Raw genomic sequence first — 56,491 nt, forward strand, 5'->3', positions numbered from 1 at the left:
GTTCGGCGATCGTGGCGGCCGGGTGCAGGACCGACGTCGGATTGGTCGGGTTCCCGATCACGACCAGGTCGGCGTCCTCGGGGACGGCCGCCGGGTCCAGCCGGAAGCCGTCGCTCTCGCGCAGCAGCACCCGGTCCACGGTGTGCCCCGCATCCCGCAGCGCCGCCTCCGGCTCCGTGAACTGCGGGTGCACGACGACCGGCCGGCGCACCTTCAGTGCCCGCGCCAGCAGCACGAACGCCTCCGCCGCCCCGGCCGTCAGCAGTACCCGCTCCACCGGCAGCCCGTGCCGCGCCGCCACCGCCGCCCGCGCGGCCCGCCCGTCCGGGTAGGCCGCGAGCGACGACAGCGACCCGGCGATCTGCTCCCGCAGCCACGCCGGAGGCGTGTCCGCACGGACGTTGACCGCGAGGTCGACCAGCGCGGCCCCGTCGTCACGGACCTCGGCGTCCCCGTGATGCCGCAGATCGTGCCCGGTGTCGTCAGTGTGCATGGCTGTGCGTGTGCCCCCCGTGATGGTGGTGCCCGTGCCCGTGGTGGTGGCCGTCGTCGTCCGGGTGGAAGTGCGGCTGCTGCGGCAGCCCCACCTTGTCCTCGAAGCCCGGCAGCGCGATCCGGTACACACAGGAGTCGCAGTTCATCCGGAGGTCGCCCTTGACGGCCTCCTCGTACCGCTCCATCACCAGATCCAGCAGCTCCGGCTCGGGCCCGATGACGTCCGCCGAGCGCACCTCGACCTCCGGGTGCGCGGCCGCCCAGCCCTCGGTCTGCCGGCGCACCCGGTCCGGCAGGATGCCGGTGAACAGGAAGTAGGGCAGGACGACGATCCGCTTCGCCCCCAGCTTCGCGCAGCGGTCGAGACCGGTCGGCACGTCCGGCGCCGCCAGCGACACGAACGCCGTCTCCACACCGGCGTACCCGCGCCCCTCCCACAGCAGCCGGGCCGCCTTGCACACCTCGGCGTTGGCGTCCGGGTCGGTGGAGCCCCGGCCCACCAGCAGCACGGTCACGTCGGCCCGGTCCTCGGGCGTACGGGCCGTGCCCCCGAGGGCCTCGTCCAGCCGCCGCTCCAGCACGTTCAGCAGCGACGGGTGCGGACCCAGCGGGCGGCCGTAGGTGTACGAGATCCCGGGGTGCCGTTCCTTCTCGCGGGCCAGCGCGGCCGGGATGTCACCCTTGGCGTGCCCGGCGGACACCAGCATCAGCGGAACGGCCGCGAACCGCCGTACGCCTTGCTCGACCAGGTCGGTGACGGCCTCGCCCAGCGGCGGCGGGGACAGCTCGATGAAACCGCCGGCGACGGGCAGTTCGGGGTGGCGGCGGCCCAGCTCCCGCACGAAGTCGCGGAACGCCTCGGCTCCGGCCTCGTCCCGGGTGCCGTGGCCGGCGATGAGCAGGGCGGGCGGCGGGGTGGTCACGGTTTCTCCTCGGTGGAAATCGGGTGGTACAGCAGGGCGTTGAGCGCGGCGGCGGCGACCGCCGAGCCGCCCTTCTCGGACACGTTGCTCACGGCGGGCAGCCCGCTCGCCCGCAACGCCTCCTTGGACTCGGCCGCGCCGACGAAGCCGACGGGCAGGCCGATGACGAGCGCGGGGGAGGCGTCCAGGGTCAGCAGCTCCTCCAGGGCGGTCGGCGCACAGCCGATCACCCACAGGGCGCCGGGCCCGACCTCCTCGTACGCGAGCCGGATCGCGTGGGCGGAACGGGTCAGCCCCGGCCCGGCCCCGGCGTCCTTCAGCCGGCACACGGTCTCCCGGCGGGTGATACCGGCCGCGACCATCTCCACGTCCACGACGACGGGCGCTCCGGCGTGCAGCGCGGCATGCGCCTTCACCAGGTCACTCTCGTCCGTGACGAGGTCGGTCGCGTACTCCAGGTCGGCGGCGGAGTGGATGACCCGCTCCACCACCGCCCGGGTCAGCGGCGGGAAGTGCGAGGTGTCCAGCCGGGTGCGCAGCCGCCGGAAGGACTCCTGCTCGATGGGATGGACCACACGGGCCACAGGGTTCACTGGGCGCCTTCCTTCGTGCTCTCCTGCCAGCGGTAGCCGCGCGGGGTCACCATGCGCCCCGCGATGTCCCGGGTCGCCGTGTTGCCCACGGTCACGACCGTCATCATGTCGACCGTCGCCGGGTCGAGCGCGGCCAGCGTCGTCAGCCGGCTCGACTCGTCCGGCCGCGAGGCGTTGCGCACGACACCGACGGGTGTCGTCGGCTCCCGGTGCCCGGCGAGGATCGCGAGCGCCTCGGGCAGCTGCCAGTCGCGGCCCCGGGAGCGCGGGTTGTAGAAGGTGACCACGATGTCCGCCTCGGCCGCCGCCCGTACCCGCCGCTCGATGACCTCCCACGGCGTGTGCAGGTCGGACAGGCTGATCGACACGTGGTCGTGGCCCAGCGGCGCGCCCAGGATCGCCCCGGCGGCGAGCGCGGCCGTCACACCCGGCACACCGACCACGTCGATGTCGTCGGACGCCTCGGCGAGCGCGGGGGAGGCCATGGCGTACACGCCCGCGTCCCCGCTGCCGATCAGCGCCACCGCATGCCCCTTGCGGGCCTCGGCGACCGCCGTGCGGGCCCGCTCCTCCTCGGCGCCGAGCCCCGACTCCAGCACCCGGGTGCCGGGCCGCAGCAGGTCACGGATCTGGTCGACGTACTGGTCGAGCCCCACCAGTACGGAAGCCCGCCGCAGTTCGGCCGTCGCGCGTGGGGTGAGCAGGTCCCGGGCGCCCGGGCCGAGCCCGACCACCGCGAGCCGCCCGCGCCCCGGACGCCGTACGACGGCACAGGTCGCCATGGCCGGCTGGGCCGCGGACTTCCGCTTGGGCACGAGGAGTTCACCGCCGCGCACCAGCGCCGCCGCCTCGGCGACGGAGGGGGTGCCGACGGCCGCGAGCGGGGCGTCCGACGGGTTGGGCACCCGCACGGCCGCCAGTTCCTCGGCCGGGTACGTCACCAGCGGCACCCCCAGCCGCTCGGCGGTCGCGACGATGCCGTGCTCCTCCGACTTGGCGTCCACGGTGGCGAGTTCGGCCACCGACCTCGGCGAGAGACCCGCCTCCCGCAGCGCGTCCTCGACCAGCCCGAGCACCTCCTCGACCGGTGCGCCCTTGGAGGCGCCGACCCCGACCACCAGGGACGGCGGCCGGAGCAGCACCTCCCGCTCGCCCGGTTCGACGGCGCGGTCCGTGAGCCGGACGGTGTACGGCCCCTGCTGCGCGGTCGGCAGCGGGGGCAGCGGCCACGGCACCTCGGCCTCCAGGGCGACGGGTTCGCCGTCCAGCAGGGCCCGGGACACCGTGGCGACCGAGCCCTCGAACGGGAACCCGAGGGTGTCGAGACCCGGCAGCCCCACGGCGTCCGTCGCGGTCGTCACCACCGGCTCCGCGCCCAGCAACGCGCCCACCTCACGGGCGAGTTCGTTGGCGCCGCCGCCGTGTCCGCCGACCAGCGACACCGCGAAGCGGCCGCCCTCGTCCACGCACACCACACCCGGGTCCGCCGCCTTGTCGCCGAGCAGCGGCGCGAGCAGCCGTACCGTCGCGCCCGTCGCCAGGAAGCACACCAGCTGCTCGCACTCCGCGAACGCGGCCCGGACGGCCTCGCCGACGGGACCGTCGTACACCCGCGTACGGTCCGGCCAGGCCGCGGCCATCCGGTCGCGCGCAGCCGTCCCCGCCGCGGTGGCGGAAATGAGGCCGATCACTGGGCAACTCCTTCTCTAGACGCCGGGGTTCTGACGCCCCACAGCAGGAAAACGGGATTGGTCGCGGCGAGCCGGGTCACGTCACCCGGCAGCGGCGCCAGCCGCGACGACTGCAACAGCACCCCGTCGCAGGTGAACCCGGCACTCGTCAGCGCCTCACGCGCCGCAGGCACCCGGTCCAGCGCCGCCATGGCGACGACGACGGTCCGCCGCGCCCGTCGCGCGCACGCGCCGACGACGGCAGACAGCTCGCGCCCGCCACCGCCGACGAACACCGCGTCGGGATCGTCGAGTTCGTCCAGCGCGGCCGGCGCCGAGCCGTGCACCACGCGGACGTCGACACCGTGCGCCCGTGCGTTGGCGTGGATCCGCTCGACCCCGTCCGGGGTCTTCTCGACGGCCACGACGGCCGCGCCGAGCCGCGCACACTCCACGGCCACCGAGCCCGAACCCGCGCCGACGTCCCACACCAGGTCGCCCAGGCGCGGCCCGAGCCGGGCCAGCGCCAGCGCCCGCACCTCGAACTTGGTGATCATCGAGTCGCGGTGCGCGAAGTCGCTCTCGTCCAGCGCCCACCGGTCCGGTTGCGCGGGCACCCCGGCGACGGTGCGCAGCCCGCCCAGTGCCCGGGTCCCGTCCAGGCAGAGCACCACGCTCACCGCCGTACCCCAGTCCCGTGCCGCGGCCTCGGCGGGCGTCACCCGCTCCACCCGCTCGTGCTCCGGGTCGCCGAGCGCGCTCGCCACGACGAGGACCCGGCCGTCGCCGAGCGCGGCTCCCAGCTCGGCGGGCCCGGCCCCGGGCCCGGTCAGCACGGCCACCTTCGGGTGCGCCCGGCACACGTTGACGGCCGTGCGCAGGTCACGCCCGTGCGCGCTCACCACGACCGCGTCGTCCCACGGCAGCCCGATCCGCGCGAACGCCGTCGCCACCGACGACACCCCGGGCCGTACGTCCAGCAGCCCGGCCCCGAACCGCTCGGCCAGCGCCCGCACGATCCCGAAGAACCCGGGATCCCCCGAGGCCAGCACGACCACCGGCAGCTCCTTGCCGACGTACTCCGCGATCGTCTCCAGGGCGGGCGCCAGCGGCCCGAGCACGATCCGCTCCACGCCCTCGGGCAGCCGTACGGCGTCCAGATGGCGTCGCCCGCCGACGACCAGGGCGGCACCGGCGAGGACGGCCGCGGGAACCGGCGCCCCCGTCCCCGTACCGACGACCGTGATCAACTGTTCGCACCCCGCTCGCGCAGCGCCCGCCGCGCCTCGGGGTCCGCCTTGCGGTACCCGTGGAAATGACCGGGGTGGTACAGGTGCGAACGCGTCCCGTGTGCGTCCAGCGCCGGGCCGACCAGGAAGAGCGTGTGCTTCCAGAGCTTGTGCTCCTTGACCGTCTCCTCCAGCGTGCCGATCGTGCACTTCACGACCAGCTCCTCCGGCCAGGTCGCCTGGTAGGCGACGACCACGGGGGTGTCCGTCGGGTAGCCGCCCTCCAGCAGCTCCCGCACCAGCTGGCCGCTGCGCGCCGCCGACAGGAAGATCGCCATGGTGGTGCCGTGCCGGGCGAACTCGCGGACCTCCTCGCCGGGCGGCATCGGCGTCTTGCCGCCGCCCAGCCGGGTCAGCACCACGGACTGGGCGACCTCCGGGATGGTCAGCTCGCGCTGCGCGAGGGCGGCGACGGCGGAGAAGGACGAGACGCCCGGCACGATCTCGGTCTCGATCCCGATCTCGGCGCACCGGTCGAGCTGCTCCTGCGTGCCGCCCCACAGCGCCGGGTCGCCGGAGTGGATCCGCGCGACCTTCAGGCCCTCGGTCAGGGCTCGCCGGTAGACGGCCACGACGTCCTCCAGGGACATGGTCGCCGAGTCCAGGATCTCCGCGTCCGCGTGCGCGTGTTCGAGCACCTCCGCCTGGACCAGGCTCGCCGCCCAGATCACCACGTCGGCCTCGGCGATCGCGCGTGCGGCGCGGAACGTCAGCAGGTCGGCGGCGCCGGGGCCGGCACCGACGAACGTCACCTTGCCGGTGGGGGCATCGGCCATGGGAAGGGGTCCTCTCGTGCGGGAGTGCGAGTCGAAATCGGGGGATATGTCAGGTTTTGGGGGCATGTGGAAGGCGCCGGATGTGCGCGAAGGCGCCTCCATCGGATAGCAAGGGCCTATGGCGGTCTTTGTCGCGCTCGGCGCGTTCCTGATGACGCTGGCCGGCGGCTGGACGGCACAGCGCGTGACCGACCGTCGCCACCTGGTCCTGGGTCTGGCCGGCGGTCTGATGCTGGGCGTGGTCGGCCTGGACCTGCTGCCGGAGGCGTTGCGCGCCGCCGACCGCGAGATCTTCGGCGTACCCGCGGCCCTGCTGCTGTTCGTGGCCGGTTTCCTGCTGGCCCACCTGGTGGAGCGCACGCTGGCCGCGCGCCAGGCGGCGCACGGGGGCGACGAGCACAACCATCGCGCGCCCGAGGTGGGCCTGACGGCGGCTGCCGCGATGGTCGGCCACAGCGCGATGGACGGGGTGGCGATCGGCGCGGCCTTCCAGGTGGGCGGCGGCATGGGGGCCTCCGTCGCGCTCGCCGTGGTCGCACACGACTTCGCCGACGGCTTCAACACCTTCACGATCACGAGCCTGTACGGCAACGCGCGGCGCCGGGCGATAGGCATGCTCGTCGCCGACGCCTTCGCACCCGTCGTGGGCGCGCTGTCGACCGTGTTCTTCCACATCCCCGAACCGCTGCTGGGCGGTTATCTCGGCCTCTTCGGCGGCGTCCTGCTGTATCTCGCCGCGGCCGAGATCCTCCCCGAGGCCCACCACGAGCACCCCGCCCGCTCCACCCTGCTGTGCACGGTGGCTGGCGCGGCCTTCATCTGGCTGGTGGTCGGCATCTCCGGCGGCTGACCGCAGCGGCCTCACAGCTTCCCGCCCCGCCCGCCGTCCCGCAGCGGCGGTGCGATCAGCGTCGACAGGTACGGCAACGGCTCGCCGTCCAGCTCCGCGGCCGGCCGCACCGACTCCTGAGGCAGCCCGAGCGCCGAGCCCCATACGGCGTCCCCGATCCGCCCGGTCTCCCGCAGCGCCTCGGCGACCTCGGCGGCCTGCCGCCCGAACTTGTATGCCACGACGGTCCCCGGCCCGGCCAGCGCCTCCTTGAGCACCGCCGAGCCCGCCGTCACCGGCACGAGCGTCAGCGGCTCGGTGCCCTCGGTCAGCACGGCCCCGGACCTGGCCGCCAGATCCTGCATGGCGGTGATCCCGGGCACGGTCTCCACCACGACATCCGGCACCAGCTCCGTGATGGTCTGCGCGAGATACGTGAACGTCGAGTACACGTTCGGATCCCCGATGGTGGCGAAGGCGACGGACCCGTGCCGCCGCAGCAGCTCGGCGACCCGCTCGCCCGCCGCGTCCCAAGCGGCCTCCCGCCGCGCCCGGTCGGTCCGCTCGTTCAGCGCGAACACCACCCGGGCGACCTTCTCGGCGGGCACGTAGTGCAACACGGTCGCCTCGGCCCGCCCCCGCTCCCCGCCGTCCTGTCCGTCAGGAGCAGCCATCACCGGTACGACGACGACGTCCGCCGCGCGCAGCGCGTTGACTCCCTTGACGGTCACCAGCTCCGGGTCACCGGGACCGACCCCGACACCGACCAGCCTGCTGCTCATGACGTCCGGCACCTCTCCACGAACCTACGGGCCACACCGGGCTCGGACGCCCAGTGCGTATGCAGATAACTCGCGTGCACGCCCTGCTGTACGAAACCTTCGACCCGCCGCACCGGGGTGCGCACGCCCCAGGCGGGAGCGGGCCCCGACCCGGGCTCGACGACCGTGCGGTGGAACTCGTGCCCCCGCATCCGGGTCCCCGCGACGGCCAGCACACTGTCCCCGACGGCCACCGCGTCCCGGTACCCCAGAGTGAGCCGTTCGCTCATCCGCGCGGTGGCGTCCAGCACCCCGCACATGGGCTTCCCGTCCAACTCCCGGCAGAGATAGAGCAGCCCGGCGCATTCGGCGGCGACGGGAGCACCGCTGAGAGCGAGCTCGGCGACGGCCTTGCGGAGCGGCTCGTTGGCGGACAACTCGGCGGCGTACACCTCGGGGAAACCGCCCCCGATGACCAACCCGGCTGTGTCTTCGGGCAGTTGCTCGTCCCGGAGCGGGTCGAAGGTGACCACTTCGGCACCGGCTGCGGTCAGCAGCTCGGTGTGCTCGGCGTAGGAGAAGGTGAACGCTTCCCCGCCGGCGACAGCAACTACGGGTCCTGGCCTCTCAGCCGACCGGGTCGGGTGGTCGTGAGTGGGCAAGGCGGGGGTCCAGGGGGCGGAGCCCCCTGGTACGGGACCCGCGGCACGGGCAAGTGCCTCCAGCGCGACCAAGTCGCAACCACGGGCCACTTGCGCCGCCATGGCCCCGACGGAGTCGACCGCGGCGGAGTGCCGCTCGGCGACCGGTACCAACCCCAGATGCCGGGAAGGCGTATCCACCTGAGCGGCCCGCCGCAGCACACCCAGCACAGGCACCCCGGCCGAATCCAACGCGTCCCGCAGCAGCTCCTCATGCCGGTCGGAGCCCACCTTGTTCAGGATCACGCCCCCGACCCGCACCTCCGGATCCCAGGAAGCGAACCCGTGCACCAGCGCCGCCACCGACCGTGACTGCGACGACGCGTCCACGACCAGCACCACCGGCGCCCGCAGCAACTTGGCGACATGAGCCGTGGACGCGAGTTCCCCCTCGCCCGCGGCCCCGTCGTACAGCCCCATCACACCCTCGACGACCGCGAGGTCACACCCGGACGCCCCGTGCAGGAACAGCGGAGCGACCAGCTCAGGGCCGCACAGGTAGGCATCAAGGTTCCGCCCCACCCGCCCGGTCGCGAGCGCGTGATACCCGGGGTCGATGTAGTCGGGCCCGACCTTGTGCGCAGACACGGCGAGCCCCCGCGCGGCGAACGCGGCCATCAGCCCCGTGGCGACGGTGGTCTTGCCGCTGCCGGACGACGGCGCGGCAATGACCAGCCGGGGAACGGAACTCACCACTCGATGCCCTTCTGGCCCTTCTGCCCCGCGTCCATGGGGTGCTTGACCTTGGACATGTCGGTGACGAGGTCGGCGAAGTCCACCAGCTTCTCGGGCGCGTTACGACCGGTGATCACCACATGCTGGGTCCCCGGCCGGTTCCGCAGGACGTCCACGACCTCGTCCGTGTCGACCCACCCCCAGTGCATCGGGTAGGCGAACTCGTCCAGCACGTACAGCCGGTACGTCTCGGCCGCCAGATCCCGCTTGACCTGCTCCCAGCCCTCCCGGGCCTTCTCCTCGTTGTCCATCTGGGCGTCCCGCTGGACCCAGGACCAGCCCTCGCCCATCTTGTGCCAGTCGACGGTGCCGCCCTCACCGGAAGCACCGAGCACGCGCAGCGCGTTCTCCTCGCCGACCTTCCACTTCGCCGACTTGACGAACTGGAACACCCCGATCGGCCACCCCTGGTTCCAGGCGCGCAGCGCGAGCCCGAAGGCGGCGGTCGACTTGCCCTTGCCGATGCCCGTGTGCACGACGACCAGCGGACGGTTGCGCCGCTGCCGGGTCGTCAGCCCGTCGTCCGGTACCACACTCGGCTGCCCCTGCGGCATTACGCGGCCCTCCTCGAAGTCCCGTGCGTCCCCTGCACATCCCTGACCAGCCCGGCGATCGAGTCGGCCCGCAGCTCGTCCAGCGTGACGGCCGTACCGCCCAGCTCACCCGCGAGCTGCCCGGCGAGCCCGAGGCGCACCGGCCCCGACTCGCAGTCCACGACCACCGAGGCGACGCCCTCGGCCGCGAACAGCCGGGCCGCCCGGGCCGCCAGCGCGACCGGCTCCGGGCCGCCGGTGGCCCGGCCGTCGGTGACCACCACGACCAGCGCCCGCCGCGCCGGATCCCGCAGCCGCTCCACCCGCAGCACCTCGTGCGCCTTGAGCAGCCCGGCAGCCAGCGGCGTACGGCCACCCGTCGGCAGCGACTCCAGCCGGGCCGCCGCGGCGTCCACCGACGAGGTCGGCGGCAGGGCGACATCGGCGGCCGAGCCCCGGAAGGTCACCAGACCCACCTTGTCCCGCCGCTGGTAGGCGTCCAGCAGCAGGGACAGCACGGCACCCTTCACGGCGCTCATCCGCTGCCGTGCCGCCATCGACCCGGACGCGTCGACCACGAACAGCACGAGGTTCCCCTCGCGCCCCTCCCGCGTCGCCTGCCGCAGATCGTCCCGGCGCAGCACCAGCCCGGGGCCGGACCGCCCGCGCACCCGCTGGTGCGGGGCCGCGGCCAGCACGGTCGCCGCCAGGTGCAGCTTGGTGAGCGTCCCGCGCGGCCGCCGGGCCCCGGTGGTCCGTCCGTGCTCGGTCCGCGCGCGCGAGCGCCGCCCGGCGGCACCCTCGCCGATCCCGGGCACGCTCAGTGCCTTCGTACGGAACGGCTCGGCGGCCCGTACGGCCTGTTGCTCCTGTGCGCCGGAGGCCTGCGACTGCCCGCTCTCACCGGCCTCGGGCCGCGCGGCGGTGTCGCCGCCGCCCTGCGGACCGCCGTCGGACTGCGGCGGCTGCCCACCGCCCCCGCCGGGGCCGTCCGGGTCGGGATCCTCGTCGTCCGGGCCGCCGAACTCCTCCAGGGTCTCGTCCAGCTTGTCCTCGTCGAGACCCGGCGCGTCGAACGGATTGCGCCGGCGCCGGTGCGGCAGCGCCAGCAGCGCCGCCTGCCGCACGTCCTCGGCGAGCACGTCCGTCCGTCCGGCCCAGGCGGCCAGCGCGGTCGCCGTACGCGCCATCACGATGTCGGCACGCATGCCGTCCACCTCGAAGGCCGCGCAGGTCGCCGCGATCTGCCGCAGCGCCCCGTCGCCGAGCCGCACCTGCGGCAGCAGTTCGCGCGCGGCCACGATCCGGGCCCGTACGGCGGCCTCCTCGTCGGCCCACCGCGCGGCGAAGCCCGCCGGATCGTCGTCGTAGGCGAGCCGCCGCCGTACGACCTCCACCCGCTGGTCCGGCTCCCGCGAGGCCGCGACCTCCACGGTCAGCCCGAACCGGTCGAGCAGCTGCGGCCGCAGCTCGCCCTCCTCCGGGTTCATGGTGCCGACGAGCAGGAACCGGGCCGCGTGCCGCACCGAGACGCCCTCGCGCTCGACGTAGGACGCGCCCATCGCCGCCGCGTCCAGCAGCAGGTCGACCAGGTGGTCGTGGAGCAGGTTGACCTCGTCGACGTAGAGGATCCCGCGGTGCGCGTCGGCCAGCAGGCCCGGCTCGAACGCCTTCACGCCCTCCGCCAGCGCCCGCTCGATGTCCAGCGCGCCCACCAGCCGGTCCTCGGAGGCGCCGACGGGCAGCTCGACCATACGCGCGGGCCGCGCCGCACCGGCCCCGGCCTCGTGCGGCCCGTCGGGGCAGGACGGGTCCGGCGCCGCCGGGTCACAGGAGAAACGGCACCCGGCGACCACGGACACCTCCGGCAGGAGCGCCGAGAGGGCCCGTACGGCCGTCGACTTGGCGGTGCCCTTCTCGCCGCGCACCAGCACACCGCCGACCGCCGGCGACACGGCGTTCAGCAGCAGCGCGAGCCGCAGGTCGTCCTGGCCGACGACGGCCGTGAACGGAAACGGGGTACTCACTTCTCGTCGCCCTCCAAGTCGCCTTCCAGCTCCAGGTAGGTGGCGCGCAGCCGCTCCAGCGTGTCCGCGTCCGGCTCGGCCCACAGCCCGCGGTCCGCCGCCTCAAGGAGCCGCTCGGTAATACCCCGCAAGGCCCACGGGTTGGACTTCTTCATGAAGTCCCGGTTCTCCGGGTCGAAGACGTACTCCGCGCTGAGCTTCTCGTACATCCAGTCGTCGACCACGCCCGCCGTCGCGTCGTAGCCGAACAGGTAGTCCACGGTCGCGGCCATCTCGAAGGCACCCTTGTAGCCGTGCCGGCGCATCGCCGCCATCCAGCGCGGGTTGACCACCCGCGCGCGGAAGACGCGGTGCGTCTCCTCGCCGAGCGTGCGGGTCTTCACCTGGTCGGGTACGGCGCTGTCACCCACGTAGGCCTCGGGGTTGGCGCCGGTCAGGTGGCGGACCATGGCGACCATGCCGCCGTGGTACTGGAAGTAGTCGTCGGCGTCGACCAGGTCGTGCTCGCGGGTGTCGACGTTCTTCGCGGCGACCGCGATCCGCTTGAACGCGGTCTCCATGTCCCCGCGCGCAGCCCGCCCGTCGAGCCCGCGCCCGTACGCGTAGCCGCCCCACACCGCGTACACCTCGGCGAGGTCGGCGTCGGAGCGCCAGTTGCGGGCGTCGATCAGCGGCAGCAGACCGGCGCCGTACGCGCCCGGCTTGGAGCCGAAGACACGGGCCGTGGCGCGCCGCCGGTCACCGTGTTCGGCGGTGTCCTCGTCGGCGTGTGCCTTCACGAAGTTCTGCCCGGCGGGCTCGTCCAGCTCGGCCACCGCCCGCACCGCGTCGTCGATCAGCCCGACCACATGCGGGAACGCGTCCCGGAAGAAGCCGGAGATGCGGACCGTGACGTCGATGCGCGGCCGGCCCAGCTCCGCCAGGGGAATCACCTCGAAGCCCGTCACCCGGCGCGAGGCCTCGTCCCAGACCGGGCGGCAGCCCAGCAGCGCCAGGATCTCGGCGATGTCGTCGCCCTGGGTGCGCATCGCCGACGTGCCCCAGACCGTGAGGCCGACGGACTTCGGGTACTCGCCCGTGTCCTGCAGATACCTCTGCACCAGCGAGTCGGCGAGCGACTGGCCGACCTCCCAGCTCAGCCGGGAGGGAATGGCCTTGGGGTCGACCGAGTAGAAGTTGCGGCCGGTCGGCAGCACGTTGACCAGACCGCGGGTGGGGGAGCCGGAGGGACCCGCGGGCACGTAACCGCCGTCCAGCGCCCGGAGGATGTGGCCGATCTCGTCGGTCGTGCGGGCGAGCCGGGGGACCACCTCGGTGCACGCGAACTCCAGCACCGCGACCGCGGCCGGGAGTTCGGTCCCGAGGACCTCACGGATCAGCGGCACGCTCTCGGCGACCGCCCAGGCGCGGGCCTCCATGCCCTCCGCGATCCGTCGGCACAGCTGCTCCAGCAGGTCGATCGTGTCGGCGGCCGTACGGGACGGGCCTTCGACCAGGTCCGTCAGCTCCACCGGCACCTTCACCGGCGCACCCGGCTCGGCCAGCAGCTCCTTCTCGACCAGCCCGAAGTGCTCGGCCAGCGAGGCCCGCAGCCCCGGCAGCGCGTTCGCCTGCCCGCCCCACACCTGCGAGGCGCGCAGTACGGCGAGGACCAGGTTGACGCGCGGCTCGCCGACCGGACCGCCGCCGAGGATGTGCAGACCGTCCCGGATCTGCACGTCCTTGATCTCGCACAGATAGCCGTCGATGTGCATGACGAACTCGTCGAAGTCGTCGTCCTCCGGCTGCTCGTCCACATGCAGGTCGTGGTGCAGCTCGGCCGCCTTGACCAGCGTCCAGATCTGCGCCCGCACGGCCGGTGCCTTCGCCGGGTCCAGATCGGAGACGAGCGCGTACTCGTCCAGCAGCTGCTCCAGCTTGGCCAGGTCGCCGTAGGTGTCGGCACGGGCCATCGGCGGCACCAGGTGGTCGACCACCGTGGCGTGCCCGCGCCGCTTGGCCTGTGTGCCCTCGCCGGGGTCGTTGACGATGAACGGGTAGATGAGGGGCAGGTCGCCGAGCACGGCGTCCGGGGCGCAACCGGCGCTCAGACCCAGGCCCTTGCCCGGCAGCCACTCCATCGTGCCGTGCTTGCCCATGTGCACGATCGCGTCGGCGCCGAAGCTGTTGTCGAGCCAGCGGTAGGCCGCCATGTAGTGGTGCGACGGCGGCATGTCGGGGTCGTGGTAGATCGCGATCGGGTTCTCGCCGAAGCCGCGCGGCGGCTGGATCATCACGACGACGTTCCCGAACTGCAGGGACGCGAGCACGATCTCGTCCCCGTCGACGTACAGGCTGCCCGGCGGCTCGCCCCACGCCTCCAGCATCGCGTCCCGCAGCTCCGGGTCGAGCTTGTCGAACCAGGCCCGGTAGTCGGCGAGCGGCACCCGTGCGGGCGCGGCGGCCAGCTGCTCCTCGGTGAGCCACTCGACGTCGTGCCCGCCGGCCTCGATCAGCCGGTGGATCAACTCGTCGCCGTTGTCCGGGTATGCGGTGAGCCCGTACCCGGCTTCCTTCAGGGCGTCCAGGACGCGTACCGCCGACGCGGGCGTGTCCAGGCCCACCGCGTTGCCGACCCGGGAGTGCTTGGTCGGGTAGGCGGTGAAGACCAGCGCGATCTTCTTGTCCGCGTTCGGCTTGTGCTTCAACTGTGCGTGCCGTACGGCGATTCCGGCCACCCGCGACGCCCGCTCGGGGTCGGCGACGTACACCGGGACGTCGTCCGGCCCCTGCTCCTTGAAGGAGAACGGCACCGTGACGAGGCGGCCGTCGAACTCCGGGATCGCGACCTGCATCGCCGCGTCCATGGGAGAGAGGGCGGCGTCCGACTCGTCCCAGGCGGCCCGCGAGGAGGTGAGGCAGAGGCCCTGCAGCACCGGGACGTTCAGGTCGGCGAGCGCCCCGATGTCCCAGGCCTCCTCGTCCCCGCCCGCCGAGGCCTGCGAGGCGTGCGTACCGCCGGCCGCCAGGACGGTGGCGACCAGGGCGTCGGCCTGCCCCAGCAGTTCGTACAGCCCGGCGTCCGCGCCGCGCAGCGAACCGCAGTACACCGGCAGGGCGTTGGCGCCCCGCCCCTCGATCGCCTCGCACAGCGTGTCCACGAAGGCGGTGTTTCCGCTCAGTTCGTGCGCCCGGTAGAAGAGGACGCCCACGGTCGGCCGGCCGTCCCGGATCTCGTACGAGCCGTGCACGCCGTACTCGGGCATCTTCCGCGGCTCTTCGAAGCCCTCGCCGGTCAGCAGCACGGTGTCGGACAGGAACCGGGCCAGCTCGGTCAGGTTCGCGGGGCCGCCCTCGACCAGGTACTTCAGGGCCTCCGCCACCACACCCGCCGGTACGGACGACTCGGCCATCAGCTCGGCGTCCGGCACCGCCTCGCCGCCCAGCAGCACGGTCGGCACGCCGGACGCCCGGAGCGCGGCCAGCCCGTCCTCCCAGGCGCGCTTGCCGCCCAGCAGCCGTACGACGGCGATGTCCGCGCCCTCGACGAGGCCCGGCAGCTCCTCCGCGACGTCCACCCGGGTCGGGTTCCCGATCCGGTAGCCGGAGCCGGAGGCCCGGGCCGCCAGCAGATCGGTGTCGGCGGTCGACAACAACAACACTGTGCTCATGCGGGCGCTCCCGGTGGAATGAAAGGCAGTCCTTGCGGCGCGCCCGACTCGATGAGCCGCCAGAGCGCGTCCGTGTCCGCGTGCTGTTCGATCAGGTCGCCGAGCCGGTCGAGCTGCTCCTCGCGCAGCGCGGCGAACGAGGTGTCGGGGGCCGGTACGAAGCGGCGCCCCGCGGCGGCCGCCACCTCGCGCAGGAAGGCCCGCCGGAAACCGTCCGACTCCAGGGAGCCGTGCCAGTGCGTGCCCCAGGTCTGACCGACCCGGCAGCCGTCCAGGCTGCGTCCTTCGCCATCGGAGATGAACGCCTCCCCTCCCGCTACGGAGGCGACCCCGTGATGGATCTCGTAGCCCTCGACCCGCTCCCCGAGGGCTTCCCCGGTCGGCCGGGTGAGGGTCTTCTCGCGGGCGAACCGCACCCGCACGGGGAGCACTCCGAGCCCCGGGACGCTGCCGGCACGCGACTCGACCTCGTCCTCGATGCGCTCGCCGAGGATCTGGAAGCCGCCGCAGACGCCGAGGACCGGGCGTCCCTCCGCGGCCCTTCTGACGAGGGCGTCCGCGAGGCCCCGCTCCCGCAGCCACGCGAGCGCCCTGACCGTCCCACGGGTCCCCGGGATCACCACGAGGTCGGCGTCCGCCAGCTCCTCCGGCCGGTCCACGAACCGCACCACGACGCCCGGTTCGGCGGCCAGCGCGTCCACGTCCGTGAAGTTGGACATGAGCGGGATCGCGCAGACGGCGACCCGCAGCACGTCCTCGCCGACTGGCGGGGCGGTGTTCGACTCCCGCACGGTCCCGCGCAGGGAGACCCTCCCCCACGCTCGGCTTCGCTCGCGCGGGGGGACCCCCATCCCGTCCTCCTCGTCGATGCCGAGCCCGTGCCGGAACGGCAGCACGCCGTAGGTGTGCCGCCCGGTGAGCCCGTGCAGCATGTCCAACCCCGGCTCCAGCAGGCTGACATCACCCCGGAACTTGTTGACCAGGAACCCGGCGACCAGCTCCTGGTCCTCCCGGGACAGCAGCGCGACGGTCCCGAAGAAGGAGGCGAACACGCCCCCGCGGTCGATGTCGCCCACCACCAGCACGGGCAGCCGCGCGTTCCGCGCGATCCCCATGTTCACGATGTCGGTGCGCCGCAGATTGATCTCCGCGGGCGAACCGGCCCCCTCACAGATCACCGCGTCATACGTGCCCCGCAACTCGGCCAGACAGTCCAGCACCGTGCCGAGCAGTCGCTGCTGGCGCCCCCCGTGGTACCCGCGTGCGCTCAGCTCGCCCACCGGCTTGCCGAGCAGCACCACCTGACTGCTCTGCTCGCCACCGGGCTTGAGCAGCACGGGGTTCATCAGCGCGGTCGGCTCGACCCGGCAGGCCTGGGCCTGCATGGCCTGCGCCCGCCCGATCTCGGCGCCCTCCCGGGTCACGAACGAGTTGAGGGACATGTTCTGCGCCTTGAAGGGCGCGACCTTGACGCCCTGGCGCACCAGCCACCGGCAGATCCCGGCCGTCACGACGCTCTTGCCGGCGTCGGAGGTGGTGCCGGCGACGAGCAGACCACCGTTCACTGCCCACGTCCCTTCACGAGTCGGCGCGCGGCGACCGTGACGCCGAGCGCGAGCAGGCCGACCCGGCGGGAGAGCCGTACGGCCCGGTCGATGTCGGTGACCCGGACGGCCCGCCCGGTGTCCCCGCCCAGTACGGGCCGGTGTTCGACGCGCCCGCCGTAGGAGAGCGTCCCGCCCAGCCGCACGCCGAGGGCGCCCGCGAACGAGGCCTCGACGGGCCCGGCGTTGGGACTCGGGTGCTTGCGGGCATCCGCCCGCCAGGCGCGCACGGCACCGCGGGGGTCCGGTCCGGCCGCGGCGGCGAGTACGGCGGTCAGCCGCGCCCCCGGCCAGCCGGCGACGTCGTCGAGCCGGGCGGAGGCCCAGCCGTAGCGCCGGAAGCGGGCCGACTTGTGCCCCACCATCGCGTCCAGGGTGTTGACGGCCCGGAACCCGAGCAGCCCCGGCACCCCGCCCACCGCACCCCACACCAGCGCACCCACCACGGCGTCGGAGGTGTTCTCGGCGACGGACTCCACGACCGCCCGGGCGATCCCGTCGGCGTCGAGGGCCTGCGGATCCCGCCCGCACAGATGCGGCAGCCGCGTCCGGGCCGCCTCGACGTCCCCGGCCTCCAACGCGCGCCCCACTGTCCGCGCCTCCCGGGCGAGCGAAGTACCCCCGACCACGGCCCAGGTGGCGGCGGCGGTCAGCGCGACGGAAGCCGCGGGGGAGCGGCGCACGGCCCGCTCGGCCACGGCCCCCAGCGCGACGGCACCGCCGGCGCACACGGCGGTGTGCAGCGCACCCCAGCCGCGGTGGTCGTGCCACAGCGCGCGTTCCACGGCGGCGGCCGCCCGCCCGAACGCGGCGACCGGATGCCCGCGGCGCGGATCGCCGAGGACCAGGTCGCCGACGATGCCGGCGGCGGCGCCGTACGCGTAGAAGCGATCGGCACCCATCGGCTCAGCCGGCCGTCGGGGCAGGCAAAACCCTGTTACTGAACCTCAATCGGCAGCCGCGCATGGCGATATGTCCTCACTCAGGGTGTCCGCGCCCTGGTTCGACGAGACCGGCGGTGAGAGTTCCTGGCTCCCGGGGGATTACTTCCCCGGTGACAGTGGCGGGACCGCGCCGGATTCGCACCGGCTTCCTCTCCTGCCGCCGTACATGGCCTGGGCAGTCCACCACGCGCCCGGAAGGGCCGTCAACTTGCCTTTGACCTGGGAAGCCGGACTGTGCTGAGGCCCACATCGCCGGCATGACGGGTGGCGCAGAGCGACCGGGGCGGGGTGAATTCCGGTCCCTCGGGCGGCATTCGGGGATCCCGCTCGTCCTCACGGACCGTGACCCCCTGCGGTAGCGCGTACGTCTCATACGGGATGCAACGGTCGTGGGAGGGGACACACGGTGGCGTACGTGGGCGAGATGCCGCTGGAGGTGGCGGGACGAAAGCCGCCGCTGGTCCTCGTGGCCCCGGGCCGGGATGTGCCGGCTTCTCTGCGACCCGGGCCGAGCACCTGATCGCCGACAGGGTGGGCACGTCGGCCGCGATCAGCACGGAGGCCGGTGTCGGACGGTGGCCCCGGTCGCAGGGGATGTCGGACATCTGCTCAGGTCCGCCGAGCCGCTCTCGGCCGTGGCGGACATGCGTCCGCCCTGTCGTTCCGACTGAATCGGTGCCGACAGGGCGGACAACGGGGACTTCGGCGTCAGGGCTTCGCCACGATCAGATAGATCCCGTACGCCACCGCAGCCGCACAAGCGGCGAAGCAGACGTACGCACCAGTCACGGCCAGCGCCGCGGACCCACCCTGCGCCGTGGCCTTCTCGCGGCGCGACAGGCCGTTGATGCCGAGGGTGAACAGGGCCACCAGGCCCACCGTGAACGCGAGGCTGACGCCGAAGACGGAGCCGAGGGCCGCCCAGTCGATCTTCATGGGGATGCTTCCTTCAGTTTCCGGGCGGTCAGACTGCGGCGGCCGGCGGAGTCGCCGGAGCCGGTTCGGTGGTGACCTGAGCCGGGATCGTGGCCGACAGGTCCTCGGTGACGGTGCCCGCGGGCGGCGGGGTCACCGCGGCGATGGCGGTGGTCACCACGCCGGCCGGCTCCACCGTGTCGTCGGCGACGTTGGTGTGGTCGACGACCTCGCGGCGGGAGATCTTCCAGATCGCGGCGCTGGCGCCGACCAGGAAGACGGCGACGGCCGCAGTGCCCCAGTCACCCAGGTCCGTGACGGACTCGGCGCCCGCGCCGACCAGCGCGGCGGCCGGCAGGGTCAGCGCCCAGGCGATGAACATGCGGGTCGCGGTGGACCAGCGGACCACACCGCCCTTGCGGCCCAGACCCGCACCCATCACCGAGCCGGAGACGACGTGGGTGGTGGAGAGGGAGAAGCCGAGGTGCGAGGAGGCCAGGATGGCCGTGGCCGCGCTGGTCTGGGCGGCGAAGCCCTGTCGCGGCTCGAGGTCGGTCAGGCCCTTGCCCATGGTGCGGATGATGCGCCAGCCGCCGATGTAGGTGCCGAGCGCGATGGCCAGACCCGCGGAGAGGATGACCCAGGTGGGAGGGTTGGAGCCGGGGGCGATGGCGCCGCCCGTGACGAGCGCGAGGGTGATGATGCCCATCGTCTTCTGCGCGTCGTTGGTGCCGTGGGCGAGGGAGACCAGACCGGCGGAGGCGATCTGACCGGCGCGGTAGCCCTTGCGGGTGGCCTCGCCGTCGGCGTTCTTGCCGATGCCGTAGGAGAAGCGGGTGGCCAGCATCGCGGCGAGACCCGCGACGATCGGCGCGGCGACCGCCGGGAGCAGCACCTTGGTGACCAGCACGTCACTGTGGACGGCACCGAAGCCCGCGGAGGCGACGGTGGCGCCGATCAGGCCGCCCATCAGGGCGTGCGAGGAGCTGGACGGCAGTCCCACCAGCCAGGTCAGCAGGTTCCAGAGGATCGCGCCGACCAGGGCGGCGAATATGACCTCGGGACGGATGCCGTTCTCATCGACAAGGCCCTTGGAGATCGTGTTGGCGACCTCCACGGAGAGGAAAGCGCCTACAAGGTTGAGGGCGGCGGACATGGCCACCGCGACCTTGGGCTTGAGCGCACCGGTCGAGATGGTCGTGGCCATCGCGTTGGCGGTGTCGTGGAAACCGTTCGTGAAATCGAACGCGAGTGCGGTTACCACCACAATCGCGAGGATCAGCGAGAAGTTTTCCATTTACCCAGGCAATCGTTCGAGGTCATTGGCTGTTGGACCGTAGGCAACCTGGGTGAACGGAAGGTGAACTGAGGCGGGCGTCAGAGTGTCATCAAGGGATGGTTGGGGTTTCGTTCGGCTCCACGCCCCAGGCGCCCCTTGGCTACCAACCCCTCGCGAAGGCCCGCAGGCGGCTCGGCGGCCCGTTGAAGAGATTCTGGTCACCCGGCAGACCGCCCTCGGTGCCGAACTGCCAGAAGGTCCAGTGCGTCCATCCGCCCGGCAGCTCTCCCGGGTCCGACGTGCCGTGCCGGGCGATCCACAGGGGGTGGTCCGCGGCGAAGGCGCGGCTGTCGCCGGTGCAGGCCTGCCACCAGTGGGCGGTGGTGTAGATGACCGGACTCCGGCCGGTCTCCCGCTCGACCTCGTCGCTGAAGGAGCGGATCCAGTCGACCATCCGCTTCCAGCCCAGTCCGTAGCACTTGTGCTCGTCGTCGTACGGGTTGTATTCGATGTCGAGCGCGGGCGGCAGCGTCCAGCCGTCCGCCCGCCAGTCCCCGCCGTGCTGCACGAAGTACGCGGCCTGCTCCTCGCCCGAGGAGTGGTCCGGACGTGCGAAGTGGTACGCGCCCCGGACCAGGCCCGCCCGGCGCGCGCCCTCGTACTGCCGGTCGAAGTAGGGATTGCGGTAGGTCGTGGACTCGGTCGCCTTGATGTAGGTGAACCGTGCGCCGTCCGACCGGGCGGCGGGGAAGTCGACGTGCTTCTGGTGGGACGACACGTCGTGGCCTCTGAGCGGGCCCACGGCGGACGCCGGTGAGCCGGCTGCCGCGGCCTGGGTGCCCGCGAGGGCGAGCGTCGCGGTGGCGGCCGCGAGAAAGCCCGCGCGGCGACGGGAGCGGGAGGCGGCGTGAGCACGAGGCATGTGTCCCCCTGGAGTGGCGGTGGAACGTCGTCCAGCGAGTGAGGAAGATCATTGAATGCCTGATGATCACTTGAATCATGATGATTTCGGGTGTTTCGTGGCGGTTTTCACCCGTTCGGCGGTACGGGTTCCAGCCCGAAGCACGCCGACGGGCCGCTCCGAGCCGGGTCGGCTGGCAGGATCGCGGCATGGCTGAACAGCGGCGGGAAGCGGAGCGGGAAGCGGAAGCGGCGCGCGTGTGGGAGGCGCTGGTCGCCACGGCCCGCCGGACGGTAGCCGACGGACTGGTCGTCGGCACCTCGGGAAACGTCTCGGCGCGCATCGGGGATCGGGTGCTGGTCACCCCTTCGGGCGTGCCCTACGACCGGCTGACCCCGGACGACATCACCGGCGTCGACCTCGACGGGCGCCAGGTGCTCGGCAGGCTCGTGCCGACCAGCGAGCTGCCCATGCACCTCGCCGTCTACCGCACCACCGACGCCCGGGCCGTCGTCCACACCCACGCGGTGCACGCCACGGCCGTCTCCACCCTCGTGACCGAGCTGCCGCCGATCCACTACATGGCCGGCGCCCTCGGCGGCCGCGTCCGCGTCGCGCGCTACGCGACCTACGGCACCGACGAGCTGGCCGCGAACATGCTCGACGCCCTCGCCGACCGCTCCGGCTGCCTCCTGCAGAACCACGGCACGATCACCTACGGCACCACCCTCGACCAGGCCTACGACCGCACCGCCCAGCTGGAGTGGATGTGCCGCCTGTGGCTGACGGCGTCGTCCGTGCCGGGCCTGACGCCCTCCCTGTTGACGGACGTACAGATGGAGGAGGCCGGCGCGCGTTTGAAGGGCTACGGCCAACGCAACTGACCCCGGCCGCCCGCCGCAGCGGCTGCCCGCCGCGCCGGCCGCCCGCCGCGCCGGCCCGGCCCATCGGTTCTCTCCGTCGCAGCGGCGTTCGGCCACGGCGCGCTTTTCCGTAACGGCGCACAGCCGCAGCGCACGCCTTCGGCTGTGCCGCGTGCCGCGCCCTCCCGCACCCCGCCGGATCCCGGCCACCCTCACCGTTCCGCTGGCCCGCATCGAGAACCCGCACGACACTGGAACCCGTGGGCACCGTCAGAGCGACCGCAGCCGCACTCACCGCGGTCCTGGCCGCCGGCGCGGCCTCCGTGGCCGCCGGGCGGCTCGCCAGTGACGTCGCGCTGAAGGCGCCTCCCGGCCGCCCGCTGCCCACCGAACCCCGGCTCACCGTGCACGGCACGGCCGCGGGCCGGATCACCCTCACCCGCGACCTGGCCTCACTGCGCCCCGGCATCTACGGCCTGGCCGGCGACGGGTCCCACGCGGTCGTCGGTCCCGTCCTGGCGACGGCCGCGCACACCGCCGACACCGTCGTACGCCGCCTCGTACGCGTCACGCACGGCACCCTCGCCGCCGGCGACGCCGTGTGGCTCACCCCGAACGTGCACGTCGGCAACCCGGACTCCGCCCTCGGCCTGGAGCACGCCGACATCGACGTGCCCGGCGAACTCGGCGCCCTGCCCGCCTGGTTCGTGCCCGGCTACCGGGACACCTGGGTGATCGCCGTGCACGGCCTCGGCACCACCCGCGAGCACGCCATGAACGTCATGGAGTTTCTGCACGGCCGCCGCCTGCCGATCCTCGCGCTCGCCTACCGCGGCGACCTCGGCGCCCCACGCCCGCCGGACGGCCTCAACCACCTCGGCGAGACCGAGTGGCGCGATGTGGACGCGGCGATCCGTTACGCCGTCCGCTACGGCGCCCGCCGGGTCATCCTCCTCGGCTGGTCCACCGGCGCCACCATGGCCCTGCGCGCCGCCGAGCACTCCGTCGTGCGCGAGCGCGTCGCCGGGCTGGTCCTCGACTCGCCGGTGCTCAGCTGGCCGGCCACCCTGCGCGCCCTCGCCCAGGCCCGCCACACCCCCGAACCCCTGCTGCCACTCGCCGTGTGGGCCGCGCAGGGCCGGGCCAATCTCAACGCCGACGGGGCGGGGGAGACCGCCGACCCCGGGCTGCTCAACGTGCCGACCCTGATCATCCACGGCCCGGACGACACGGTCGCCCCGTGGGAGTACTCCCGGCGCCTGGCCGCCCGCCGCCCCGACCGCGTCGCCCTGCACACCGTGCCGCAGGCTCCGCACGCGGCGATGTGGAACGCCGCCCCGAAGGAGTACGAGGAGCGCCTGCGCCGGTTCCTGACCCCGCTGATGTGAGGCTCCCTGCTCCGCCGGTACAAGTCGGAGGCCCCGGTTCCAGACGTTCCGTTTAAGGCCGAACGACTGGCCTGATCATGTCTCCTCGCCCGCCGTCGCCCCCGGTGCGTTGGCCAGCCCCGTCGCCCCCCGTGACATTCCGTTTGGGTTTTCGGACCGTCAACCGGAAGACTGCACCCGTGACGTCCCGTATCCCGCGCGACTCCAGGCTTCGACTCGTCCGACCGCGACCCCTGGCCGCCGCCCCCAGAGCTGTGAACCAGCGGCGCCCACGCCGCCCCGCACCCCGGCCGCCGGAGGGCACCCCGGCCCCCGCTGAACTGGCCAGAATGGCGCGCACCGGACTGGGCGGTGCGGTCCGCGTCGCCCGCTGGGCCGATGCCGCCCTCGGCCCCGGCCGCGACGGCGCCACCGCCGACGGCAAGGCCACCCTCTCCGACACGAGTGCCGAACGTGCTGCCGTCGACCTCGCCCTGAGCACCGCTCAGATCCGCGCCGACTGGGACACCGCCCGCCTCGCCGGACTTGTCGAGGTGCACGGGGACAGCGCGCGGCCCGGCTGGCGCCTGCGCGCCTGGGACCGCGACGACAGCGCCGTGCTGCGCGGCTGGGTCGCCCTCTTCGACGCCTGGTCGCTGGCCAGCCCGGAACCCGCGGACCACGAGCCGGCCGCCGTCGCCGAGGTCGTCTCGGCCATGCCCCAGGTGCTCTCCTTCCTCCAGCTGTCCGCCGGTCCCGTCCCGGTCGAGCAGCTCCTCGACCTGCTCCAGCAGCGGGTCACCGAACTGCGGACCGAGCGCTGCGAGATCCCCTACGAGCCCGGCTCCGCAGGGCCCGAGGGGGCCCTGGGCCCGGCCGAACCCGCACCGGTCGGGGACACCCCGCTCGCCCCCCTCCTCGACTGGGCCCTCCAGGCCCTCGCCTCCGTCGGCGCCCTGACCTACGGCGACGGCCAGGCCACGCTCACCCCGCTGGGCAGCTGGGCGGTCTGGGTCAAGCTGGAGCAGATCTGCGTGGCCGCGCAGAGTCCGGCCGGCAACATCGAGCAGGCGGCCGAGGCCATGCTCCGCGGCTGCGCCCAGCTTCGCCCCAACGCGGCCCGCGCCGAGTACCGCGCCTGGCTCGCCGCCCGCCCCGTCGGCAGCGCCGTCACCGAGCTGCTCGGCGCCGCCCGTGGCGAGGACGCCCTGCTGCGCGGCCTCGCCTTCGAGGCGCTGCGCGTCGTCGGCGCCCCCGCCGAGCCCGACGTGCGAGGCGTGCTGGACGATCCGGCCCTGCGGCCGTACGCCCTGCTGTGGCTCGCCGAGCACGACGGCGTCGACCCGGAGGACGCCCACGAGGTCCTCACCCGTGAGGAGGCCACCTGGCTGTGGGTCGACACCGCCGCCGCCGTCGCCGACCACGGCGAGACGGAGATGCTGGTACGGCACCTGGAGGCCGCCGTGCAGCCCACCGTCCCCACGCTGCTGGACGAGGTCCGTGCCGTCGGTCACCCGCGCACGGTGCAGGTCCTGGTCGCGCTCGCCGCCGCCCACCCCGACCCCGCCCTGGCCAAGGCCGTGCGCCGGGCCGCCTTCCAGGTGCACACCGGCGGATAGCCGGCGAACCGCGGGACCGGCTCGCTCAGACGCCGATCTCGGGGGAGTACGTCCCGAAGCTCCAGATGTTGCCCTCGGCGTCCCGGGCCATGTAGTCCCGCGAGCCGTAGTCCTGGTCCGTCGGGGGCATGAGGATCTCCACGCCGTGCTCCACGGCCCGCTGGTGGTGGGCGTCGACGTCGTCCACGACGACGTACACCCCCGCGGGCCCGGCGTTCTTCATCGCGGTGTCGAAGAGGCCGCCGCGGCCCTTGGAGCCGACCATCACCGCGCCGTTGCCCTGGACCAGCTCGGCGTGCATCACCGAGCCGTCCTCCGTCTCGTACACCGACAGCTCGGTGAAGCCGAAGGCCTCGGTGAGCTGCCTGATCGCCGCCTTCGCGTCCGCGTACAGCAGCGTCGGACAGATGCTCGGCCGTCCGCCCGTGCCTGCCATGCCGATCACTCCCTCGTGCGTCGGTCCTGTCGTGGCACCGAGTCTTGCAGCCACCACTGACAGCGCTCAGCGAGCCGGGCGAACGGGACCGGCCCGTGATCGAACACGGGCACGCAGAAAAAGTGCTTGCATCGCCCCGTTAGACTTGCCCCATGGCCATTCTCCTCGCGCATTAGACGGCGGGAACGTCCTCAGCCGCCCACCGCCCAACCCCGTACGCCCTGGAGTCTGTCCGTGATCTCCGCCTCCGGTATCGAGCTGCGCGCCGGCGCGCGCGTCCTCATCGAGAACGCCACCTTCCGTGTCGCCAAGGGCGACCGCATCGGCCTCGTCGGCCGCAACGGCGCAGGCAAGACCACCCTCACCAAGGTCCTCGCCGGTGAAGGCATCCCGGCCGCCGGCAACGTCGCCCGCTCCGGCGAGGTCGGCTACCTCCCGCAGGACCCCCGCACCGGCGACCTCGACGTCCTCGCCCGTGACCGCATCCTCTCCGCGCGCGGCCTCGACGTACTGATCCGGAAGATGCGTGAGAACGAGCAGCGGATCGCCAACGGCCAGGGCGCGACCCGCGAGAAGGCCCTCAAGCAGTACGAGCGCCAGGAGACCGAGTTCCTCACCAAGGGCGGGTACGCCGCCGAGGCCGAGGCCGCCACCATCGCCGCCGCGCTCAACCTGCCCGACCGTGTGCTCGGCCAGCCCCTGCACACGCTCTCCGGCGGTCAGCGCCGCCGTGTCGAGCTGGCCCGGATCCTCTTCTCCGACGCCGACACGCTGCTGCTCGACGAGCCCACCAACCACCTCGACGCCGACTCGATCGTCTGGCTGCGCGACTACCTGAAGACCTACCGCGGCGGCTTCATCGTCATCTCCCACGACGTCGACCTGGTCGAGACGGTCGTCAACAAGGTGTTCTACCTGGACGCCAACCGCTCCCAGATCGACGTCTACAACATGGGCTGGAAGCTCTACCAGCAGCAGCGCGAGGCCGACGAGAAGCGCCGCAAGCGCGAGCGCGCCAACGCCGAGAAGAAGGCCGCCGCCCTCAACGCGCAGGCCGACAAGATGCGCGCCAAGGCCACCAAGACGGTCGCCGCGCAGAACATGGCCCGCCGCGCGGACAAGCTGCTGTCCGGCCTGGAGGCGGTCCGCCAGTCCGACAAGGTCGCCAAGCTCCGCTTCCCCGAGCCCGCGCCCTGCGGCAAGACCCCGCTGATGGCGGAGGGGCTGTCGAAGTCGTACGGCTCCCTGGAGATCTTCACCGACGTCGACCTGGCCATCGACAAGGGCTCCCGCGTCGTGATCCTCGGCCTCAACGGCGCCGGCAAGACCACCCTGCTGCGTCTGCTCGGCGGGGTGGAGCAGGCCGACACCGGCGAGGTCCGCCCCGGCCACGGCCTCAAGCTCGGCTACTACGCCCAGGAGCACGAGACCCTGGACCCCGACCGCACGGTCCTGGAGAACATGCGCTCGGCCGCCCCCGACATGGACCTCGTGGAGGTCCGCAAGGTGCTGGGCTCGTTCCTGTTCTCCGGCGACGACGTCGACAAGCCCGCCGGTGTCCTCTCCGGTGGCGAGAAGACCCGTCTGGCCCTGGCCACCCTGGTCGTCTCCTCCGCGAACGTCCTGCTCCTGGACGAGCCGACCAACAACCTCGACCCCGCGAGCCGCGAGGAGATCCTCGGCGCCCTGCGCACGTACAAGGGCGCGGTGGTCCTCGTCACCCACGACGAGGGCGCCGTGGAGGCGCTCCAGCCCGAGCGGATCATCCTGCTGCCCGACGGCGTCGAGGACCTGTGGGGCGCCGACTACGCCGATCTCGTCGCCCTGGCTTGATCGAAAGACTGATCCACTGCGTATGGATCATTCGGCCGATCCGTGATCCATCATCTGTGTGAGATCTCCTCGTATCGAGGTGTGTCGTACATCGATTTCGCGGCCGATCCCTTGGCCACCAAGGGATCGGCCGCTTCGCGTCCCTGACCTGGTACTTCGCGAATCCACCCGTTCGGCCTCATGGGTGCTCCACTGCGGAATCACGGATTCCGCATGTGGGGATGTGCTCCTGTCGTCACAACGATGTCTCACGGACCTTGCCGAATGGGTGGCCATCACGCCGTGGAGGGGTGATCATGAGGAGACCAGAGCGCACTTCCCATGAGGAGGCACGGGTGGCCGAGACTCTGAAGAAGGGCAGCCGGGTGACCGGCGCCGCGCGCGACAAGCTCGCGGCAGACCTGAAGAAGAAGTACGACTCCGGTGCGAGCATCCGGGCGCTGGCCGAGGAGACCGGCCGCTCGTATGGCTTCGTACACCGGATGCTCAGCGAGTCGGGCGTCACGCTTCGTGGGCGTGGCGGAGCGACCCGGGGCAAGAAGGCCGCATCGTCCTGACTCCGGGCGGCCCATCGCCTTCGACGGTGGCCACCCGGTCGGTTGCCTGATCGGCCGGGTGGTTACTGTGCAGTCACTTAGCATGCCAGTACGGCAATGCGTGATGACCGCACCCATCGGAGGCGCCCCATGGCTTCGCCCGACCAGGACCTCGCTCCTGTACTCGACAAGGACGGCGTACGGCTCACCGTCGACGACGCGCTCGCCACGGTGACGCTGACCAACCCGGCCAAGCGCAACGCGCAGAGCCCCGCCCTGTGGCGGGCGCTCACCGAGGCCGGTCGGCTGCTGCCGGGCTCCGTCCGTGTCGTGGTGCTGCGCGGCGAGGGCAAGTCCTTCTCCGCCGGGCTGGACCGGCAGATGTTCACTCCGGAGGGGATCCCGGGCGAGCCGACCTTCACCGATCTCGCGCGTCGTGACGACGCCGGGCTCGACGCGTCCATCGCCGAATTCCAGGAGGCGTTCACCTGGTGGCGGCGGAACGACATCGTGTCCATCGCCGCCGTCCAGGGGCACGCCATCGGTGCCGGGTTCCAGCTCGCGCTCGCCTGCGACCTGCGGGTCGTCGCGGACGACGTGCAGTTCGCCATGCGTGAGACCGCCCTTGGCATCGTTCCCGACCTGACCGGCACGCATCCGCTGGTCGGCCTCGTCGGGTACGCCCGCGCGCTCGAGATCTGCGTGACCGGGCGGTTCGTCGGGGCCGAGGAAGCGGTGGCGTCGGGGCTGGCCAACCTTGCCGTGCCCGCCGTCGAACTGGACGGTGCGGTAGGGGACTTGGCCGCGGCGATGACGGCTGCGCCGCGGGATGCCGTGGTGGAGACCAAGGCGTTGCTGCGCGGTGCTGCCGGTCGTACGTACGACGAGCAGCGTGCGGCTGAGCGGGCTGCCCAGGGACGGCGGCTGCGGGACCTGGCCGGCGTCGGCGAGTGAGCCGGGGCGGTGGTCAGCCGACTGCCGTGACCAGCACCGCCACGGTCGGGTGATCGTCCAGCGCATCCCGGACTGCCACGCGTACCTGCCGGGCCACGTCCACGGCCCGGTGGTCCGTGCTGGTCGCCAGCTCCACGCGTACGTGCCGATGGGGCAGGGAGGTTCCGTCGGCACGCTGTTCGACGTGCACCGCCCGGCCCAGGCCCGCGAGTGAGCCCGTCAGACGGGTCACCCCGGGGACGGACAGTGCGGCTGTCGCCGCGCGGGACTCGTCGGGGTCCGTGGCCTCGCGGGCAGGTGGCGGCTGCGGTGCAGCTACCGCGGCCGCCTGTCCGTCCGCTGCCTCGAGCAGGTCCGTCACCCGCAGGTCGACCTCCGTGACCGTGAGGCCCAGACGGTCCGTCGCGGCCGTCGCCAGCGTCAGCCGCAGGCGGGACGCCGTCGTCGGCAGGGACTCCGTGGCCGTGGCCGCGAAGTCCGCCGTCACCCGGAGCGCGCCCGGGAACAGGGCGCTCGGCGGAGACGGTACGACGGGTTCGTGGACGTCCTCCGGATCGGCGAGCGTGATGCGCAGCGCGCCGAGGCGCACGTCCGGTACCTCCGTCGCCGCCGCGCGCGCCAGCACCGCCGTGGCCGCCCCCTCGGCGATCCACGCCCCGTCGCGCGGCCCACCGAGCGGCAGCAGCATGCCCAGCCTCAGCTGATGCCTGACTTCCTGCGCCCACCGGTCCGTCGTCATTCCTCCAGCCTGCCGCATCCCCGGCGCGCAATCGAGCATCCTTGCTTACGGTGGTCGCAGGACGACGACCGAAAGGGACGTACGGCGATGACCGAGATGACGACGACCCCAGACGGTGACAACGAGCCGCAGGTGCCGACCCGTAAGGCCACCAGGCGCGGCGGTGGGGACCCGGCGACCCGGGGGCGCACCACCATCGCCGACGGTGTCGTGGAGAAGATCGCCGGACTGGCCGCCCGGGAGGTGCTCGGCGTCCATGCCATGGGCAGCGGCCTGGCCCGCACCTTCGGGGCCGTGCGCGACCGGGTGCCGGGCGGTGCGAAGTCGGTGACCCGGGGTGTGAAGGCCGAGGTCGGCGAGGTGCAGACGGCGCTCGACCTGGAGATCGTCGTGGACTACGGCGTGTCCATCATCGATGTCTCCCGCGCGGTACGGGAGAACGTGATCGCCTCCGTGGAACGGATGACCGGACTCGAGGTCGTCGAGGTCAACATCGCGGTGAGCGACGTCAAGCTCCCCGAGGAAGAGGAAGAGGAGCCCGCGCCGCCCCGGATCCAGTGAGGCACCGGGCCCCGCACACCTGACGAGCTGAGGAGTGCTGCATGAGCATGGCCGTGGTCGGCATGATCGCCGGAATGGCGCTGGGGTTCGCCGGGTACTTCGGCGGGTTCGGAGCCTTCCTGCTGGTGGCGGCGCTGGGCGCCGTCGGGTTCATCGCCGGCCGGTTCCTGGAGGGTGACCTGGAGCCCGGTGACTTCTTCCGTACCCGCGGCGACCGGCGCGACCGCGGGCGGTGACCGCCATGAGCGCGGAGACGGGCACGGTGCGCGGGCCGCTGGACCTCGCGCCGCCCGGCGAGCGGGGTGCCACCCGGATCGCCGACCGGGTCGTCGCGAAGATCGCCGCCCAGGCCGCACGCGAGGCGCTCACCCCGCTGCCCGAGGGCGCCGCACCCCCGCACGCGACCGTCGTCCTCCACCATGAGACGGCCCGCGTCCGTGTCGTCCTCGAACTCGGCTACCCGTGCGACATCGGCGCCCGCTGTGCCGCCGTGCGTCGCCGAGTCGTGGAGCGGGTAGGCGCGTTGGTGAGCATGCAGGTGCCGGAGGTCGCCGTCCAGGTCGAGCGGCTGCACCGGACACCGGTACCCGGCGCACCCCACGGGAGGACGCCATGAGCGAGCCCCGGCCACCCGAGAGTCCCACCCGGCGACTGCCCGTCCTCGACAAGACCCCCGACGCCCCACCGGCCCTGCTCCCCGAAGGCAGCGGCCGCTTCTGGTCGGCCCGCCGCGTCCCGGCGGGCATCGTCGCCCTGTGCCTCATGGCGGGCGCGGCCGTCTTCCTGTACGACATCGCCGCCGTCCGCGCCCACCGTCCGGCGATGCACTGGCGCGGGGCCCTGGCCCGGCAACTCGCCGAGCGGCCCCTGGACGACGCCTGGGTGCTGGCCGGTGCGGGGGTCACTGCCGCCCTCGGTCTCTGGCTGATCGTGCTCGCCCTCACGCCCGGTCTGCGGGACCTGCTGCCCATGCGGCGTCCGCACCCCGACGTCCGTGCCGGACTCGGGCGTGAGGCGGCCGCCCAGGTGCTGCGCGACCGGGCCATGGAGGTCTCGGGCGTCCGAGCGGTACGGGTGCGGATGCGGCGCAAGCGGGCCGACGTCCGCGTGGTCTCGCACTTCCGCGGCCTGGACGAGGTACAGGCCGACCTGGACGCCGTACTCACCGAAGCGGTCCGGGGACTGGGACTTTCCCGCCCGCCCGCGCTGTCGGTGCACGTCCGACGCCCCGGACCGAAGGGGTGAGGCGGATGCGCAGGGGTACCGTCAACCGCGTCCTGCTCGGACTGGTGGGTCTGCTGCTGCTCGCCCTGGGCGGCGCGGTGCTGGCCGTGGGCCTGGGCGCACCGCCACCGCACTGGTGGCTCCACACCGGCCCGCACGACGTCCTGCTCAGCAACGCCGAGCGCACCCGCCGGCGGCAGGCCGGCTGGTGGTGGCCGACGGTCATCGCCGCTCTGGCCGTCCTCGTGCTGCTCGCCCTGTGGTGGCTCACCGCGATCCTGCGCCGACGCCGTCTGACCGAGGTCCTGGTCGACACCGGCGACGGCGCGGGCGCCCTGCTCCGCGGCAAGGCCGTGGAGTCGGCCCTGGCCGCGGACGCGGCCCACCAACAGGGTGTGTCTCACACCGAAACCCTGCTGACGGGCCGCCGTACGACGCCCGCGGTGCGCGCGTGGCTCCAGCTGGAACCGGACGTCGACCCCGCAACAGCACTGATCGACTTCACGGCCCAGGCGCTGACGCACGCACGCGAGTCGGCGGGCTTGGCATCACTTCCGGCGGAAGTACGACTGAGGGCGGTGAAGCACCGGGCGGAGAGGGTGACCTGACACCGTGACCCCTCAGAACCCGTGCCTCATCCCCCCGTCCACGGGCACCATGATCCCCGTCAGATAGGAGGCCGCCGGAGACAGCAAGAACGCGGACACCCGCCCGAACTCCTCGGGCGCCCCGTACCGCCGCAACGGGATCCGAGCCTCGTTCGCCGCCCGAGTGGCCTCAGGATCAGCGGACAACGCATCGAGCTCCCGCACGCGATCCGTGTCGATGCGCGCCGGCAGCAACCCCACGACCCGGATCCCCCGCGGCCCCAACTCGTCCGCCACGGACTTGGCGAACCCGGCGAGCCCGGGCCGCAGCCCGTTGGAGATCGTCAGCGCGGGAATCGGCTCGTGCACCGACCCGGACAGCACGAACCCGATGACCCCGCCCGGCTCCAGCTCGGCCGCCGCCGCGCGGGCGAACCGGACCGCGCCGAGGAACACCGACTCGAACGCGTTCCGCCACTGCTCGTCCGTGTTGTCCGCGACGAACCCGGGCGGCGGCCCGCCGACGCTCACCAGGACGCCGTGGAAGCCGCCGAAGTGCTCCCGGGCGGCCGCGATCAACCGCTCCGGTGCCCCCGCGTCGGAGTTGTCGACGGCCACGCCGACCGCGTTCTCGCCCAGTTCGGCGGCCGCGTCGGCCACCCGCTTCTCGTCACGGCCGGTGATGACCACCTTCGCCCCGTCGGCGACCAGCTCCCGCGCGGCGGCGTTGCCCAGCCCGCGCGTGGCACCGGTGACGATGTACACCCGGTCCTTCAGTCCAAGATCCATGCCCCCTATCCTGCCCCGTGCCCGGCCTTCCGGTCCCCTCCGTCCCCGAACAGCGTGAGGGCGGTGTTCACCAGCGCGATGTGGCTGAACGCCTGCGGGAAGTTGCCCACCTGGCAGCCCAGTTCCGGGTCGTACTCCTCAGCCAGCAGCCCCACGTCGTTGGCGAGGCCCACCAGCCGCTCGAACAGCTCCCGGGCCTCGTCCGTGCGGCCCGTCATGTGCAGGGCGTCGGCAAGCCAGAACGAGCAGGCGAGGAAGGCGCCCTCGCCGCCCGGCATCCCGTCGACGCCGACGGCGTCCGTGTCGTAACGGCGCACGAAGCCGCCGTGGCCCAGATCCTCGCGGATCGCGTCGACCGTGCCGATCACACGGGGGTCGTCGGGGGGCAGGAAACCGACCCGCGGGATCAGCAGCAGGGAGGCGTCCAGCTCGCGCGAGCCGTAGTACTGGGTGAAGGTGTTGCGCCGGCGGTCGAAGCCCTGCTCGCACACCTCCCGGTGCACCGCGTCGCGCATCGCCCGCCAGCCGTCCAGATCCCCGCTCAGCTGCGGATATTTCTCCAGCGTCCGTACGGCGCGGTCGGCGGCCACCCACACCATCACCTTCGAGTGCACGAACTGCCGTCGGCCGCCGCGCACCTCCCAGAGCCCCTCGTCGGGCTGCCGCCACGCCGACTCCAGGAACTTCATCAGCGCGCACTGCAGCGACCACATGTGCGGCTTGGTGCTCAGTCCTGTCTCGCGGGCCAGGTACAGCGAGTCCAAGACCTCGCCGTACACGTCCAGCTGGAGCTGCTCGACGGCTTCGTTGCCGATCCGTACGGGCGCGGACTCGGCGAACCCGGACAGCCAGTGCGCCTCCCACTCCGTCAGCCGTCGCTCGCCCGCCAGGCCGTACATGATCTGCAGGTCCGCCGGGTCGCCCGCGACCGCACGGAGCAGCCAGTCGCGCCAGGCCTCGGCCTCCCGGTGGTAGCCCGCGGAGAGCAGGGCGCCGAGGGTGAGGGTGGAGTCGCGCAGCCAGCAGTAGCGGTAGTCCCAGTTGCGCACCCCGCCCAGCTCCTCGGGCAGCGAGGTGGTGGCCGCGGCGACGATCCCGCCCGTCGGGTCGTAGGTGAGGGCCTTGAGCGTGATCAGGGACCGTACGACGGCGTCCCGGTGCGGCCCGTCGTAGCGGCAGCGGGCCGTCCAGCGCCGCCAGTCCCGCACGCTGATGCTCAGCGCTTCGTACGGATCGATGAGCGCGGGGCGCGGCTCGTGCGAGGGGTGCCAGGTCAGCACGAAGGCGACCCGCTCGCCCTCGGTGACGGTGAACTCCGAGTGCGTCGCCATGCGCTCGCCCCAGGTGCGCACGGGCGGTTCGGTGCGCAGCCACGCCGAGTCCGGGCCGGCGACGGCCACCCGATGGCCGTCCGCGCGGCGCACCCACGGCACGATCGAGCCGTAGTCGAAGCGCAGGCGGAGCGTGCTGTGCACGGTGACGCGCCCGCTGACGCCCTCCACGATGCGTACGAGGTCGGGGGCGCGGTCGCGCTGCGGCATCAGGTCGGTGACGCGCACCGTGCCCTCGGGGGTGTCCCACTCGGTGTCGAGGACGAGGGTGTCGGGCCGGTAGGCGCGGCGGGCGCAGGTGCCCGCGCCCTTCGGCGCGATCCGCCAGTGGCCGTTGTCCTCGTCGCCCAGCAGCCGGGCGAAACAGGCGCCGGAGTCGAAGCGGGGCAGGCACAACCAGTCGATCGAGCCGTCCCTGCCGACCAGCGCCGCGGTCTGCTCGTCGCCGATGAGGGCGTAGTCCTCGATGCGCGCGTTCACGGGATGCGGGTTCCCGAAGGACCCCGGGGCCAATCCGGACGTGCGCCGGGGGAGTGACGGATCCCCGGGACGCCGGTGATCACACGGCGGCCGGTTCCGTCTCCTCGGGCGTCTCCTCGGCCGCGGCCTCCTCGCGGTCGCGGATCTCGCGCCGGACCAGGAACCACCAGCCCAGCGGGACACCGGCGGCGAACAGCCACCACTGGAGCATGTACGCGTAGTTCAGCGGGGCGTCCTCGCTGCCGGGGTCGGAGATCTGCTCCGGGGAGCCGCCCCTGGACTCGGGCGCCGTCTGTTCCACGTAGCCGCCGAGCACCTTCGCGCCGAGCCGCCGCGCCTCCTCGGCGCTGTTGATCAGCATGATCTGCCGGTCCGGCAGGCCCTTGACGTTCTTGATGCCGCTCGCGGCGGTGGTCTCGTCGGCCTTGAGCCGCCCGCTGATGGTGGTCCGGCCGGCGGGCGGCGCGGGGATCTCGGGGAAGGCGGTCTGCACGCCGTTCGCGGGGATCCAGCCGCGGTTGACCAGCAGCACCTTGCCGTCCGTCAGGACGAACGGGGTCAGGACGTGGAAGCCGACCTCGTCGTCGGAGTTGGTCCGGCGGCGGACCACGACCTCCCGGGAGGGGTCGAAGGTGCCGGTCGCGGTGACCGTGCGGTACTTCTCGGTGCGGGTCACGGCGTGCCCGGGGGAGGTGAGCCGCTCCACGGGGACCGGCTCGGCGTGCAGCGCCTGGGAGACCAGGTCGTTGCGGGCGGTGCGCTCCTCGTACCGGTGCTGCTGCCAGAAGCCGAGCCTGATCATCGTCGGGATCAGCGCGATCGCGACGAGGGTGAGGATCACCCACTGGAGGGTCAGCAGAAAGCGGTAGCGGTGCACCCCACGACGGTACAACTCGGTCGTGGGGTGCGATCGGGCGGGTGCCGGGTCACACGCGGTCGACGATCCCCACCTTCCCCTCGGCCCGGGCGCAGTGGGCGCCGCAGTAGAAGCTGCCGTCCGCCTCCACGCCCTGGCCGATGATCGAGACCTTGCAGTGCTCGCAGACCGGGGCCATGCGGTGGATCGCACAGGAGAAGCAGTCGAACACGTGCACAGCACCCTGTGCGTGGACCTCGAAGGTCATCCCGTAGTCATTGCCGCAAACTTCGCAATTCGCCATGCGCCACAGCGTGAGCCGTCGCCCCCGACGCGGAGCGGCGGGCGCCGGGCGAGTCGCGGCGAATCACCCATCCGTACGGGTCCCGCGCCCGCTCACCCGTCGGCGGGATCGACATCCCTCAGCAGCTGCCCGAACGCGGCCTCGTCGACGATCGGAGTGCCGAACTGCCGCGCCTTGACCACTTTCGAGGTGCCCGAGTCGGGGTCGTTGGTGACCAGCAGGCTGGTCAGCCGGGACAGGCTCGTCGCCACGTGCAGCCCGGCCTCGGTCGCCCGGTCCTCCAGCAGCTCCCGCTCGGTGGAAGTGTCCCCGGAGAACGCCACCCGCATGCCCTGTTTGAGATGTTTGCCGTCTTCGTACCGGCCCGGGTTGGGGTAGGGGCAGGCGGGCCGCTTCCGGGACGGGCGCCAACTGGACGGCCGGTAGTCGCCGTAGCCCCCGCTCGCCTGCCGGCCGATCCGGGGCGTGTCCGACCACTCCGTCAGCGGCCGGCACTCCAGCAGCGGCAGCCGTACGCCGCCCGCCGCCGCGGCCCGCAGACTGGGCCGGAACGCCTCGGCGAGCACGCGCGCGTCGTCCAGCGCGTGGTGCGCACGCTGCTGTACGACCCCGAAGTGCGCCGCCAGCGACTCCAGCTTGAAGTTGGGCAGTGGCAGCCCCAGCTCCTTGGACAGCGCGATGGTGCACAGCCGCTGCCGCACCGGCGCCTCGCGCTCCGCGCGCGCGTACTCGCGCGCGATCATCTGCCAGTCGAAGACCGCGTTGTGCGCGACCAGCACCCGGCCGTCCAGCCGGGCGGCGAACTCCTCGGCGACGTCCGCGAACAGCGGCGCCCCTTCGAGCACCTCGCTCGTCAGACCGTGTATCCACACGGGGCCCGGATCGCGCTCCGGGTTGACCAGGGTGTACCAGTGGTCCTCGACCTCGCCGCGCTCGTCCAGCCGGTAGACGGCGGCGGAGATGATCCGGTCGTCCCGGGCCAGGCCGGTGGTCTCCACGTCAACGACCGCGTATCCCTTCGGATACGCGGTCGGCCACTGGGTGGGGGAGGACACTGCGGTCGCACGGTCTTCGAGCATGGTCATTGAGGATACGGGCCACGACTGACAGCGCTGTCCCGCAGGGGCCGAACCCGCCCCCGTGCGCTCGCCCTCCCGCTCGGCCGCCGCACGCGCGTGCGTGCCCGCAAGGCGACGGACCCGCGGGACAGTTCGGGGCGGCCGGCCGGCGTCAGCCCAGCGCGGCCACCAGATCCCCGGCCGCCAGCGGCTCCAGACCGCAGCCGTCGGCCGGGCCGGGCAGCAGCCGGTACACCGCGCCGGTCGCGCCCTGAGGTGCCACCCCGCCGTGCACCAGCGCGAGCAACACGTGCTTCTTCGCGGCCGCTTCACCCGCACGCGTGTCGGCGTCCGCCGCCTCGGTCGCGGGCTCCCGCCGCACCGGCGGCTCCAGGGCGCGCACCCGGGCGGCGAAGGCGGTGTCCGGCTCCCCTTCGCGGCGCCGGTAGTGCCACAGCTCGTCGACGGCGCGCCGGTCGGGCGCGCGCCGGACGACCAGCACCTCGTCACCGCGGGCCGCCGCGTGCCACACCGCGAGGTCCCACAGCGTCGTACGACCGGACGCGAAGTACTGGAACAGGTCCCGGCCGATACGGCCCAGGTCCTCGCCGTGCCGGTACACGTCGTGGAAGCCGTCGTCCGACGGCAGATGGAGGTCCGTCCACAGGAACGTCCGGTGCCGCAGGTCGACCAGCATCGGCACATGGATGCGCGAGTCGCCCACCAGGTCGTAGCGCTGGCGCACCGTGCGCGGGTGGTACCCGGCGCCGCGCGCCTCCTCGGCCGCCGACGGCAGCGCCATGAAGCCCGCGAAGGCGTCGAGCAGCTCCTCGAACGGGATGTTGTTGAAGCTGAAGACGACCGGCACCGCGTACCGCACCCCGAGCTCGCCGAGCGCCGCGAGGTCCAGGTCGACGTACTCGGTCGCGCCGTCCGGTGCGGGTGCCGACGTCAGGTCGCCGGAGTGGACGGCCCACCGCTCGCCGTACACCAGGTTCGTGTAGTCGCACAGGCCCGCGAACTCCCAGTCCTCGTCGTACAGGGCCACCGACAGGTCCAGGTCCACGCGTGTCTTCACGGGCTCCATCCAGTGCAGGAAGAGCCGCAGCACCGCGCCCTCGGGCAGCGGCTGGGTGCTGCCGCGCGGCACCGACACCAGCGCCTTGGCAGCGGTCCGCTCGGCGGCGGGCACCGCGAGCCCGGCGAGCGCCGAGTCGATCACCGCCAGGTCGAACCGGGGCCGGTCGGCCAGGCGGCGCAGCGCCTCGGCCTCCAGCAGCGCGCACGCGCGCGTGGTGACCGCCTCGGCGAGCGGCGCCCGTGTGTCGTCGACCGTGAACGCGTGCGTCACCTGCCCGCGAGGGAAGAACACCCGTCGCTCGCCGGGCAGATGACGGATCCGCATCCGGCCGAGCGCGGCGAGCAGCGGCCCGGGGCCGGCCTTGGGCAGGACGCGGCGCAGCACGTCGGCGAACTCGTCGGACAGCGTGTCGAGTTCGCGCAGCCGCAGCAGGTGGTCGAGACGGCGCAGCAGCTCGCCGGGTCGCTGCGCGAGGAGGGTCAGGGCGGCCTGTGCGTCCCGCTCGTGCAGCGCCTGCTCCACCCGCGCGCCCCAGGTGGCCGCCCGGATGCGGCCGTCGGCGACCCGTACGGCCTCCGGATGCTCGGCTGCCGTACGCAGCAGGGCCTCGCCCAGGGCGGTGCCGGTGGTGTCCGTGCCGCGCAGGACGGCGAAGGCGAGGGCGGCCCGCGGGTGGCGGGCGTGGCGCTCGAAGGGGTGCAGGATCTCGGCGGCCCGCTTCCACGGACCCGGGTTCCGCAGCACGTCCTCCACGAGCGACGGCACCGCCAGACCGTCGAGCACGGCGAGCAGCCGGCCGCGCAGTGCGCGGGGCAGCGAGCGCATCCGTGGCGGCTCCAGCAGATCCCCCTCGCCGCCCGACCACACGCACAGCAGGCGCAGGACGTCGGTCGCGGTGGTCAGATACGCGGCGAGCAGCTCGGTGACGGCCACGCGCGTGTGCCGGTCGGTCAGCAGCGTGCCCAGCACGAATGCCTTGGTCTCGCGGACCGGGATCTCCTCGGGCAGCCAGCCGAGGTCCGCGGGGGCGTGCCTCAGCAGCACCTTCAGGTCGGCGCGGTCCTGCGGCGGCAGGGGAGTGCGGCGGGCCAGCAGCGTCCGCAGGGCATGCACCGTGTCCGCGGCGCGGTCCCTGCCGAGCGCGAGCAGCTTCAGCGGACCGGCCGACACATCGCGCGGGCGGCGCGGCTCGACCGGCACCAGGAAGGGATCGGCGGGGTCGATCCGGCGGCGGCACAGCGGGCAGCCCGTGTAGTCCGCACCGTCCCAGCAGGCGCGGCACACGAGGTGCGCGCACGGCGCCACCGGGTGCACGCTGCCCACCGTGCCGCACAGCACGCAGGGCTGCGCGGGCCACTGCAGCAGCAGGGCGAAGACCCGGTCGACGTACAGCTGGAACGTGTCGTCCGGGACGGAGGCCGGGAAGCTGCGGAACAGCGGCATGTGGGTGCGGTCGGCGCCCAGCTCGGCGTCGATGTGCCGGATCAGCTGCCGGCCCGCGTCCGCGAGCCCCGCGGGTCCCAGCCAGGCCAGGGCCGCGTGCAGCTGTGCCGTCGGTGCGAATCCCCGGTCGAGCAGTTCGCCCTCAAGGGCGACGAGTCCCTCCGCCGTCGACGGATCGCCCGGGCGTGGTCCGGCCTGGTCGACGTAGACGGTACGGAGGCGGCGGAGCAGCACGGACGACAGTTCGGACAAGCGGAATCCCCCGACGGAAGGAAGGCGGCAGAAGGCCGAAAGAAGGTGGTCGAGGCGGAGGCGGAGAGTGAGCGCGCTGCAGATTCCAGGAAAGGGAGAGAAGGAAGCACGCTTGCGGAGCCGCCCCCGCGATCAGGAACAGTAGGGGGAACGGGAGTTCGGGCGCCAGCTATTTTCCGCGCGGTGCGAGCAGCGCCCCCACCAGCGCCCGTACGGCGGTGACGAACAGCCGCTCCGTGTCCACGGGACGGGCCAGCGCACGGGCCAGGGCGGGGTCGTCACCGGCGGCCTCGGCGCTCCACAGCTCCTCCTCGCCGGGCCGCTGCACCGGGGCACGCTCACGGTTGCGTTCGACCAGCACATGACCGACGACCTGGAACTGCACCGCCCGCACGAACTCGGCGGCCCGGGCGCCGCGCAGCCCCGCCGCGTGCGCCTCGCGCACCAGGGCCTGCCGGGCGGGCAGGAACATCCGCTCGGTCAGCCCGCGCTCGTGCACCAGGGCCACCAGATGCGGATGGTCGCGCAGCTGCCGGCGCAGGGCGCGCGCCACGGAGACGACCCGCTGTTCGGGCGTACGCCCGACGGGCCGGATCTCACCGAGACCGGCCACCGTCCGCTCCACCAGCGCCTCCAGCAGAGCCTCGCGGCCCCCGACGTGCCAGTAGATCGAGGTGACGGCGGTGCCCAGCTCGGCTGCCAGCTTGCGCATGGTGAGCGCGTCCGCGCCGTGCTGCCGCACCAGCCCGGCGGCGGCCTCCAGGACCTCCTCCCGGCTGAGCGCCCCTCTCGCCATGATCCCCCCAACTCCGTTCCGCGCACGTGTATTTACCCCGCGCCCCGACTGCTGTAACTGTGTTACAGATGACGGCCCGTCAGAAGAAGGGCGGTACGGCGTATGGCACGCGTACGGTACGGAGCACGGACCGAGGGGGAGATCGCCGCCACGCGCACCGCGAGCGCGCGGCTTCCCGACATCTGGTCCACCGGAGTGGTGGCCGTCTGGGAGACCGACCCGGATGCGGTCGCGGCGGTGCTGCCACCACCCCTGAAACCTACGGGCAGCCCGCTCGTCCGGGTGAGCATCAGCAAGGTCGACCTGCCCGGATACCCGCTCGGTGCGGGCTCCTTCGCGGTCGCCGCCGCGCACGGCGAGGTCGAGGGTTGGTACCCGCTGGTGATGCCGATGACCCGCGAACGCGCCCTCACCGGCGGCCGTGAGGTCTTCGGGGAGCCCAAGAAGCTCGGCGAGGTGACCGTCGAGCGCGACGGCCTCGTCGTACGGGCGGCACTGGCCCGGCACGGCATCGCCTTCGTGGAGGTGCGCGGCGCGGTGAGCGGCGAACTGCCCCTCCCGGAGCCCTCACGCAAGACCGACTTCTACTTCAAGTTCCTTCCCGCCGTGGACGGTTCGGGCTTCGACGGGGACCCCGTGCTGGTGCACTGCGTACGGTACGAGAAGGTGCGCCGACTGGAGCGCGTCACCGGGGACGTCGTGCTGCGCGAGTCCGGGTACGACCCCGTCGCCGATCTTCCGGTGCTGCGCCTGCGGGAGATCACCGTCGGCGAGAAGACCAGCGACCAGAGCGGCCGAGTGGTCGAACGGGTCGACGCGCAGGCCCTGCTGCCGTACGTCCACCAGCGCTACGACGACCCGCTCCAGGTCCACGACGGGCCGCCGGAAGGGAGCCGGTGATGGACCTGCGAGCGGGACAGGTCGCCGTCGTCACCGGGGCGGCGAGCGGGATCGGGCTGGCGATGGCGCGGCGGTTCGCGGCCGAGGGCCTGAAGGTCGTCCTCGCCGACGTCGAGGAGACGGCGCTGGACAAGGCCGCCGCCGACCTGTGCGCGGAGGGCGCCGACGTGCACGCGCGCGTGGTCGACGTCGGCGTACGCGAACAGGTCCTGGAGCTGGCCGAGTCGGTGTACGACACCTACGGGGCCGTACACGTCCTGTGCAACAACGCGGGGGTCGGCTCGGGCGCCGAGGGGCGCATGTGGGAGCACGAGCCGAACGACTGGCAGTGGGCCTTCGCCGTCAATGTGTGGGGCGTCTTCCACGGCATCCAGGCGTTCGTGCCACGGATGATCGAGTCCGGTCAACCTGGTCATGTCGTCAATACTTCCTCCGGCGACGGCGGCATCGCGCCCCTGCCGACCGCCTCCGTGTACGCGGTCACCAAGGCGGCCGTCGTCACCATGACCGAGTCCCTGTACGCCCACCTGAAGGCGGAGCACGCGCGTGTGGGCGCCTCCGTGCTCTTCCCCGGGCCGCACATGCTGCGCACCGGCCTGTGGGAGTCGCACCGCAACCGGCCCGCCCGCTACGCCAAGGAGCGCCCCAGGAAGACGCCGTACCGCAGCCTCGACCAGTGGGAGTCGGCGATGTGCGCGGCCGGCCGGGAAGTCAGCTTCACGCCCGTCGAGGAGGTCGCCGAGCTGGTCCTGGACGGCATCCGCGCCGACCGCTTCTGGCTGCTGCCGGCGAGCGAGCACAGCGACGCCCAGATCCGCGCGCGGGCGCACTCGATGCTGGACCGCGCGAACCCGTCGTACCTCGAAAGCTTCATACTCGATTGACCGGGAGGCTGTTGTGACCAGCCAGGACCCGTACCTGATCATCTCCTCCGACTGCCACGCCGGGCTGCCCACCGAGCGGTACCGGCCCTACCTGGAGTCCCGATTCCACCGGGACTTCGACGAGTTCCTCGCGGGCCGCGAACGGCGCCGCGAGGAGATGACCCGGCTCGGCATCCGCAACGAGGCGTTCGCGACCAAGTGGTTCCAGGACAACGAGGAGGGCCTGCGCGGGGGCTGGGACACCGCACAGCGGCTGAAGGAACTCGACGGGGACGGGGTGGCGGCGGAGGTGGTCTTCCCGGACGCCGACGCCGTGGACAGCCAGACCGCCGCGCCCTTCGGCGTGGGCCTCGGCCTCTCCGGCGACCACGACCCCGAGCTGGGCATGGCGGGCGCCCGGGCGCACAACCGCTGGCTCGCGGACTTCGTGTCCGAGAACCCCGAACGGCACTGCGGCGTGGCCCTGTTGCCGGTCACGGCCGAGGTGCCGAGGGTGGTCGCCGAGATCCACCGCGCCAGGGAGTCCGGGCTCGGCGCCCTGATGATCCCCGCCCTGTGGGGCGACAAGGAGCCCTACCACGACCGCCGGTACGACCCCGTGTGGGCGGCGGCCGCCGAGTGCCGGATGCCGGTGCTGACGCACTCCGGGTCGGCGCCGCGCCACGAGTACGGCGACCACCTGGGGATCTTCGTCAGCGAGGTGACCTGGTGGCCGGCCCGGCCGCTGTGGTTCCTGCTCTGGTCCGGTGTCTTCGAACGCCACCCCGGACTGCGGTTCGGGGTCGCGGAGTCCGGCTGCTGGTGGCTGCCGAACCTGCTGTGGTTCATGGACCGCCTCTACCTCGGCGCCCACGGCGGCAAGAAGCTCTCCCCGTTCCAGGAGCTGAAACGCCCGCCGCACGAGTACCTCGACCGGCAGATCTTCGTCTGCGCCACCAACACCAAGCGCCGCGAACTGGCCCAGCGCTACGAGATCGGCGTCGACAACATCCTCTGGGGCAGCGACTTCCCGCATCCCGAGGGCACCTGGCCCGACACGCGCGCGTGGCTGCGGCGCACCTTCCACGACATCCCGGTGGGCGAGACGCGCCGGATGCTGGGCCTCGCGGCGGCGGAGGTCTTCGGCTTCGACGTACGCGGACTGACCCCGCTCGCCGAGCGCATCGGCCCCACCCCCGCGGACCTCGGCCAGCCGGCCGACCAGGCGGCCGTGGAGGCGTCCTGGGCGCGCTCGCGCGAGGTGGGCCGGCACTGGCTGACCGACCACGACTTCCCGACGCTGGGGGTGACGCAGTGAGCGACCGGTACACGGTGATCTCCGCCGACTGCCATGCGGGAGCCGATCTCCTGGACTACAAGCCGTACCTGGAGAAGCGCCACCACGACGACTTCGACGTCTGGGCGGCCACCTACGTCAACCCGTACGAGGACCTGCTCGCCGACTCGGCCGACCGGAACTGGAACTCCGAGCGGCGCCTCGCGGAGCTGGAGGCGGACGGGATCGTCGCGGAGGTGATCTTCCCGAACACCATCCCGCCGTTCTTCCCGTCCGGCTCCCTGATGGCCCCGCCCCCGAGCGCCGAGGACTTCGAGCGGCGCTGGGCCGGTCTGCGCGCCCACAACCGCTGGCTCGCGGACTTCTGCGCGGCCGCGCCCGGCCGCCGGGCCGGTGTCTTCCAGATCCTCCTGGGCGACGTCGAGGAGGCCGTCAAGGAGATCAGGTGGGCCGCCTCGGCGGGCCTCAAGGGCGGCCTGATGCTGCCCGGCACCCCACCGGGCTCCGGCCTGCCCGAGCTGTACTCGCGCACGTACGACCCGATCTGGGCCGTCTGCTCGGAACTCGGTGTCCCCGTCAACCACCATGCGGGCTCCGCCTCCCCGCCGCTCGGTGACGAACCGGCCGCCCGCGCGGTCTTCATGGTAGAGACGACCTGGTTCTCCCACCGCGCGCTGTGGCACCTGGTCTTCGGCGGGGCCTTCCGCCGCCACCCCGGGCTGCGGCTGGTGCTGACCGAGCAGGGCTCCGGCTGGATCCCCGGAGTCCTCGACATGCTGGACTACTACCACGGCCGCCTGGTCGCGGCCGCCTCGAAGGCCGACACCGCCGAGGCCAAGTTCGGCGCCAGTCTCGCCGAGAGCATGGGCGAGGCGCCGTCCCGGGTCTGGCACGACCACTGCTTCGTCGGCGCCAGCTTCATGCGCCCGCACGAGGTGGAGCTGCGCGACCGCATCGGCATCGACAAGATCATGTGGGGCAGCGACTACCCGCACGACGAGGGCACCTACCCGTACACCCGCGAGGGCCTGCGGTTCGCCTGCCCGGGCGTCCCGCGCACGGAACTGGCGGCCATGCTCGGCGGCAACGCGGCCCGCGTCTACGGCTTCGACCTGGACCTCCTGGACCCCATCGCGGCGAAGGTCGGCCCGACGGTGTCCGAGCTGGCCGAGCCACTGCGGGAGCCGCCGGCGGACGCGACGAGCCCGGTGTTCGCGAGAGGAGCGTCGGTACGGGTCTGGTGACGGCCGGGGTGGGATCCTCCCTGCTGTGACGGAACCAACCCATGACGAGGCTCACGGCGATGCGCTGGGCACCCGCCTGAACTGGCTGCGGGCGGCCGTCCTCGGCGCGAACGACGGCATCGTGTCCACCGCCGGCCTCGTCGTCGGCGTGGCCGGTGCCACGGGCTCCCGCGCCGCCCTGCTCACCGCAGGCCTGGCCGGCCTGCTCGCCGGGTCCATGTCGATGGCGGCGGGCGAGTACGTGTCGGTGTCGACGCAGCGCGACTCGGAGAAGGCCGCACTGGCCCTGGAGCGGCGGGAACTGCGCGAACAGCCCGAGCTGGAGCTGGAGGAGCTTACCGGGCTCCTCCGGCAGCGCGGGCTGTCCCAGGAGGTGGCCCGTGAAGCCGCCGAGCAACTCACCGCACGGGACGCGCTGAGGGCACACGCGCGCGTGGAGCTGGGCATCGACCCGGACCAGCTGACCAACCCCTGGCACGCGGCCTGGGCGAGTTTCCTGGCCTTCACCGTGGGCGCTCTGCTGCCGCTCCTGGCGATCGTCCTGCCGCCCGCCGCCTGGCGGCTCCCGGTCACCGTGGTCTGCGTGCTCGCCGCGCTCGTCCTCACCGGGTGGAGCAGCGCCCGGCTGGGAGCGGCCGACCCGAGGCGCGCGGTGCTGCGGAACGTGGCGGGCGGGGCGCTCGCCATGGGGGTGACGTACGTGGCGGGGACACTGCTGGGCGCGGCGGGCGTGTAGCGGATCCGCACCCTGGTCGCGCGGCTCCCCGCGGCCACGGCGTACCGTGAAGTGCGCTCGACCACCCCCTGAGCGCGCCCTGCACGAAACCCGCACGAGAAGGACCCTCGCCATGCGCGCCACCACCATCCACGCCCCGTACGACATGCGTGTGGAGAACGTCCCCGAGCCCATGGTGCAGCTGCCCACCGACGCCGTGGTGCGGGTGCTGCGCGCCTGTATCTGCGGCAGCGACCTGTGGGCGTACCGGGGCGAGGCGGCCCGGCAGCCGGGACAGCGCATCGGGCACGAGTTCCTCGGCGTCGTCGAGGAGACCGGCTCCGAGGTGAGCACCGTCCGGCCCGGTGACCTGGTGGTCGCGCCCTTCATGTGGTCCGACGGCGTCTGCGACTACTGCCGCGAGGGTCTGACGACCTCCTGCGAGCACGGCGGCTTCTGGGGCTCCGTCGGCTACGACGGCGGGCAGGGCGAGGCGGTGCGCGTGCCGTTCGCCGACGGCACCCTGGTCCAGCTGCCCAAGGAGGCGGCCTCCGACGACCACCTGCTGTCCGCCCTGCTGACCCTCTCCGACGTCCTCGGCACCGGTCACCACGCCGCCCTCGGCGCGGGCGCCCGCCCGGGCGCCACGGTCGCCGTGGTCGGTGACGGCGCGGTGGGCCTGTGCGCGGTGCTGGCCGCCAAGCGGCTCGGCGCCGAGCGGATCATCGCGCTGGGCCGGCACGAGGTCCGCACCGACATCGCGCGCCGCTTCGGCGCCACCGACGTCGTCGCCGAGCGCGGGGACGCGGCCGTCGAGGCCGTCCGGGAACTCACCCGCGGCCAGGGCGCGCACGCCGTCGTCGAGGCCGTCGGCACCGAGCAGTCCATGCGGACGGCCGTGAACATCACCCGCGACGGTGGCGCGATCGGCTTCGTGGGCGTCCCCCACGGCAGCGGCACCGGCCTGGACCTCGGCGTCATGTTCGACCGGAACATCGCCCTGCGCGGCGGTGTCGCGCCGGTCCGCGCCTACATCCCCGACCTGCTGCCCGACGTCCTCGACGGCACGATCGACCCCTCGCCGGTCTTCGACATGACCGTCGGCATCGAGGGCGTGCCGGACGGCTACAAGGCGATGGACGAGCGCACCGCCCTCAAGGTGCTCGTCACCAACGACCTGTGACCCGCTAGGACCAGCGGATCGGCAGCGGCAGCGCCGTGAGCAGGCCCGAGACCACGACCACCGCGCCCAGGGCGACCACCTCGGCCCGCGCGGGCACGTAGGCGGTCAGCGGGTCGGCCGCCCGGCTCAGCCGGATCCGCGCCCACAGGGCCAGCACGGCGACGACGCCGACCAGGATCGCCTTGGCCAGCAGGGTGCGTCCGTACGCCGTCGTCGTCAGCTGGTCCAGGACCGTGGCCGCCGGCATGCGCCGCAGCGAACTGCACACGCCCGTCACCGTGAGGGCCGCGAGCAGAACGGCGGCCACGCGCGCGTAGCGCCCCAGCAGCGCGGCCCCGGCCGCGTCGCCGCGCCACAGCCTGACCGTCCGCAGCGCGGACGGCAGGCCGCCCGCCCACAGCGCCGCGCAGGTCAGGTGCACCAGTGTCAGACCCGAGCCGACCAGCGGGCCGTGCTCGGAGGTGGGGTGGGCGCGCAGGGCCTCCGCGACCACCACCGCGGCCAGCGGCCACGCCTGGGCCGCCGGGCGGCGCGAGCGCGCGCACAGCGCCGCCAGCAGGAAGGCGTTGACCTCCAGCAGTGCCAGCCTGCCGTCGCGCGAGTCGTACAGCCCGCCGACGTCGATCTGGCCGAGACTGTGCGGGACCAGATTGCCGGTGGAGACGACCGAGGCGAGGGCCAGCGCGGCCAGGAACCCCGCACCGGTCGCCAACGGGGCCCAGCTGCGCGGCCGTTCGGCCGGGGCATCGGGCAGGCGCCGGGCGAGCCGGAGCACGAGCAGCTCGCCCAGCGGGACGCACAGGGCGGCGAACAGCACCCCGCGCAGCAGCGCGATGCCGCCCACGCCGGGAGCGGCGGCCTCCCCGGTGCCGTGCAGCGCCGCGGACGGGCCGAGCAGCGGGACCAGGGCGGCGAGGGCCACCAGGACCAGGACGGCGACGGCCCGGCCGGTGCCGGACCGGCGCGCCGGTCCGTTCGCGTCGGCGGCGTCGGCACCCGGTCGTATCAAGGTCACCCCGCGATCTTCGCCAGCCGTCACAGAACCGGGCAAGTCCCGGAAAACAACTGGGGCTACGGCATTCCGGCCATACATACGTTTCCGGCCGCCCCTGCACTCACCACCAGACGGCCGGGTCCGAACCCCACGGCACCGGAGGACGCGCCCAGCCGGCGGGGCCGCCCGTGAAGGACAGCGGCGGCAGGGCGTGCCGCAGCCGGCCGAGCGGGCTGTCCGTCTCGGCCAACCAGGCGTCCGGTCCCTCGTACGCGAGGCCGTCGGTGGCCGGGTCGGGCCGGATCCCGTCCGTCAGCCAGCGCGCGGTCCGGGCGAGCGCCAGCCGGACGAGCCGGCTGCCTCCGTCGTGCGACTGCTCGGTCACCGCCCGCAGTACGGCGGCCGCCAGCAGATAGCCGGTGCCGTGGTCCAGGGCCTGCGCGGGCAGCGCGCCGGGCTGCCCGGCCGAGCCCTCGGTCACAGCGATGCCGGTCGCGACCTGCACCAGGCTGTCGAAGCCGCGCCGACCGCCCCAGGGCCCGTACGCGCCCCACGCCGACACCTGCGCCACGACCAGCCCGGGGCGCCGCTCGGCCAGGGCCCGCGGGGAGAGCCCGAACCGGTCCAGGGCGCCCGGTCGGTAGCCGGTGACCACGACGTCCGCCGAGGCCAGCAGCTCCTCGAAGGTGTCGCGGTCGGTGGTGAGGTCGAGCGTCGTCGACCGCTTCCCGAAGCCCGTGTCGGCGTGCTGGTCGGCGAGTTCGGGCAGGTGCGGGGCGTCCACGCGCAGTACGTCCGCGCCGAGCAGGGCCAGCGTCCGGGTGGCGACCGGCCCGGCGAGCACCCGGGTCAGGTCGAGGACGCGGAGCCCGGTGGCGGGCAGCAGGGGAGCGGTGGCCGCATCGAGCGCGGGGAGCACGCGCGCCTGCACCGAGTCCAGCCGCTCCCGCTCGACCAGGGGCCGGGCGGTCACCTCGGCGGCCTGCTCGTGCGCCGCCCACTCCTTCGGGGTGCGCAGCGCCACGGCGAGGCCGTCGGCGCCGTACACCGTCTCCTCCACCTCCAGTGCGGGAAGTTCAGCGAGCCGGGCGGCCACGTCCTCCACCGAGGCATCCGCCGGCAGGCCCAGCGCGCCGAGCAACCGGGCCCGGTGGTGCGGGTAGTTGGCGTGGGTGCGCACCCAGCCGTCGGCCGTCCGCCAGAACCGCGACAGCGGCGCGAAGGCGACCGGAGCCCGCCCGTCGACCTGCAGCAGCCGCTCGCTGTGGAAGGCGGCGGCGACCGCACCGTCGTCCACCCGGACCTCCGGCACCTCGGCGAGCCCCGCCCGCCGCGCCCCCAGCTCGGCGGCGGCCAGCGCGCACGCCCCCACACAGGCGCGCGCCAACTCCCGCACGGGCAGCCTCGCTTCGAGCACCCCCCGGCGTACGACATCCGACACACGCGACCCGAGAGCGGGATCGCCGCCCACCGCGTCCCAGGCGTACTTGATTTCAGTCATGACTGCACTATGCATCATTGATTGAATCAATTATTGCTGGGCCTCATACCAACAGGTCCCGCTGGAGAGACTCCAGCGGGACCTGTCCGTCAGCGGTGGCAGACCGGTGACGTGCTAGTCGACCGCGCGCAGCGCGTTGACGACACCGAAGCCGTAGAAGCCGTTGACGCGTTTGCCGCCGACGCAGGTCGCGTCCACGACGCCGTCGCCGTTCCCGTCGTACGGGTCGCTCGGGCAGCCGGGGTTGTCCGCCTGGGCCTTCAGGAGGGCCTGCAGCTGGGCGGGGGTGGCGTGCGGGTGGGCCGACTTCAGCAGCGCGGCCACGGCGGCCACGTGCGGGGAGGCCATCGACGTGCCCTGGAGGAAGCCGTACTGGTTGTTCGGCAGCGTGGACAGGATGCGGCCGTTCTTCGACGGCGTGTCCGGGATCTGGTACTTGTCGCCGCCCGGCCCCGCCACGTCGACGACGCCCTGGCCGTAGCTGGAGTAGTACGACTTGGTGCCCTTGACGCCCACCGCGCTCACGGTGACCACACCGGGCAGCTGGGTCGGCACGTCGAAGCACTCGTGCGGGTCGATCGTCCGGTTCGTGGCGGTGGAGTCGTCGGGGCTGGAGGTGTCCACGATCGAGTCCGCGTCGAGGTCGTGGTTGGAGTTGCCGGCCGACGCCACGTTGAGCGTGCCCTTGCGCTGTGCGTACAGCTGGGCCCTGTTGACCGCGTCAACGATGGCACGTTGATCGGGGTCGTCCATGCAGTTGTACAGCCACGGGTCAACGTAGTAGCTGTTGTTGGTGATCTCGATGCCGTGGTCCGCGGCGAACACGAAGGCGCAGACCACGCTCTCGGGGTAGAACAGCGAGTTCGCGTCCGGCTGGGCCACGGTGATGCTCGCGACCTTCACCCCGGGCGCCACACCCGCCACGCCTATGCCGTTGCGGGCCGCGGCTATCTCGCCCGCCACATGCGTGCCGTGGTAGTGGTCGGCGTCCACCGGCCGCCAGGAGCCGTACGTCGTGTCCGCCTTGCCGCTCACGCAGTTCGCCGACTGGGACGCGGAGAAGTTCGGGGCGATGTCCGGGTGGGTGTCGTCGACGCCGGTGTCGATCACGCCGACGGTCACGTTCCTGCTGCCCGGGTTGATCGTCGCGGCCTTGTCGGCGCCGATCGCCCGCAGATCCCACTGGTCGGCCTCGAGGGGCTCCTGGCCGGCCGCCGCGCCGTCGGCGAGCTTCGCGGCCTGCGCCTTCGACAGGACCTGCACCGTGCCCTCGTCCGTGGTGCCCGCCGCGGTCAGTGGAGCGGTCCGCGTGGCACCCGCCGACTGCACTCCGTGTACGGCGCGCATCTGCGGGCCGAAGTCGGGGTTCGCGGAGTGGGCGACGATCACGCCGATCCGGTCGTAACTCTCCACGATGGTGCCACCGTTGCGGGTGATGGCCTGCTGCACGGACTCGATCGTGTGGCGGTCCGTGCCGGTGTTGACCACGTAGGCGAGGTTGGGGCCGTCCGCCGCCCGCGCCGCCGTGGCCGCGGGGGTCGCCGCCGAGGCCGCCGTCGGCAGGAAACCGAGCGAGGCGGTCAGCGACAGAACGACCGGCACGGCGAGCGCGAGCCGGCGTCTGGAGCGCAGATGAGCCATGGGATCTCCACATCATCCGGATACAAAACCGCCCGAGACACAGGTGGTGCTCGGGCAGGTACATGACGGGTGGTGCAGGGCGAAGCTATCTCCCGAGGCTGATCTCCGAAAGGGTCAGGCGGACTTGAACCGCTCCGTGCGTGGCGCCGTGACCGTGGACGGAGGGCCCAGCAGGATCGTGCCCCCGCTGTGATCACTCAAAGGAGTCAGTCAGTGACTCCCTGTAATGTGATCCATGTCCCTGTGAGGTCAGAAAGCGCATGTCCGTGACGCGAGGAGACTCCGTGACTACCGAGACACCGCCCCCTGCGAAACCCCAAGCCCACCTTCCCTCCACCGAGGAGTTCGCCGAGGTGCAGCAGAGCGCGGAGTTCGGTGAACTGCGCCGCTCCCACCGCTCCTTCGCCTTCCCCCTGACCATCGCCTTCATCACCTGGTACCTGCTGTACGTCCTGCTCTCCAACTACGCGGGCGACTTCATGGGCACCAAGGTGGCCGGCAACGTCAACGTGGCCCTCGTCCTGGGCCTCGCCCAGTTCCTCACCACGTTCCTCATCGCCTGGTGGTACGCGCGGCACGCCGCGGCCGCGCTCGACCCCAAGGCCGAGGCCATCAAGTCCCGGATGGAGGGCGGCGCATGAGCCCCGCACAGCACACCCTGCTGGCCGCCGGCGAGGCGAGCGAGCACCGCCCGCTGATCATCACCCTGTTCGCGGTGTTCGTTGCCGCGACCCTCGTCATCACCGTCTGGGCCGGCCGGCAGACCAAGGACGCCGCCGACTTCTACGCCGGCGGCCGCCAGTTCACCGGCTTCCAGAACGGCCTCGCCGTCTCCGGCGACTACATGTCCGCCGCGTCCTTCCTCGGCATCGCCGGCGCCATCGCCCTCTTCGGCTACGACGGCTTCCTCTACTCGATCGGCTTCCTCGTCGCCTGGCTCGTCGCCCTGCTCCTGGTCGCCGAACCGCTGCGCAACTCCGGCCGCTACACGATGGGCGACGTGCTGGCCTACCGGATGCGCCAGCGGCCCGTCCGTACCGCCGCCGGCACCTCCACCATCGTCGTCTCGATCTTCTACCTGCTCGCCCAGATGGCCGGCGCCGGCGTCCTGGTCTCGCTGCTCCTGGGCATCACCAGCGACGGCGGCAAGATCGGCATCGTCGCCCTGGTCGGCGTCCTGATGATCGTGTACGTCACCATCGGCGGTATGAAGGGGACCACCTGGGTCCAGATGGTCAAGGCGGTGCTGCTGATCGCGGGCGCCCTGCTGCTCACCTTCCTGGTGCTGCTGAAGTTCCACTTCAACGTCTCGGACCTGCTCGGCAAGGCCGCCGACAACAGCGGCAAGGGCTCCGCGTTCCTCGAGCCCGGCCTGAAGTACGGAGCCACCGGCACCACCAAGCTGGACTTCATCTCGCTCGGCATCGCCCTGGTCCTCGGCACCGCAGGCCTGCCGCACATCCTGATCCGCTTCTACACGGTCCCGACGGCCAAGGCCGCCCGCAAGTCCGTGATCTGGGCGATCGGCCTGATCGGCGCCTTCTACCTGATGACCCTCGCGCTCGGCTTCGGCGCGGCCGCGCTGATCAAACCGGACGAGATCATCGCCTCCAACAAGGCGGGCAACACCGCGGCCCCCCTGCTCGCCCTCCACCTCGGCGGAGTGGACTCCAGCTGGGGCGCGATCCTGCTGGCCACCATCTCCGCGGTCGCCTTCGCCACGATCCTCGCGGTCGTCGCCGGCCTGACCCTGGCCTCGTCCTCCTCCTTCGCCCACGACATCTACGCCAACGTCATCAAGAAGGGGCAGGCCACCGAGAAGCAGGAGATCAACGCGGCCCGCTACGCGACCGTCGGCATCGGGGCCGTCTCGATCGTCCTGGGCGCCCTCTCCCGCGACCTGAACGTCGCCGGCCTGGTCGCCCTCGCCTTCGCGGTCGCCGCCTCCGCCAACCTGCCGACCATCCTCTACAGCCTGTTCTGGAAGCGCTTCACCACCTCGGGCGCCCTGTGGTCGATCTACGGCGGCCTGGTCACCGCGGTCGGCCTGGTGCTGTTCTCGCCGGTGGTGTCCGGCAAGCCCACCTCGATGTTCCCCGAAGTGGACTTCCACTGGTTCCCGCTGGAGAACCCCGGCATCATCTCGATCCCCGTCGGCTTCCTGCTGGGCGCCCTGGGCACTCTGCTGTCGAAGGAGGTCCCGGACGCCGGCAAGTACGCGGAGCTGGAGGTGAGGTCCCTGACCGGGACCGGAGCGCACTGAGCTTCGTACGGACGGCCGCGTCGTTCGGGACTGTACGGTCCTACGACGCGGCTGCGCCGTACCTCGTAAGATCAGGTCGCTGTCGATGTCAGTCGTCTCACGTAGGCTCGCAAGTGACGGAAAATGAGTGCTCCGGATCGAGGGAGGGGGCCCACGTGCTCATCGACACCTACGGCCGAGTGGCCACCGACCTGAGGGTCTCGCTGACCGATCGGTGCAACCTGCGCTGTACCTACTGCATGCCCGAGGAAGGCCTGCAGTGGCTCGCCAAGCCCGATCTGCTCACGGACGACGAGATCGTCCGCCTCATCGACATCGCGGTCCGCCTGCTCGGCATCGAGGAGGTCCGCTTCACCGGGGGTGAGCCCCTGCTGCGCCCCGGGCTGGTCGGCATCGTCGAGCGCGTCGCGGACCTCGCCCCCCGCCCGCAGATGTCCCTCACGACGAACGGCATCGGCCTCAAGCGCACCGCTGTCGCCCTGAAGGCGGCCGGTCTGGACCGGGTCAACGTCTCCCTCGACACCCTGCGCCCCGACATCTTCAAGATCCTCACCCGCCGCGACCGCCACAAGGACGTCATCGAGGGCCTCGAAGCCGCCCGCGACGCCGGCCTCACCCCGGTCAAGGTCAACACGGTCCTGATGCCGGGCCTGAACGAGGACGAGGCCCCGGACTTGCTGGCCTGGGCGCTGGAGCACGAGTACGAGCTGCGCTTCATCGAGCAGATGCCGCTCGACGCCCAGCACGGCTGGAAGCGCGAGAGCATGGTCACCGCCGGGGACATCCTGGCCTCCCTGCGCACCCGCTTCGACCTCACCCCCGAGGGCGCGGACGAGCGCGGAGCGGCACCGGCGGAGCGCTGGCTGGTGGACGGCGGCCCGCAGCGGGTCGGCGTGATCGCCTCGGTCACCCGGCCGTTCTGCGCGGCCTGCGACCGCACCCGCCTCACCGCCGACGGCCAGATACGCACCTGCCTGTTCGCCACGGAGGAGACCGACCTCCGCGCGGCCCTGCGCTCCGGCGCCCCCGACGAGGAGATCGCCCGCATCTGGCGCCTGGCGATGTGGGGAAAGAAGGCGGGAGCGGGCCTGGACGACCCGACCTTCGTTCAGCCGGACCGACCGATGTCCGCCATCGGCGGTTAGGACCCTTCGGGGGCTTCCCAGTCCTCGAACTTCACCACGTCCTTGAGGAACCCCCGAACCCCGAGGAACTGCGAAAGATGCTCGCGGTGCTCCTCGCAGGCGAGCCACGTCTTGCGCCGCTCCGGCGTGTGAATCTTCGGGTTGTTCCAGGCCAGCACCCACACGGCATCGGTACGGCAGCCCTTGGCGGAGCAGATGGGGGTCTCGTCACTCACAGGTTCGTCACTGGTTCCGTATCACAGAGCCCCCGTAAACAAGGCGACGCCGAGCAGCCACGGGGGGAGCTGCCCGGCGTCGGTCCGTCGCTCCGACGGGGGATGCGGAGCGCGTACGCAGTATGTCACGGGTCACCCGTCGCCCGGCACTGGAACTGCATGATTGATCTGAGCTTTTCTTGAGCTTGGAGCGGAGCCGCCGGCCGCAACCGCCGCGTCCGCCGTGGTCACGCCCCCTCGGGCCGCTCGGACTCCGACCGCGCCGTCTCCTCCTCCGCGCGTGGCGGCGCGATCATCGGCCGCGTCGGTGCGGTGATGAAGGTCGACGGAAGATTGGGCGGCCGCTCCCGGCCCGCGTTCGCGATCACCACGGCGACATAGGGGAGGAGCGCACCGAGCACCAGCGCCACGACGGCGACGTACCGTTCGACGTTCCACAGCGAGGCCGCGAGGATCACGGAGAGGGTGCGGATCGTCATCGAGATGACGTACCGCCGCTGCCGGCCCCTCACGTCCTCGGCCAGCCCGGTCCGGGCGCCGGTGATCCGGAACACCTGGACGCTGCCACCGTGCTGCTTGCGCCTCACACTCCACCATCCGCCCGCAGACTCTCCCCGGCCCGCACCTGCGCCCACGCCCGGCGGGGAAACCGGACCAGGACACCTCCACGGTACGCCGCGGCCGCACGCCCGACGAGACCGGGTCGCCCCCCTGCCTGCGCGAACGTCCTCGGCCCTGCCGCTGACGGGTGAACCCGACGTGCGCCGTACGGCGCACGGACCCACACTGACCGTAGTGCTCACGTCGAGCCGTACGAGGAGGCAGCCATGGGCTGGTTGTGGGCGATCATCGTGGGATTCGTACTGGGCCTCATCGCGAAGGCGCTCATCCCGGGCAAGCAGCACAGCCCCCTCTGGCTGACCACCATCTGCGGCATCCTGGGCGCCGTCGCCGGCAACGCGATCGCCGCCGCGCTCGGCGTCGCGCAGACCCGCGGCATCGACTGGAGCCGGCACGCCTTCCAGCTCATCGCCGCGATCATCATCGTCTTCGCCGTGGACAGGCTCTACATGGCGACACTGGGCAAGAGGAAACAGCAGACCGTCTGACGGCGGACACAACGAAGGGCGGCCCCTCGAAGCGGAGCCGCCCTTCGTTCCGTCCTAAGCGCCGGTGACCTCCACCGCGGCAAGGTTCTTCTTGCCCCGCCGCAGCACCAGCCACCGCCCGTGCAGCAGGTCCTCCTTGGCGGCCACGGCATCCTCCGCGGTGACCTTCACGTTGTTCACGTAGGCCCCGCCCTCCTTCACGGTCCGCCGCCCGGCGGACTTGCTGGCCACCAGGCCGACCTCGGCGAACAGGTCGACCACCTGGCCCAGCTCGGCCACCTGGACGTGCGGCACCTCGGACAGCGCCGCCGCCAGCGTCCGCTCGTCCAGCTCCGTCAGCTCGCCCTGGCCGAACAGTGCCTTGGACGCGGCGATCACGGCGGCCGTCTGGTCGGCGCCGTGCACCAGTGTCGTCAGCTCCTCGGCGAGCGCGCGCTGCGCGGCACGGGCCTGCGGACGCTCCTCGGTCTGCTGCTCCAGCTCCTCCAGCTCCTCGCGGGACTTGAAGGACAGGATCCGCAGGTACTTCGAGATGTCACGGTCGTCCACGTTCAGCCAGAACTGGTAGAACGCGTACGGCGTCGTCATCTCCGGGTCGAGCCAGACGGCGCCGCCCTCGGTCTTGCCGAACTTGGTGCCGTCCGCCTTGGTCATCAGCGGGGTGGCCAGCGCGTGCGCCTCGGCGTCCGGCTCCAGCCGGTGGATCAGGTCGAGACCGGCCGTGAGGTTGCCCCACTGGTCGCTGCCGCCCTGCTGGAGCGTGCAGCCGTACCGCCGGTACAGCTGCAGGAAGTCCATGCCCTGCAGGATCTGGTAGCTGAACTCGGTGTAGCTGATGCCCTGGTCGGACCCCAGACGGCGGGCCACGGAGTCCTTCGTCAGCATCTTGTTGACGCGGAAGTGCTTGCCGATGTCCCGCAGGAACTCGATCGCGGAGAGGTTCGCGGTCCAGTCGAGGTTGTTCACCATGACCGCCGCGTTCTCGCCCTCGAAGGACAGGAACGGCTCGATCTGGGCGCGCAGCTTGCCCACCCAGCCGGCCACCGTCTCCGGGTCGTTCAGCGTGCGCTCGGCGGTGGGGCGCGGGTCACCGATCAGGCCCGTCGCGCCGCCGACCAGCGCCAGCGGCCGGTGCCCGGCCTGCTGGAGTCGGCGCACGGTGAGCACCTGCACCAGATGCCCCACGTGCAGCGACGGCGCCGTCGGGTCGAAACCGCAATAGAACGTGACGGGACCGTCCGCGAGCGCCTTGCGCAAAGCGTCCTCGTCGGTGGACAGGGCGAACAGCCCACGCCACTTCAGCTCGTCGACGATGTCCGTCACGGTTCTCGTGTCTCCTCGGTGATCCAGGGGCAGTCGGGTGACAGCCGACTACGAGGTTATACGCCCTGACTGACAGAGCTCATATTGAAATCGGGGATCCGCAGAGCGGGCATCGCGGCCCGGGTGAAGTAGTCGCCCCACTCCCGCGGCAGCGTCTTCTCCGTGCGCCCCGCCTCCGTGGCCCGGCCGAGCAGGTCCACCGGCGACTCGTTGAACCGGAAGTTGTTCACCTGCCCGGTCACCTCGCCGTTCTCCACGAGGTAGACGCCGTCCCGGGTCAGGCCGGTGAGCAGCAGCGTCGCCGGGTCGACCTCGCGGATGTACCACAGGCAGGTCAGCAGCAACCCGCGCTCGGTGGCCGCGA

54 protein-coding genes and 1 riboswitch (2 of these 55 running past the window's edge) are annotated in these 56,491 nt (G+C 72.6%); of the genes, 22 read left to right on the top strand and 32 right to left on the bottom strand.

Features of this window, described 5'->3' with window-relative positions; translation table 11 throughout:
- The 6 genes in view from cobC to cobM are tightly spaced (at most 5 nt apart) and all read right to left on the bottom strand, a layout consistent with a single transcriptional unit that may run on beyond the window.
- On the bottom strand, positions 1-493 hold the beginning of the coding sequence (gene cobC, locus ACIF83_RS22630) for an Rv2231c family pyridoxal phosphate-dependent protein CobC (RefSeq protein WP_398138652.1). Its footprint begins 563 nt before the window's first position; 493 of the gene's 1,056 nt are visible here — the first part of the coding sequence; the start codon lies at positions 491-493; the stop codon falls past the left edge of the window.
- Complete coding sequence (locus tag ACIF83_RS22635; protein WP_393482036.1) at positions 483-1,418, bottom strand: sirohydrochlorin chelatase; 936 nt, start codon at positions 1,416-1,418, stop codon at positions 483-485. The genes cobC and ACIF83_RS22635 overlap by 11 nt, the downstream gene beginning before the upstream one ends.
- Positions 1,415-2,002 carry a precorrin-8X methylmutase gene (locus ACIF83_RS22640; RefSeq protein WP_393482242.1) on the bottom strand — a complete coding sequence of 196 codons (588 nt, stop codon included), beginning with the start codon at positions 2,000-2,002 and terminating at the stop codon, positions 1,415-1,417. Before ACIF83_RS22640 ends, ACIF83_RS22635 begins: the two co-directional genes overlap by 4 nt.
- A 5-nt stretch (positions 2,003-2,007) precedes the next feature.
- Positions 2,008-3,702 (bottom strand): precorrin-3B C(17)-methyltransferase, encoded by a 1,695-nt coding sequence (cobJ, locus tag ACIF83_RS22645; RefSeq protein WP_399729312.1) that lies wholly within the window; start codon positions 3,700-3,702, stop codon positions 2,008-2,010.
- On the bottom strand, positions 3,699-4,931 hold the full coding sequence (gene cbiE / locus ACIF83_RS22650) for a precorrin-6y C5,15-methyltransferase (decarboxylating) subunit CbiE (RefSeq protein WP_393482041.1): 1,233 nt from the start codon (positions 4,929-4,931) through the stop codon (positions 3,699-3,701). Before cbiE ends, cobJ begins: the two co-directional genes overlap by 4 nt.
- On the bottom strand, positions 4,928-5,746 hold the full coding sequence (gene cobM, locus ACIF83_RS22655; protein WP_399729315.1) for a precorrin-4 C(11)-methyltransferase: 819 nt from the start codon (positions 5,744-5,746) through the stop codon (positions 4,928-4,930). The genes cbiE and cobM overlap by 4 nt, the downstream gene beginning before the upstream one ends.
- A 118-nt stretch (positions 5,747-5,864) precedes the next feature.
- Between cobM and ACIF83_RS22660 the strand changes: the two genes are divergently transcribed.
- A complete protein-coding gene (locus tag ACIF83_RS22660) occupies positions 5,865-6,596 on the top strand; it encodes a ZIP family metal transporter (RefSeq protein WP_393482047.1) in 732 nt (243 codons plus the stop codon).
- An 11-nt stretch (positions 6,597-6,607) separates the two neighbouring features.
- Here the strand turns inward: ACIF83_RS22660 and cobI are convergent, their stop codons facing one another.
- The 10 genes from cobI to ACIF83_RS22710 all read right to left on the bottom strand — a co-directional run bounded on the left by cobI (position 6,608) and on the right by ACIF83_RS22710 (position 20,646).
- Positions 6,608-7,357, bottom strand: a complete 750-nt coding sequence (cobI, locus tag ACIF83_RS22665; protein ID WP_399729319.1) for a precorrin-2 C(20)-methyltransferase — start codon at positions 7,355-7,357, stop codon at positions 6,608-6,610.
- Positions 7,354-8,733, bottom strand: coding sequence for a cobyrinate a,c-diamide synthase (locus ACIF83_RS22670; RefSeq protein WP_393482053.1), 1,380 nt, complete (start codon positions 8,731-8,733; stop codon positions 7,354-7,356). The genes cobI and ACIF83_RS22670 overlap by 4 nt, the downstream gene beginning before the upstream one ends.
- Positions 8,727-9,326 (bottom strand): cob(I)yrinic acid a,c-diamide adenosyltransferase, encoded by a 600-nt coding sequence (cobO, locus tag ACIF83_RS22675; RefSeq protein WP_097255411.1) that lies wholly within the window; start codon positions 9,324-9,326, stop codon positions 8,727-8,729. Before cobO ends, ACIF83_RS22670 begins: the two co-directional genes overlap by 7 nt.
- Positions 9,326-11,332: a putative cobaltochelatase gene (locus ACIF83_RS22680; RefSeq protein WP_399729324.1), complete on the bottom strand. Its 2,007-nt coding sequence runs from the start codon at positions 11,330-11,332 to the stop codon at positions 9,326-9,328. Before ACIF83_RS22680 ends, cobO begins: the two co-directional genes overlap by 1 nt.
- Positions 11,329-14,982, bottom strand: a complete 3,654-nt coding sequence (gene cobN / locus ACIF83_RS22685; RefSeq protein ID WP_399729327.1) for a cobaltochelatase subunit CobN — start codon at positions 14,980-14,982, stop codon at positions 11,329-11,331. The genes ACIF83_RS22680 and cobN overlap by 4 nt, the downstream gene beginning before the upstream one ends.
- The gene (locus ACIF83_RS22690; RefSeq protein ID WP_399729330.1) at positions 14,979-16,547 is read right to left on the bottom strand and encodes a cobyric acid synthase; all 1,569 of its coding nucleotides are present in this window, start codon (positions 16,545-16,547) and stop codon (positions 14,979-14,981) included. Before ACIF83_RS22690 ends, cobN begins: the two co-directional genes overlap by 4 nt.
- A complete protein-coding gene (locus tag ACIF83_RS22695; protein WP_399729332.1) occupies positions 16,544-17,488 on the bottom strand; it encodes a cobalamin biosynthesis protein in 945 nt (314 codons plus the stop codon). Before ACIF83_RS22695 ends, ACIF83_RS22690 begins: the two co-directional genes overlap by 4 nt.
- A 99-nt stretch (positions 17,489-17,587) precedes the next feature.
- A riboswitch (cobalamin riboswitch) is annotated at positions 17,588-17,731 on the bottom strand.
- A gap of 507 nt (positions 17,732-18,238) precedes the next feature.
- The gene (locus tag ACIF83_RS22700; protein WP_393482068.1) at positions 18,239-18,466 is read right to left on the bottom strand and encodes a hypothetical protein; all 228 of its coding nucleotides are present in this window, start codon (positions 18,464-18,466) and stop codon (positions 18,239-18,241) included.
- A gap of 28 nt (positions 18,467-18,494) precedes the next feature.
- A complete protein-coding gene (locus ACIF83_RS22705) occupies positions 18,495-19,742 on the bottom strand; it encodes an anion permease (RefSeq protein ID WP_393482071.1) in 1,248 nt (415 codons plus the stop codon).
- A 142-nt stretch (positions 19,743-19,884) separates the two neighbouring features.
- Positions 19,885-20,646, bottom strand: a complete 762-nt coding sequence (locus tag ACIF83_RS22710; protein ID WP_399729336.1) for a lysozyme — start codon at positions 20,644-20,646, stop codon at positions 19,885-19,887.
- A 188-nt stretch (positions 20,647-20,834) separates the two neighbouring features.
- On the opposite strand from ACIF83_RS22710, the gene ACIF83_RS22715 reads away from it, so the two are divergent.
- The 3 genes from ACIF83_RS22715 to ACIF83_RS22725 all read left to right on the top strand — a co-directional run bounded on the left by ACIF83_RS22715 (position 20,835) and on the right by ACIF83_RS22725 (position 24,474).
- Positions 20,835-21,509, top strand: a complete 675-nt coding sequence (locus tag ACIF83_RS22715) for a class II aldolase/adducin family protein (RefSeq protein WP_393482076.1) — start codon at positions 20,835-20,837, stop codon at positions 21,507-21,509.
- 239 nt (positions 21,510-21,748) lie between these two features.
- Complete coding sequence (locus ACIF83_RS22720; protein WP_399729340.1) at positions 21,749-22,876, top strand: alpha/beta hydrolase; 1,128 nt, start codon at positions 21,749-21,751, stop codon at positions 22,874-22,876.
- Positions 22,877-23,205: 329 nt separating this feature from the next.
- Positions 23,206-24,474, top strand: a complete 1,269-nt coding sequence (locus tag ACIF83_RS22725) for a hypothetical protein (RefSeq protein ID WP_393482082.1) — start codon at positions 23,206-23,208, stop codon at positions 24,472-24,474.
- A 25-nt stretch (positions 24,475-24,499) separates the two neighbouring features.
- On the opposite strand, the gene ACIF83_RS22730 is transcribed toward ACIF83_RS22725, so the two are convergent.
- Positions 24,500-24,910 carry a VOC family protein gene (locus ACIF83_RS22730; RefSeq protein ID WP_393482084.1) on the bottom strand — a complete coding sequence of 137 codons (411 nt, stop codon included), beginning with the start codon at positions 24,908-24,910 and terminating at the stop codon, positions 24,500-24,502.
- A gap of 234 nt (positions 24,911-25,144) precedes the next feature.
- On the opposite strand from ACIF83_RS22730, the gene ACIF83_RS22735 reads away from it, so the two are divergent.
- The 3 genes from ACIF83_RS22735 (at position 25,145) to ACIF83_RS22745 (ending at position 28,233) form a co-directional block, all read left to right on the top strand.
- Positions 25,145-26,743: an ABC-F family ATP-binding cassette domain-containing protein gene (locus ACIF83_RS22735; RefSeq protein WP_393482089.1), complete on the top strand. Its 1,599-nt coding sequence runs from the start codon at positions 25,145-25,147 to the stop codon at positions 26,741-26,743.
- Between the two features lie 335 nt (positions 26,744-27,078).
- Positions 27,079-27,300, top strand: a complete 222-nt coding sequence (locus ACIF83_RS22740) for a helix-turn-helix domain-containing protein (protein ID WP_004002281.1) — start codon at positions 27,079-27,081, stop codon at positions 27,298-27,300.
- A 129-nt stretch (positions 27,301-27,429) separates the two neighbouring features.
- Positions 27,430-28,233: an enoyl-CoA hydratase/isomerase family protein gene (locus ACIF83_RS22745; RefSeq protein ID WP_393482092.1), complete on the top strand. Its 804-nt coding sequence runs from the start codon at positions 27,430-27,432 to the stop codon at positions 28,231-28,233.
- A gap of 13 nt (positions 28,234-28,246) precedes the next feature.
- Here ACIF83_RS22745 and ACIF83_RS22750 read toward each other — a convergent pair whose 3' ends face one another.
- A complete protein-coding gene (locus ACIF83_RS22750) occupies positions 28,247-28,972 on the bottom strand; it encodes a nucleopolyhedrovirus P10 family protein (protein ID WP_399729345.1) in 726 nt (241 codons plus the stop codon).
- 87 nt (positions 28,973-29,059) lie between these two features.
- Between ACIF83_RS22750 and ACIF83_RS22755 the strand changes: the two genes are divergently transcribed.
- The 5 genes from ACIF83_RS22755 to amaP are packed head-to-tail and all read left to right on the top strand — an operon-like array spanning position 29,060 to position 31,365.
- Positions 29,060-29,533: an Asp23/Gls24 family envelope stress response protein gene (locus ACIF83_RS22755; protein WP_393482097.1), complete on the top strand. Its 474-nt coding sequence runs from the start codon at positions 29,060-29,062 to the stop codon at positions 29,531-29,533.
- 41 nt (positions 29,534-29,574) lie between these two features.
- On the top strand, positions 29,575-29,769 hold the full coding sequence (locus ACIF83_RS22760; protein WP_094214678.1) for a hypothetical protein: 195 nt from the start codon (positions 29,575-29,577) through the stop codon (positions 29,767-29,769).
- Between the two features lie 5 nt (positions 29,770-29,774).
- Positions 29,775-30,149, top strand: a complete 375-nt coding sequence (locus tag ACIF83_RS22765) for a hypothetical protein (protein WP_393482100.1) — start codon at positions 29,775-29,777, stop codon at positions 30,147-30,149.
- Complete coding sequence (locus tag ACIF83_RS22770) at positions 30,146-30,778, top strand: DUF6286 domain-containing protein (protein WP_393482103.1); 633 nt, start codon at positions 30,146-30,148, stop codon at positions 30,776-30,778. The genes ACIF83_RS22765 and ACIF83_RS22770 overlap by 4 nt, the downstream gene beginning before the upstream one ends.
- 5 nt (positions 30,779-30,783) lie before the next feature.
- The gene (amaP, locus tag ACIF83_RS22775; RefSeq protein ID WP_398138663.1) at positions 30,784-31,365 is read left to right on the top strand and encodes an alkaline shock response membrane anchor protein AmaP; all 582 of its coding nucleotides are present in this window, start codon (positions 30,784-30,786) and stop codon (positions 31,363-31,365) included.
- Positions 31,366-31,377: 12 nt separating this feature from the next.
- On the opposite strand, the gene ACIF83_RS22780 is transcribed toward amaP, so the two are convergent.
- The 7 genes from ACIF83_RS22780 to ACIF83_RS22810 all read right to left on the bottom strand — a co-directional run bounded on the left by ACIF83_RS22780 (position 31,378) and on the right by ACIF83_RS22810 (position 39,734).
- Positions 31,378-32,133, bottom strand: a complete 756-nt coding sequence (locus ACIF83_RS22780) for an SDR family oxidoreductase (protein ID WP_393482109.1) — start codon at positions 32,131-32,133, stop codon at positions 31,378-31,380.
- A gap of 5 nt (positions 32,134-32,138) precedes the next feature.
- Positions 32,139-33,944 carry a glycoside hydrolase family 15 protein gene (locus ACIF83_RS22785; RefSeq protein ID WP_399729351.1) on the bottom strand — a complete coding sequence of 602 codons (1,806 nt, stop codon included), beginning with the start codon at positions 33,942-33,944 and terminating at the stop codon, positions 32,139-32,141.
- 79 nt (positions 33,945-34,023) lie between these two features.
- A complete protein-coding gene (locus ACIF83_RS22790) occupies positions 34,024-34,821 on the bottom strand; it encodes an SURF1 family protein (RefSeq protein WP_399729354.1) in 798 nt (265 codons plus the stop codon).
- Between the two features lie 49 nt (positions 34,822-34,870).
- Entirely contained in the window at positions 34,871-35,104 is a 234-nt protein-coding gene (locus ACIF83_RS22795) for a hypothetical protein (RefSeq protein WP_066991839.1), read from the bottom strand.
- A gap of 92 nt (positions 35,105-35,196) precedes the next feature.
- Positions 35,197-36,183 (bottom strand): DEDDh family exonuclease, encoded by a 987-nt coding sequence (locus tag ACIF83_RS22800; RefSeq protein ID WP_393482116.1) that lies wholly within the window; start codon positions 36,181-36,183, stop codon positions 35,197-35,199.
- Between the two features lie 151 nt (positions 36,184-36,334).
- Positions 36,335-38,938: an MXAN_6230/SCO0854 family RING domain-containing protein gene (locus ACIF83_RS22805; RefSeq protein ID WP_399729359.1), complete on the bottom strand. Its 2,604-nt coding sequence runs from the start codon at positions 38,936-38,938 to the stop codon at positions 36,335-36,337.
- Between the two features lie 169 nt (positions 38,939-39,107).
- Positions 39,108-39,734, bottom strand: coding sequence for a TetR/AcrR family transcriptional regulator (locus tag ACIF83_RS22810; protein WP_393482122.1), 627 nt, complete (start codon positions 39,732-39,734; stop codon positions 39,108-39,110).
- Positions 39,735-39,836: 102 nt separating this feature from the next.
- Here ACIF83_RS22810 and ACIF83_RS22815 point away from each other — a divergent pair, with 102 nt between their 5' ends.
- The 6 genes from ACIF83_RS22815 (at position 39,837) to ACIF83_RS22840 (ending at position 45,936) form a co-directional block, all read left to right on the top strand.
- On the top strand, positions 39,837-40,634 hold the full coding sequence (locus ACIF83_RS22815; RefSeq protein ID WP_399729362.1) for an acetoacetate decarboxylase family protein: 798 nt from the start codon (positions 39,837-39,839) through the stop codon (positions 40,632-40,634).
- A complete protein-coding gene (locus ACIF83_RS22820) occupies positions 40,634-41,518 on the top strand; it encodes an SDR family NAD(P)-dependent oxidoreductase (RefSeq protein WP_399729365.1) in 885 nt (294 codons plus the stop codon). Before ACIF83_RS22815 ends, ACIF83_RS22820 begins: the two co-directional genes overlap by 1 nt.
- 13 nt (positions 41,519-41,531) lie before the next feature.
- On the top strand, positions 41,532-42,815 hold the full coding sequence (locus ACIF83_RS22825) for an amidohydrolase family protein (protein ID WP_393482130.1): 1,284 nt from the start codon (positions 41,532-41,534) through the stop codon (positions 42,813-42,815).
- Positions 42,812-44,038 carry an amidohydrolase family protein gene (locus ACIF83_RS22830; RefSeq protein ID WP_399729369.1) on the top strand — a complete coding sequence of 409 codons (1,227 nt, stop codon included), beginning with the start codon at positions 42,812-42,814 and terminating at the stop codon, positions 44,036-44,038. The genes ACIF83_RS22825 and ACIF83_RS22830 overlap by 4 nt, the downstream gene beginning before the upstream one ends.
- Positions 44,039-44,063: 25 nt before the next feature.
- Positions 44,064-44,774, top strand: a complete 711-nt coding sequence (locus ACIF83_RS22835) for a VIT family protein (RefSeq protein WP_398138671.1) — start codon at positions 44,064-44,066, stop codon at positions 44,772-44,774.
- Between the two features lie 112 nt (positions 44,775-44,886).
- Positions 44,887-45,936 carry a zinc-dependent alcohol dehydrogenase family protein gene (locus ACIF83_RS22840; protein WP_393482139.1) on the top strand — a complete coding sequence of 350 codons (1,050 nt, stop codon included), beginning with the start codon at positions 44,887-44,889 and terminating at the stop codon, positions 45,934-45,936.
- A 4-nt stretch (positions 45,937-45,940) separates the two neighbouring features.
- On the opposite strand, the gene ACIF83_RS22845 is transcribed toward ACIF83_RS22840, so the two are convergent.
- The 3 genes from ACIF83_RS22845 to ACIF83_RS22855 form a co-directional block, all read right to left on the bottom strand.
- Entirely contained in the window at positions 45,941-46,951 is a 1,011-nt protein-coding gene (locus ACIF83_RS22845; RefSeq protein WP_399729374.1) for a CopD family protein, read from the bottom strand.
- 100 nt (positions 46,952-47,051) lie between these two features.
- Entirely contained in the window at positions 47,052-48,431 is a 1,380-nt protein-coding gene (locus ACIF83_RS22850; RefSeq protein WP_399729377.1) for a CoA transferase, read from the bottom strand.
- A gap of 114 nt (positions 48,432-48,545) precedes the next feature.
- Positions 48,546-50,072 (bottom strand): S8 family peptidase, encoded by a 1,527-nt coding sequence (locus tag ACIF83_RS22855; protein WP_399729380.1) that lies wholly within the window; start codon positions 50,070-50,072, stop codon positions 48,546-48,548.
- 284 nt (positions 50,073-50,356) lie between these two features.
- On the opposite strand from ACIF83_RS22855, the gene ACIF83_RS22860 reads away from it, so the two are divergent.
- The 3 genes from ACIF83_RS22860 to moaA all read left to right on the top strand — a co-directional run bounded on the left by ACIF83_RS22860 (position 50,357) and on the right by moaA (position 53,480).
- A complete protein-coding gene (locus ACIF83_RS22860) occupies positions 50,357-50,713 on the top strand; it encodes a DUF485 domain-containing protein (protein WP_399729383.1) in 357 nt (118 codons plus the stop codon).
- A complete protein-coding gene (locus ACIF83_RS22865) occupies positions 50,710-52,335 on the top strand; it encodes a cation acetate symporter (protein ID WP_393482153.1) in 1,626 nt (541 codons plus the stop codon). The genes ACIF83_RS22860 and ACIF83_RS22865 overlap by 4 nt, the downstream gene beginning before the upstream one ends.
- Positions 52,336-52,490: 155 nt before the next feature.
- Complete coding sequence (moaA, locus tag ACIF83_RS22870) at positions 52,491-53,480, top strand: GTP 3',8-cyclase MoaA (RefSeq protein ID WP_393482156.1); 990 nt, start codon at positions 52,491-52,493, stop codon at positions 53,478-53,480.
- Here the strand turns inward: moaA and ACIF83_RS22875 are convergent.
- Together ACIF83_RS22875 and ACIF83_RS22880 are read right to left on the bottom strand one after the other, a co-directional pair.
- Positions 53,477-53,695 carry a hypothetical protein gene (locus ACIF83_RS22875; protein WP_393482160.1) on the bottom strand — a complete coding sequence of 73 codons (219 nt, stop codon included), beginning with the start codon at positions 53,693-53,695 and terminating at the stop codon, positions 53,477-53,479. The two genes, moaA and ACIF83_RS22875, sit on opposite strands and share 4 nt — an antisense overlap.
- 227 nt (positions 53,696-53,922) lie before the next feature.
- Entirely contained in the window at positions 53,923-54,330 is a 408-nt protein-coding gene (locus tag ACIF83_RS22880) for a DUF3099 domain-containing protein (RefSeq protein WP_393482163.1), read from the bottom strand.
- Between the two features lie 192 nt (positions 54,331-54,522).
- Here ACIF83_RS22880 and ACIF83_RS22885 point away from each other — a divergent pair, with 192 nt between their 5' ends.
- Positions 54,523-54,804 carry a GlsB/YeaQ/YmgE family stress response membrane protein gene (locus tag ACIF83_RS22885; RefSeq protein ID WP_393482166.1) on the top strand — a complete coding sequence of 94 codons (282 nt, stop codon included), beginning with the start codon at positions 54,523-54,525 and terminating at the stop codon, positions 54,802-54,804.
- A gap of 54 nt (positions 54,805-54,858) precedes the next feature.
- Here the strand turns inward: ACIF83_RS22885 and tyrS are convergent, their stop codons facing one another.
- The gene (gene tyrS, locus ACIF83_RS22890) at positions 54,859-56,127 is read right to left on the bottom strand and encodes a tyrosine--tRNA ligase (RefSeq protein ID WP_399729388.1); all 1,269 of its coding nucleotides are present in this window, start codon (positions 56,125-56,127) and stop codon (positions 54,859-54,861) included.
- A gap of 56 nt (positions 56,128-56,183) precedes the next feature.
- A protein-coding gene (locus ACIF83_RS22895) for a metallopeptidase TldD-related protein (RefSeq protein ID WP_399729391.1) crosses the window boundary here: on the bottom strand, positions 56,184-56,491 show its 3' portion. The gene runs 1,087 nt beyond the window's last position; only the last 308 of its 1,395 coding nucleotides appear in the window; the start codon falls outside the window, past its right edge; the stop codon is at positions 56,184-56,186.

It is taken from the genome of Streptomyces sp. NPDC085866 (genome assembly GCF_044541035.1).
Taxonomy (GTDB): Bacteria; Actinomycetota; Actinomycetes; order Streptomycetales; family Streptomycetaceae; genus Streptomyces.

Excerpts from the sequence above, each read along its gene's own strand:
- ACIF83_RS22765 (WP_393482100.1), top strand. The coding sequence starts at position 29,775 with ATGAGCGCGGAGACGGGCACGGTGCGCGGGCCGCTGGACCTCGCGCCG.
- ACIF83_RS22745 (WP_393482092.1), top strand. The coding sequence starts at position 27,430 with ATGGCTTCGCCCGACCAGGACCTCGCTCCTGTACTCGACAAGGACGGC.
- amaP (WP_398138663.1), top strand. The coding sequence starts at position 30,784 with ATGCGCAGGGGTACCGTCAACCGCGTCCTGCTCGGACTGGTGGGTCTG.
- ACIF83_RS22660 (WP_393482047.1), top strand. The coding sequence starts at position 5,865 with ATGGCGGTCTTTGTCGCGCTCGGCGCGTTCCTGATGACGCTGGCCGGC.
- ACIF83_RS22840 (WP_393482139.1), top strand. The coding sequence starts at position 44,887 with ATGCGCGCCACCACCATCCACGCCCCGTACGACATGCGTGTGGAGAAC.
- ACIF83_RS22760 (WP_094214678.1), top strand. The coding sequence starts at position 29,575 with ATGAGCATGGCCGTGGTCGGCATGATCGCCGGAATGGCGCTGGGGTTC.
- ACIF83_RS22820 (WP_399729365.1), top strand. The coding sequence starts at position 40,634 with ATGGACCTGCGAGCGGGACAGGTCGCCGTCGTCACCGGGGCGGCGAGC.
- ACIF83_RS22755 (WP_393482097.1), top strand. The coding sequence starts at position 29,060 with ATGACCGAGATGACGACGACCCCAGACGGTGACAACGAGCCGCAGGTG.
- ACIF83_RS22705 (WP_393482071.1), bottom strand. The coding sequence starts at position 19,742 with ATGGAAAACTTCTCGCTGATCCTCGCGATTGTGGTGGTAACCGCACTC.
- ACIF83_RS22715 (WP_393482076.1), top strand. The coding sequence starts at position 20,835 with ATGGCTGAACAGCGGCGGGAAGCGGAGCGGGAAGCGGAAGCGGCGCGC.
- cobN (WP_399729327.1), bottom strand. The coding sequence starts at position 14,982 with ATGAGCACAGTGTTGTTGTTGTCGACCGCCGACACCGATCTGCTGGCG.
- ACIF83_RS22865 (WP_393482153.1), top strand. The coding sequence starts at position 50,710 with ATGAGCCCCGCACAGCACACCCTGCTGGCCGCCGGCGAGGCGAGCGAG.
- ACIF83_RS22780 (WP_393482109.1), bottom strand. The coding sequence starts at position 32,133 with ATGGATCTTGGACTGAAGGACCGGGTGTACATCGTCACCGGTGCCACG.
- ACIF83_RS22725 (WP_393482082.1), top strand. The coding sequence starts at position 23,206 with ATGGCGCGCACCGGACTGGGCGGTGCGGTCCGCGTCGCCCGCTGGGCC.
- ACIF83_RS22700 (WP_393482068.1), bottom strand. The coding sequence starts at position 18,466 with ATGAAGATCGACTGGGCGGCCCTCGGCTCCGTCTTCGGCGTCAGCCTC.
- ACIF83_RS22695 (WP_399729332.1), bottom strand. The coding sequence starts at position 17,488 with ATGGGTGCCGATCGCTTCTACGCGTACGGCGCCGCCGCCGGCATCGTC.
- cobO (WP_097255411.1), bottom strand. The coding sequence starts at position 9,326 with ATGCCGCAGGGGCAGCCGAGTGTGGTACCGGACGACGGGCTGACGACC.
- ACIF83_RS22815 (WP_399729362.1), top strand. The coding sequence starts at position 39,837 with ATGGCACGCGTACGGTACGGAGCACGGACCGAGGGGGAGATCGCCGCC.
- ACIF83_RS22770 (WP_393482103.1), top strand. The coding sequence starts at position 30,146 with ATGAGCGAGCCCCGGCCACCCGAGAGTCCCACCCGGCGACTGCCCGTC.
- ACIF83_RS22800 (WP_393482116.1), bottom strand. The coding sequence starts at position 36,183 with ATGCTCGAAGACCGTGCGACCGCAGTGTCCTCCCCCACCCAGTGGCCG.
- cobM (WP_399729315.1), bottom strand. The coding sequence starts at position 5,746 with ATGGCCGATGCCCCCACCGGCAAGGTGACGTTCGTCGGTGCCGGCCCC.
- ACIF83_RS22850 (WP_399729377.1), bottom strand. The coding sequence starts at position 48,431 with ATGACTGAAATCAAGTACGCCTGGGACGCGGTGGGCGGCGATCCCGCT.
- ACIF83_RS22750 (WP_399729345.1), bottom strand. The coding sequence starts at position 28,972 with ATGACGACGGACCGGTGGGCGCAGGAAGTCAGGCATCAGCTGAGGCTG.
- ACIF83_RS22885 (WP_393482166.1), top strand. The coding sequence starts at position 54,523 with ATGGGCTGGTTGTGGGCGATCATCGTGGGATTCGTACTGGGCCTCATC.
- ACIF83_RS22710 (WP_399729336.1), bottom strand. The coding sequence starts at position 20,646 with ATGCCTCGTGCTCACGCCGCCTCCCGCTCCCGTCGCCGCGCGGGCTTT.
- ACIF83_RS22730 (WP_393482084.1), bottom strand. The coding sequence starts at position 24,910 with ATGGCAGGCACGGGCGGACGGCCGAGCATCTGTCCGACGCTGCTGTAC.
- ACIF83_RS22855 (WP_399729380.1), bottom strand. The coding sequence starts at position 50,072 with ATGGCTCATCTGCGCTCCAGACGCCGGCTCGCGCTCGCCGTGCCGGTC.
- cobI (WP_399729319.1), bottom strand. The coding sequence starts at position 7,357 with ATGAGCAGCAGGCTGGTCGGTGTCGGGGTCGGTCCCGGTGACCCGGAG.
- ACIF83_RS22795 (WP_066991839.1), bottom strand. The coding sequence starts at position 35,104 with ATGGCGAATTGCGAAGTTTGCGGCAATGACTACGGGATGACCTTCGAG.
- ACIF83_RS22810 (WP_393482122.1), bottom strand. The coding sequence starts at position 39,734 with ATGGCGAGAGGGGCGCTCAGCCGGGAGGAGGTCCTGGAGGCCGCCGCC.